At 68.4% G+C, this 55,324-nt stretch carries 59 protein-coding genes (2 of these 59 running past the window's edge); 41 read left to right on the top strand and 18 right to left on the bottom strand.

Annotated elements, in window-relative coordinates:
• The 6 genes in view from AB0P21_RS27730 to AB0P21_RS27705 are tightly spaced (at most 16 nt apart) and all read left to right on the top strand, a layout consistent with a single transcriptional unit that may run on beyond the window.
• A protein-coding gene (locus AB0P21_RS27730; protein ID WP_363700142.1) for an FtsK/SpoIIIE domain-containing protein crosses the window boundary here: on the top strand, positions 1-1,214 show its end. 1,552 nt of this gene lie to the left of the window's left edge; 1,214 of the gene's 2,766 nt are visible here — the last part of the coding sequence; its start codon lies off the left edge, out of view; it ends in the stop codon at positions 1,212-1,214.
• Positions 1,211-1,891, top strand: coding sequence for a hypothetical protein (locus AB0P21_RS27725; protein ID WP_363700141.1), 681 nt, complete (start codon positions 1,211-1,213; stop codon positions 1,889-1,891). Before AB0P21_RS27730 ends, AB0P21_RS27725 begins: the two co-directional genes overlap by 4 nt.
• Positions 1,892-1,907: 16 nt before the next feature.
• Complete coding sequence (locus AB0P21_RS27720) at positions 1,908-2,168, top strand: hypothetical protein (protein ID WP_012922179.1); 261 nt, start codon at positions 1,908-1,910, stop codon at positions 2,166-2,168.
• Entirely contained in the window at positions 2,168-3,472 is a 1,305-nt protein-coding gene (locus AB0P21_RS27715; RefSeq protein WP_363700140.1) for a hypothetical protein, read from the top strand. The genes AB0P21_RS27720 and AB0P21_RS27715 overlap by 1 nt, the downstream gene beginning before the upstream one ends.
• Entirely contained in the window at positions 3,459-3,929 is a 471-nt protein-coding gene (locus AB0P21_RS27710; RefSeq protein ID WP_363700139.1) for a hypothetical protein, read from the top strand. Before AB0P21_RS27715 ends, AB0P21_RS27710 begins: the two co-directional genes overlap by 14 nt.
• Complete coding sequence (locus AB0P21_RS27705; RefSeq protein WP_363700138.1) at positions 3,929-4,387, top strand: hypothetical protein; 459 nt, start codon at positions 3,929-3,931, stop codon at positions 4,385-4,387. Before AB0P21_RS27710 ends, AB0P21_RS27705 begins: the two co-directional genes overlap by 1 nt.
• A gap of 9 nt (positions 4,388-4,396) precedes the next feature.
• On the opposite strand, the gene AB0P21_RS27700 is transcribed toward AB0P21_RS27705, so the two are convergent.
• Both AB0P21_RS27700 and AB0P21_RS27695 read right to left on the bottom strand, forming a co-directional pair.
• A complete protein-coding gene (locus AB0P21_RS27700) occupies positions 4,397-5,500 on the bottom strand; it encodes a CU044_5270 family protein (protein WP_363700137.1) in 1,104 nt (367 codons plus the stop codon).
• Complete coding sequence (locus tag AB0P21_RS27695; RefSeq protein ID WP_363700136.1) at positions 5,497-6,126, bottom strand: RNA polymerase sigma factor; 630 nt, start codon at positions 6,124-6,126, stop codon at positions 5,497-5,499. The genes AB0P21_RS27700 and AB0P21_RS27695 overlap by 4 nt, the downstream gene beginning before the upstream one ends.
• A gap of 247 nt (positions 6,127-6,373) precedes the next feature.
• Between AB0P21_RS27695 and AB0P21_RS27690 the strand changes: the two genes are divergently transcribed.
• The 4 genes from AB0P21_RS27690 to AB0P21_RS27675 all read left to right on the top strand — a co-directional run bounded on the left by AB0P21_RS27690 (position 6,374) and on the right by AB0P21_RS27675 (position 8,544).
• Positions 6,374-6,598, top strand: coding sequence for a hypothetical protein (locus AB0P21_RS27690; protein WP_363700135.1), 225 nt, complete (start codon positions 6,374-6,376; stop codon positions 6,596-6,598).
• Positions 6,595-6,957 (top strand): hypothetical protein, encoded by a 363-nt coding sequence (locus tag AB0P21_RS27685; RefSeq protein ID WP_363700134.1) that lies wholly within the window; start codon positions 6,595-6,597, stop codon positions 6,955-6,957. Before AB0P21_RS27690 ends, AB0P21_RS27685 begins: the two co-directional genes overlap by 4 nt.
• A 107-nt stretch (positions 6,958-7,064) precedes the next feature.
• Positions 7,065-8,048: an oxidoreductase gene (locus AB0P21_RS27680; protein WP_363700132.1), complete on the top strand. Its 984-nt coding sequence runs from the start codon at positions 7,065-7,067 to the stop codon at positions 8,046-8,048.
• Between the two features lie 4 nt (positions 8,049-8,052).
• Positions 8,053-8,544 carry a YfcE family phosphodiesterase gene (locus AB0P21_RS27675; protein ID WP_363700130.1) on the top strand — a complete coding sequence of 164 codons (492 nt, stop codon included), beginning with the start codon at positions 8,053-8,055 and terminating at the stop codon, positions 8,542-8,544.
• Here the strand turns inward: AB0P21_RS27675 and AB0P21_RS27670 are convergent.
• Positions 8,541-8,696: a hypothetical protein gene (locus AB0P21_RS27670; protein ID WP_363700129.1), complete on the bottom strand. Its 156-nt coding sequence runs from the start codon at positions 8,694-8,696 to the stop codon at positions 8,541-8,543. The two genes, AB0P21_RS27675 and AB0P21_RS27670, sit on opposite strands and share 4 nt — an antisense overlap.
• Positions 8,697-8,713: 17 nt before the next feature.
• Here AB0P21_RS27670 and AB0P21_RS27665 point away from each other — a divergent pair, with 17 nt between their 5' ends.
• Positions 8,714-9,352, top strand: coding sequence for a hypothetical protein (locus AB0P21_RS27665; protein WP_363700128.1), 639 nt, complete (start codon positions 8,714-8,716; stop codon positions 9,350-9,352).
• Positions 9,353-9,368: 16 nt separating this feature from the next.
• Here the strand turns inward: AB0P21_RS27665 and AB0P21_RS27660 are convergent, their stop codons facing one another.
• The gene (locus tag AB0P21_RS27660) at positions 9,369-10,031 is read right to left on the bottom strand and encodes a DUF6308 family protein (RefSeq protein ID WP_363700127.1); all 663 of its coding nucleotides are present in this window, start codon (positions 10,029-10,031) and stop codon (positions 9,369-9,371) included.
• A gap of 173 nt (positions 10,032-10,204) precedes the next feature.
• Here AB0P21_RS27660 and AB0P21_RS27655 point away from each other — a divergent pair, with 173 nt between their 5' ends.
• The 4 genes from AB0P21_RS27655 (at position 10,205) to AB0P21_RS27640 (ending at position 13,347) form a co-directional block, all read left to right on the top strand.
• Complete coding sequence (locus AB0P21_RS27655) at positions 10,205-11,437, top strand: exonuclease domain-containing protein (RefSeq protein ID WP_363700126.1); 1,233 nt, start codon at positions 10,205-10,207, stop codon at positions 11,435-11,437.
• Between the two features lie 35 nt (positions 11,438-11,472).
• A complete protein-coding gene (gene pyrE, locus AB0P21_RS27650; RefSeq protein WP_363700125.1) occupies positions 11,473-12,006 on the top strand; it encodes an orotate phosphoribosyltransferase in 534 nt (177 codons plus the stop codon).
• A 131-nt stretch (positions 12,007-12,137) separates the two neighbouring features.
• Complete coding sequence (locus AB0P21_RS27645) at positions 12,138-12,929, top strand: thaumatin family protein (protein ID WP_363700124.1); 792 nt, start codon at positions 12,138-12,140, stop codon at positions 12,927-12,929.
• A 10-nt stretch (positions 12,930-12,939) separates the two neighbouring features.
• On the top strand, positions 12,940-13,347 hold the full coding sequence (locus AB0P21_RS27640) for a cysteine/serine endopeptidase inhibitor (RefSeq protein ID WP_363700123.1): 408 nt from the start codon (positions 12,940-12,942) through the stop codon (positions 13,345-13,347).
• A 115-nt stretch (positions 13,348-13,462) separates the two neighbouring features.
• Here the strand turns inward: AB0P21_RS27640 and AB0P21_RS27635 are convergent, their stop codons facing one another.
• The 3 genes from AB0P21_RS27635 to AB0P21_RS27625 all read right to left on the bottom strand — a co-directional run bounded on the left by AB0P21_RS27635 (position 13,463) and on the right by AB0P21_RS27625 (position 14,801).
• On the bottom strand, positions 13,463-13,726 hold the full coding sequence (locus AB0P21_RS27635) for a hypothetical protein (RefSeq protein WP_363700122.1): 264 nt from the start codon (positions 13,724-13,726) through the stop codon (positions 13,463-13,465).
• Between the two features lie 102 nt (positions 13,727-13,828).
• Positions 13,829-14,317 (bottom strand): FBP domain-containing protein, encoded by a 489-nt coding sequence (locus AB0P21_RS27630; RefSeq protein ID WP_363700121.1) that lies wholly within the window; start codon positions 14,315-14,317, stop codon positions 13,829-13,831.
• Between the two features lie 82 nt (positions 14,318-14,399).
• Positions 14,400-14,801 (bottom strand): hypothetical protein, encoded by a 402-nt coding sequence (locus tag AB0P21_RS27625; RefSeq protein WP_363700120.1) that lies wholly within the window; start codon positions 14,799-14,801, stop codon positions 14,400-14,402.
• A 695-nt stretch (positions 14,802-15,496) separates the two neighbouring features.
• Between AB0P21_RS27625 and AB0P21_RS27620 the strand changes: the two genes are divergently transcribed.
• Positions 15,497-15,895: a hypothetical protein gene (locus AB0P21_RS27620; protein WP_363700119.1), complete on the top strand. Its 399-nt coding sequence runs from the start codon at positions 15,497-15,499 to the stop codon at positions 15,893-15,895.
• A 554-nt stretch (positions 15,896-16,449) separates the two neighbouring features.
• Here AB0P21_RS27620 and AB0P21_RS27615 read toward each other — a convergent pair.
• Positions 16,450-17,019: a hypothetical protein gene (locus AB0P21_RS27615; RefSeq protein ID WP_363700118.1), complete on the bottom strand. Its 570-nt coding sequence runs from the start codon at positions 17,017-17,019 to the stop codon at positions 16,450-16,452.
• Between the two features lie 419 nt (positions 17,020-17,438).
• Between AB0P21_RS27615 and AB0P21_RS27610 the strand changes: the two genes are divergently transcribed.
• The 4 genes from AB0P21_RS27610 to AB0P21_RS27595 are packed head-to-tail and all read left to right on the top strand — an operon-like array spanning position 17,439 to position 20,177.
• Positions 17,439-17,864: a hypothetical protein gene (locus tag AB0P21_RS27610; RefSeq protein WP_363700117.1), complete on the top strand. Its 426-nt coding sequence runs from the start codon at positions 17,439-17,441 to the stop codon at positions 17,862-17,864.
• Positions 17,865-17,884: 20 nt separating this feature from the next.
• The gene (locus AB0P21_RS27605) at positions 17,885-19,120 is read left to right on the top strand and encodes a histidine kinase (protein WP_363700116.1); all 1,236 of its coding nucleotides are present in this window, start codon (positions 17,885-17,887) and stop codon (positions 19,118-19,120) included.
• Entirely contained in the window at positions 19,117-19,782 is a 666-nt protein-coding gene (locus tag AB0P21_RS27600) for a response regulator transcription factor (RefSeq protein ID WP_363700115.1), read from the top strand. The genes AB0P21_RS27605 and AB0P21_RS27600 overlap by 4 nt, the downstream gene beginning before the upstream one ends.
• A 32-nt stretch (positions 19,783-19,814) precedes the next feature.
• A complete protein-coding gene (locus tag AB0P21_RS27595) occupies positions 19,815-20,177 on the top strand; it encodes an MmcQ/YjbR family DNA-binding protein (protein ID WP_363700114.1) in 363 nt (120 codons plus the stop codon).
• On the opposite strand, the gene AB0P21_RS27590 is transcribed toward AB0P21_RS27595, so the two are convergent.
• Both AB0P21_RS27590 and AB0P21_RS27585 read right to left on the bottom strand, forming a co-directional pair.
• Positions 20,145-21,077: a hypothetical protein gene (locus AB0P21_RS27590; RefSeq protein WP_363700113.1), complete on the bottom strand. Its 933-nt coding sequence runs from the start codon at positions 21,075-21,077 to the stop codon at positions 20,145-20,147. The genes AB0P21_RS27595 and AB0P21_RS27590 overlap by 33 nt on opposite strands.
• Positions 21,078-21,140: 63 nt before the next feature.
• Positions 21,141-21,827, bottom strand: a complete 687-nt coding sequence (locus AB0P21_RS27585; RefSeq protein ID WP_363700112.1) for a maleylpyruvate isomerase N-terminal domain-containing protein — start codon at positions 21,825-21,827, stop codon at positions 21,141-21,143.
• An 84-nt stretch (positions 21,828-21,911) separates the two neighbouring features.
• On the opposite strand from AB0P21_RS27585, the gene AB0P21_RS27580 reads away from it, so the two are divergent.
• Positions 21,912-23,417 carry a fused MFS/spermidine synthase gene (locus AB0P21_RS27580; RefSeq protein ID WP_363700111.1) on the top strand — a complete coding sequence of 502 codons (1,506 nt, stop codon included), beginning with the start codon at positions 21,912-21,914 and terminating at the stop codon, positions 23,415-23,417.
• A gap of 73 nt (positions 23,418-23,490) precedes the next feature.
• Complete coding sequence (gene pgm / locus AB0P21_RS27575; RefSeq protein ID WP_363700110.1) at positions 23,491-25,116, top strand: phosphoglucomutase (alpha-D-glucose-1,6-bisphosphate-dependent); 1,626 nt, start codon at positions 23,491-23,493, stop codon at positions 25,114-25,116.
• Here pgm and AB0P21_RS27570 read toward each other — a convergent pair.
• Both AB0P21_RS27570 and AB0P21_RS27565 read right to left on the bottom strand, forming a co-directional pair.
• A complete protein-coding gene (locus AB0P21_RS27570; RefSeq protein ID WP_363700109.1) occupies positions 25,113-25,493 on the bottom strand; it encodes a DUF3037 domain-containing protein in 381 nt (126 codons plus the stop codon). The genes pgm and AB0P21_RS27570 overlap by 4 nt on opposite strands.
• Positions 25,490-26,227: a HipA family kinase gene (locus AB0P21_RS27565; RefSeq protein ID WP_363700108.1), complete on the bottom strand. Its 738-nt coding sequence runs from the start codon at positions 26,225-26,227 to the stop codon at positions 25,490-25,492. Before AB0P21_RS27565 ends, AB0P21_RS27570 begins: the two co-directional genes overlap by 4 nt.
• A 60-nt stretch (positions 26,228-26,287) precedes the next feature.
• Between AB0P21_RS27565 and AB0P21_RS27560 the strand changes: the two genes are divergently transcribed.
• Both AB0P21_RS27560 and AB0P21_RS27555 read left to right on the top strand, forming a co-directional pair.
• The gene (locus AB0P21_RS27560; RefSeq protein WP_363700107.1) at positions 26,288-27,343 is read left to right on the top strand and encodes a glutamate--cysteine ligase; all 1,056 of its coding nucleotides are present in this window, start codon (positions 26,288-26,290) and stop codon (positions 27,341-27,343) included.
• Between the two features lie 9 nt (positions 27,344-27,352).
• Positions 27,353-27,835 carry a hypothetical protein gene (locus AB0P21_RS27555; RefSeq protein ID WP_363700106.1) on the top strand — a complete coding sequence of 161 codons (483 nt, stop codon included), beginning with the start codon at positions 27,353-27,355 and terminating at the stop codon, positions 27,833-27,835.
• On the opposite strand, the gene AB0P21_RS27550 is transcribed toward AB0P21_RS27555, so the two are convergent.
• The 5 genes from AB0P21_RS27550 to AB0P21_RS27530 form a co-directional block, all read right to left on the bottom strand.
• Positions 27,817-29,619, bottom strand: coding sequence for a glycerophosphodiester phosphodiesterase family protein (locus tag AB0P21_RS27550; protein WP_363700105.1), 1,803 nt, complete (start codon positions 29,617-29,619; stop codon positions 27,817-27,819). The genes AB0P21_RS27555 and AB0P21_RS27550 overlap by 19 nt on opposite strands.
• 151 nt (positions 29,620-29,770) lie before the next feature.
• Entirely contained in the window at positions 29,771-32,551 is a 2,781-nt protein-coding gene (locus tag AB0P21_RS27545) for an FtsX-like permease family protein (RefSeq protein ID WP_363700104.1), read from the bottom strand.
• 19 nt (positions 32,552-32,570) lie between these two features.
• Complete coding sequence (locus AB0P21_RS27540) at positions 32,571-33,308, bottom strand: ABC transporter ATP-binding protein (RefSeq protein ID WP_363700103.1); 738 nt, start codon at positions 33,306-33,308, stop codon at positions 32,571-32,573.
• Positions 33,309-33,443: 135 nt separating this feature from the next.
• Positions 33,444-34,532: a glycoside hydrolase family 5 protein gene (locus AB0P21_RS27535; protein ID WP_363700102.1), complete on the bottom strand. Its 1,089-nt coding sequence runs from the start codon at positions 34,530-34,532 to the stop codon at positions 33,444-33,446.
• Positions 34,533-34,910: 378 nt separating this feature from the next.
• Positions 34,911-35,516: a hypothetical protein gene (locus tag AB0P21_RS27530; RefSeq protein WP_363700101.1), complete on the bottom strand. Its 606-nt coding sequence runs from the start codon at positions 35,514-35,516 to the stop codon at positions 34,911-34,913.
• A 66-nt stretch (positions 35,517-35,582) separates the two neighbouring features.
• Between AB0P21_RS27530 and AB0P21_RS27525 the strand changes: the two genes are divergently transcribed.
• From AB0P21_RS27525 to AB0P21_RS27515, 3 genes are all read left to right on the top strand, one after another.
• Entirely contained in the window at positions 35,583-35,978 is a 396-nt protein-coding gene (locus tag AB0P21_RS27525) for a hypothetical protein (protein WP_363700100.1), read from the top strand.
• A 102-nt stretch (positions 35,979-36,080) separates the two neighbouring features.
• Entirely contained in the window at positions 36,081-37,067 is a 987-nt protein-coding gene (locus tag AB0P21_RS27520) for a GNAT family N-acetyltransferase (protein WP_363700099.1), read from the top strand.
• Positions 37,045-38,115 carry an NAD-binding protein gene (locus AB0P21_RS27515; protein WP_363700098.1) on the top strand — a complete coding sequence of 357 codons (1,071 nt, stop codon included), beginning with the start codon at positions 37,045-37,047 and terminating at the stop codon, positions 38,113-38,115. Before AB0P21_RS27520 ends, AB0P21_RS27515 begins: the two co-directional genes overlap by 23 nt.
• Before the next feature lie 5 nt (positions 38,116-38,120).
• Here AB0P21_RS27515 and AB0P21_RS27510 read toward each other — a convergent pair whose 3' ends face one another.
• Complete coding sequence (locus tag AB0P21_RS27510; RefSeq protein WP_363700097.1) at positions 38,121-39,224, bottom strand: LLM class flavin-dependent oxidoreductase; 1,104 nt, start codon at positions 39,222-39,224, stop codon at positions 38,121-38,123.
• Between the two features lie 158 nt (positions 39,225-39,382).
• Between AB0P21_RS27510 and AB0P21_RS27505 the strand changes: the two genes are divergently transcribed.
• From AB0P21_RS27505 to AB0P21_RS27440, 14 genes are all read left to right on the top strand, one after another.
• Positions 39,383-40,381, top strand: coding sequence for a LacI family DNA-binding transcriptional regulator (locus AB0P21_RS27505; protein ID WP_363700096.1), 999 nt, complete (start codon positions 39,383-39,385; stop codon positions 40,379-40,381).
• Positions 40,378-41,298 (top strand): sugar ABC transporter permease, encoded by a 921-nt coding sequence (locus AB0P21_RS27500; protein WP_363700095.1) that lies wholly within the window; start codon positions 40,378-40,380, stop codon positions 41,296-41,298. Before AB0P21_RS27505 ends, AB0P21_RS27500 begins: the two co-directional genes overlap by 4 nt.
• On the top strand, positions 41,295-42,128 hold the full coding sequence (locus tag AB0P21_RS27495; RefSeq protein ID WP_363700094.1) for a carbohydrate ABC transporter permease: 834 nt from the start codon (positions 41,295-41,297) through the stop codon (positions 42,126-42,128). The genes AB0P21_RS27500 and AB0P21_RS27495 overlap by 4 nt, the downstream gene beginning before the upstream one ends.
• 19 nt (positions 42,129-42,147) lie before the next feature.
• Complete coding sequence (locus tag AB0P21_RS27490) at positions 42,148-43,422, top strand: extracellular solute-binding protein (protein ID WP_363700093.1); 1,275 nt, start codon at positions 42,148-42,150, stop codon at positions 43,420-43,422.
• A complete protein-coding gene (locus AB0P21_RS27485) occupies positions 43,422-44,570 on the top strand; it encodes an ADP-ribosylglycohydrolase family protein (RefSeq protein WP_363700092.1) in 1,149 nt (382 codons plus the stop codon). Before AB0P21_RS27490 ends, AB0P21_RS27485 begins: the two co-directional genes overlap by 1 nt.
• Positions 44,567-45,877 carry an ADP-ribosylglycohydrolase family protein gene (locus tag AB0P21_RS27480; RefSeq protein WP_363700091.1) on the top strand — a complete coding sequence of 437 codons (1,311 nt, stop codon included), beginning with the start codon at positions 44,567-44,569 and terminating at the stop codon, positions 45,875-45,877. The genes AB0P21_RS27485 and AB0P21_RS27480 overlap by 4 nt, the downstream gene beginning before the upstream one ends.
• A complete protein-coding gene (locus AB0P21_RS27475; protein WP_363700090.1) occupies positions 45,870-46,754 on the top strand; it encodes a ribokinase in 885 nt (294 codons plus the stop codon). The genes AB0P21_RS27480 and AB0P21_RS27475 overlap by 8 nt, the downstream gene beginning before the upstream one ends.
• Entirely contained in the window at positions 46,751-48,742 is a 1,992-nt protein-coding gene (locus tag AB0P21_RS27470; RefSeq protein WP_363700089.1) for an SUMF1/EgtB/PvdO family nonheme iron enzyme, read from the top strand. Before AB0P21_RS27475 ends, AB0P21_RS27470 begins: the two co-directional genes overlap by 4 nt.
• Before the next feature lie 16 nt (positions 48,743-48,758).
• A complete protein-coding gene (locus AB0P21_RS27465) occupies positions 48,759-49,946 on the top strand; it encodes a CoA transferase (RefSeq protein ID WP_363700088.1) in 1,188 nt (395 codons plus the stop codon).
• On the top strand, positions 49,947-50,768 hold the full coding sequence (locus AB0P21_RS27460; RefSeq protein ID WP_363700087.1) for a CoA ester lyase: 822 nt from the start codon (positions 49,947-49,949) through the stop codon (positions 50,766-50,768). It abuts the gene before it with no gap.
• A gap of 37 nt (positions 50,769-50,805) precedes the next feature.
• Positions 50,806-52,398: an NAD(P)/FAD-dependent oxidoreductase gene (locus tag AB0P21_RS27455; RefSeq protein WP_363700086.1), complete on the top strand. Its 1,593-nt coding sequence runs from the start codon at positions 50,806-50,808 to the stop codon at positions 52,396-52,398.
• A 13-nt stretch (positions 52,399-52,411) separates the two neighbouring features.
• Entirely contained in the window at positions 52,412-53,653 is a 1,242-nt protein-coding gene (locus tag AB0P21_RS27450; RefSeq protein WP_363700085.1) for a sigma-70 family RNA polymerase sigma factor, read from the top strand.
• Between the two features lie 70 nt (positions 53,654-53,723).
• Positions 53,724-55,052, top strand: a complete 1,329-nt coding sequence (locus AB0P21_RS27445) for an acyl-CoA dehydrogenase family protein (RefSeq protein ID WP_363700084.1) — start codon at positions 53,724-53,726, stop codon at positions 55,050-55,052.
• Positions 55,052-55,324, top strand: the beginning of a protein-coding gene (locus tag AB0P21_RS27440; RefSeq protein WP_363700083.1) for an acyl-CoA dehydrogenase family protein. 939 nt of this gene lie beyond the right edge of the window; 273 of the gene's 1,212 nt are visible here — the first part of the coding sequence; it begins with the start codon at positions 55,052-55,054; its stop codon lies off the right edge, out of view. Before AB0P21_RS27445 ends, AB0P21_RS27440 begins: the two co-directional genes overlap by 1 nt.

Raw genomic sequence — 55,324 nt, 5'->3', positions numbered from 1 at the left:
TTGCTGTGCTGGACGAGTTCCAGGTGCTGCTGGAAGACGACGACGATCTGGCGGACGAGGCCGCGCGACTGCTGGAGCGGCTGGTACGACTCGGGCGCGCGTACGGCGTGCATGTGGTGCTGGCGACGCAGACGATCGAGGGCGTCAAGAAGCTCTCGACGAAGCGCGACTCGATCTTCGGCCAGGTGCCGTACCGGATCGCGTTGAAGACCACTCCGGCCGACTCGCAGGCGATTCTGCGGACCGGCAACACGGCTGCCGCTGAGCTGCAGTTCCGTGGCGAGGCGGTGCTGAACGCGAACTTCGGATCGCCGGACGACAACCAGCACGTGCTGGTCAGCTTCGCGGATCGGGTGGTGCTCGACGACCTGCGCCGCGAGCTGTGGGTCAGATCCGGTACTACGCACCCGCCGCGCATCTTCCACCTGGCCGAGCCGGCGCGGCTGACCGATACTGCCGCCGCCGTGCAGCCTGAGCTCGGGCGGCCGTGGATCGGGTTGCCGATCGCTGTGACCGAGGAGCCGGTGACGCTGGAGGTCCAGCCGGAGCCGGGGGCCGGGGTGCTGGTGCTCGGAGATGGGCCGACGGATGCGCTCGGGGTGCTGACCGGGCTCGCGGTGTCGGCGGCCGCGGCAGCCGCAGTACCGCCGCGGTTCATCTTCCTGGACGGCACCGACTCGGCGCCGGTAGTTGCTGAGGGCAAGGATGCGCTGGTGCAGACACTGCGGCAGCTCGGTTGTGAGGTCGAGACCGTGGACAAGCACGCGGATGTGGTCCGGCGGCTGTTCTCGCTGCGCGACGAAGTCCGGGACGGGAAGGTCGGCGGTACGACGTACCTGCTGGGCTTCGGGCTGCACGCGGTACCGAAGATGCAGGTGCATGCGGAGGGGTTCTTCGAGAGTCCGGCCAACGCGCTGCAGGACATCGTGCGCGGTGGCGCGACGCAGGGGCTGATCACCTTCGGGTGGTGGAACCGGATGCACGTCTGCACCGAGCAACTCGGCTTCGGGCGCGGCAATGTGGCGACGCATATCTTCCTGCGGCACCCGCAGGACGGCGTACGGGCTGTTGCCGGGGCGCTGATGAAGTGGGCGTCGGAGCCGCAACGGGCGCTGCTGTGGGACGGGCTGCACTCGGGGGCGCAGGTCGTCGTACCGTTTGCGCCGCTGCGGTCGGATGAGATCGACCGGGTCGTGGAGTTGGTGCGGCGATGAAGACCGAGCAGCAGCAGTGGACGGAGTACGCGCGGGCGCTCCGGCAGGTCGCTGGGGCGCGGGTGGACGCGCAGCAGGCGCAGGATCGGCTGACGGCCAACAGGTCCAAGGCGGAGGCCACTGCGATGGCAGAGGCCGACGCTATGGCCGAGCGGGGTCGCAAGCTGGAGATCCGGCTCAACACGCTCGCAGAGAAGGCGGCCGAGAGCCTGCAGCGAGCAGGGCTGCCGCCGGAGGGTAAGCGGGCATCCATTCCGCTGCCGGACATGCGCGGGATGACCGACATGGAGTCGGCTGCGGCGAAGCTCACCAAGCAGCTGGCGGAGACTGTCGACCAGCTGGAACACGTGCGGAAGACCGCCCGGGCGGAGCAGGAGCGCCGCAAGCGCCGTACGATCAGCGCCGGCGAGGTACTGGTCGGCTTCCTGCTGGTCTGGGCAATGAGGGGATCCCTCGTGGTCGGCCTGGAGGCAGCCGCGATCGCAGCGGTCACCCTGCTGGCCGCATCGCGGATGCTGGGTCTGCCGCGGTTGCCCGGAGCCCGTTGGTGGGGCTGGGGCGGGGCAGGCCTGGTGATAGTCCTGATGGCAGCAGGATTGCCGTGGTGGCTGGCGATCCTGGTACCGGCCATCGTGGCCGGTACTGCGATCGTGTTGCCGAAGAAGCGCAACCCCTAGGAAGAAGAGGCAGTAAGTGTCCGACGTACAGCGGCTCAAGGAACAGCTGCACCAGGTCTCCGCCGAGGCCAAGCAGGCAGCTGGCGGCTTGGCCGGGTTCAAGCTCCGCTTCACCCAGCACAGCGCCCAGGTGGAGAGTCTGATCGCCGGTACGGCGACCGGGGTGGATCGCGACATCTCCGAGATCCTCGACGCCGCGGGCAAGGCGGTCGAACAGGCAGCCGAGGCCCTGGAGATCGCCTCGGCCGGCTGCAAGAGCTACGCCGACCAGATCTAGTGTCGTCCGACCTGCAGCGGGTGGCGCGTGGGCTGGTCGAGTGTCTGAACGAAGTACCGCAGATCGTCGCCCATCTGCATCGCACGGCGGAGCGCTGCCGGGAGAACGCCGCGCTGGCGATCTCGGCGTCGCAGGGGCAGGCGACCGTGGCTGCGCTGCAGTTGGACGCGGCGGCGCTTGCTTGTGAGCAGGCGGCGCACTATTTGGCGATGGCGCCACCGAAGGCTGGGGCATGGGCGGAGCGGTTGGTGGGCGAGGGGCGCTCGGGCAACCGGCCGGATGCGCTGTCGGCCGATCGGAACCGGGCCACTGGCGGCTCGGCTGATATTGCTGACCGGGATCTGCTGGGGCGGGTGGTTCGTACTTCGTTGCCTTTCAAGCCCCTGGAGGATGCCGAGGGCAAGGAAGCGCCGCTGATCGTTGTTGCGCGAAAGGCGTTCGAGAAGCTTCGGAAGAAGCAGGAGAAGGACGAGGAAGCGCGCGAGCCGGTCGAGGAGCTCGAGGTCGAGATCGTCGTCGCCGAGACGGGCGAGGTCGAGATCTTGGAGCAGGAGGATGCTCCCGAGGAGCGTGACTTCGAGATCAGAGTCGAGCTGGCGGAGGCTGCGGCTGAGCTGCTGAAGTCGATGGAGGAGTCGGGGAAACGGTCCTGGACTGCTGCGACGGTTGTGGTTGAGCCTGAGCGGGTTACGGGGAGCTTCAGTTATCCGGATGAGCCGGTGGGGGAGGTGGCTCCGGTGATTGTTGATGTGCATCTGCCGGAGCCGGGTGAGACTCCGGCTGATGGTTTGGCGGCGCAGGTCGAAGTACCTGAGATCGATGTTGCGCTCGACGAGCTGCCGGACTTTGATCCGGCTTTTCACCCACGGGCGCTGGGTGATGACTTCATGGCGGGAGTACATGATCCTCAGGGCAGCTTCACGCCGGAGGAACGCCGGATCGCCGACCGGCTGATGGCCGAGGGGTGGCGGATCGATGCTCGCCCGGCCGACCATGGGTCGGGGCGGAAGAACCCCGACGGAATGGTTCGCAGGACCGGCGCCGACGAGGGCCTCGCCGTGGAGTTCAAGACACCGGAGAGCCCGGCGGCCAACGCGCTCAAGAGTGCGATGCTGCGGGCCCGGAAACAGGCGGACATCGTGGTCGTCGACGGCCGGCCGACGAACGTGACGGCGGAGGCCGCCGATCGTGCGTACCGTCGGTGTCTCGGCCAGTCCGGCGTGACCTTGCCGAAGGTCATCCACGTGATTCTCGGCGACGAACGATTGATCAGCTACTCAAGGAGTGCGGATGGCGGACAGTGACGAGATCTTCCTGGCGATCGAGGACGGGATCGCCGTCGTCGCAGCGCGGGTGGCGGAGGTCTTGGGGGCGCGAGGCAAGGGACAGCCCGACGACACCGGGGAGTGGGGCTTCGTTGGACAGGGTCGGACTGTCGATGCGGAGTACGGACTGTTCGTCGGGCCGAATTACCTGGCGCCGGAAGCAGGCGAGTTGCAGGCGATGGATGCCTATCCGGTGATGGTCGACGTGCAACTTCGGACGCACAAGCCGCTCCAGCGAGAAGAGGCGCGGCTTGCGTTCGAAGCGATCGTTGCTGCTATGCCCGACGTGCCTGCGCTGCTGCTCCACAACGTCGAATGGCTTGTTGCTGCCTACCTGCCCGGCTCCCCGGTCAAGTACTTCGAACCGCGGCTGACACCCGACGCGGAAGACGTGGACAGCTGGGGTCAATGGGTTCTGCGGCGGGAAGGGAATTGATGGCTGAGGAGTACAGCGTCTTTCTCGACGATGAGAAGTCGGTGGAGGAGGTTGCTGAGCGGTTGAAGGGGTTGCTGGGGCTGCGGTCGGTTGCGGATGCCTCGAGCCGGGATGACGAGGTGGGGTTGCGAGGGGCCGACGGGGCGCTGGAGTTCTTGGTGCATCGGAATTGGCATGTGCTGGTTGATCCTGAGCCGGGGGAGGTGCAGGCGATTGATGCTTATCCGGTGCAGGTTGATGTCTGGTACGGCGGGGATGAGGCGGTTCAGGAGCGGGAGGCTCGGCTGGTTTTCGAGAAGCTGGCTGGGGCTGGAGAGGCGATGCTGCTGGTGCGGGATGTGACTGATCTCGTCGCGGCGTATCTGCCGGGGGTGGGGACGCATAACTTCGCCGACGGCGTGACGATGGATGAGCCGGATCTCGAGCAGTGGCGCGACTGGGTGATTGGGGTCGGGTAAGGCCCTGGGCTATCTGCCGTAGGACTCGCTGCGGGCCGGGGGTGAGGTGGCGGCCGGTTGGGTCGGGGTGAGTTGGGTGGTGAGCGTCGACCAGGAGTAGATGTCGCCGCGTTGATAGGTCCTGTCGGGGTTGCCGTTGATGTCGGCGGGGCCGTCCTTGGTGATGACGGCGCGGCGTCCGAGGTACTGGCCGGTCGATGGGGAGATCAGCAGGTCGTAGCGGGTGTCGGCGGTTTCGCGGCTGATGGCGCGGGCGCGCTGGCCGTCGACGGTGATGACCTCCTCGTCCAGGAGGCGGATGCCGGGGATCTTGCGGGCGGCTTGGTAGAGGGCTGCTCGCAGGTCGGCCGGTACTGCGCCAGTGCCCAGGACGGTGCCGATGCGGGACCATGCCTCGTAGTCAGCGGGCAGGTGTTTCGGCGGGTTCTTGCGCAGTGTTGCCAGCAGGGCGTCCGGGTCGCGTGGCAGGGCCGCCAGGAACGCGCGGGACGGCTGCCGCCAGCTCGGTTGGCAGGGAGGCGACGGGGGGAAGGTGGTGCGAGTTACCCCGCCGTCGAAGACTCCGGGGCAGGTACTAAGGCTGCTGCTGGGCTTGGAGGGGAAGAACAGGTCTGGCCGCCTCGCACGGGCAAGCTCCTGGGCTTCGGGCGATGCGAACTCCACCTTGTCGCTTCTGTCGTACCTGGTCACGAACCGGCGGTTCTGGTCCGCTGGTACCCACGTGTCGGTCCGGTCCTGCAGGGAGGCTCGCAGGGATGGTGTGGAGCCGAGGTTGATCAGCCTGCCTTCCTTGACGGTGATCTGGCGGTACTGGCCTGGGGGAATCGGGGTATCCGGGTTGCCGTTGGTCTGGGCGGCGGCGTAGGCGAGGAACGTGCTGGCGTCGGCGACTGTGCCGGGGAGCGGACTGCTGTCGTGGCGAACGACATCGGCGGCGAGGAAGCCGCCGGCAAGCGTGAGGCCGAGGGCGCCGGCGACGAGCAGACGCGGTCGGGTGGCGCGGCGGCGTACGGGTGGTGGGGTGAACAGCTGCTGGCGGGCGCGGGCCAGTACTAGTGGGGCCGGCGGCGGTACGTCGTCGCGGACGCGTTTGAGCAGGTCTAGTTCGGTCATGACAGGTTCTCCTCGAAGTCAGGGCCGAGCGCGGAGCGGAGGGCTCGACGGGCTCGGTACAGGCGGGAGCGGACAGTTCCGATGGGCAGGGCCAGGGCTGCGGCGATCTCGGCGTAGCTGAGGTCTTCCCAGGCGTAGAGCAGCAGTACGTCGCGTTCGGCCTGGCGGAGGTTGGCCAGTACGCCGGTGAGCACCCGCGAGGCGGAGGCGGCGTCGACGCGTGCCGCGACCTCGGTGGCCAGCGGGTCGCCTCGTTGGTCGAAGCCGGCTGGTTCGGAGCGAGAGTAGGCGCGGTACTGGCGTACTTCGTCGCGGCGTCTGCGGTGGATCAGGTTGGTGGCGATGCCGTAGAGCCACGGCAGTGCGCCGGTTGTCGAGCCGGAGTACCGGTGTCTGCGTTCGAAGGCGATCAGGAAGGTCTGGCCGAGGAGGTCGTCGGCTTCGGTGCTGCCGAGGCGGCGGGCGATGTAGCGGTGGATCGCGACGGCGTGCTGGTCGAAGAGGAGGGCGAAGTCGGCCGCTGAGGACTGACGGAGGTCGGCGGGTGGGCCGGTCTCGGCTGGGGCAGGTGACTCCCGCGCGCCGGCTTCTTCGGGGGCTGCGGTGCCGGCTCGGTGTCGGTGCATACCTCTTTCTGCCCGCTCGACCGCATCCGGTTCCCGCCGCATGGAGCGGACGATGTCACGCTCCGGGGCCGTCGCCAGAAAATTTCTGCGAATTCGCGTCATGACCCGGTGACAGCTCCGTCACTACGAGTGAACCCATCCCCAACTGGGAAGTGGAAGTGATCGAAGTGAAGGACAGCTACTCGATGCCGCAGATGGGAACACCGACAGGCGTCAGCACGCCTACGACCGGTCGCCGGGTGCACTGATGGCCGACGATCCGGCGGGAGAACAACGTCGCCGCGTACGAGTGTGGTTCGGGGACCACGTCGTCGCGGACTACCGGGCGGAGGCCGAGGTGGCCGACCGCTATGCCGCTGCCATGACGCGCCGGTTCGCCGGCCTGCGGGTGACCAGCGAACCGCTCCCCCCGATGGACCCCGGCGGGCGGGCCCTGCCGGGAGAGAGGCTGTGGGAGGTCGCACCGAAATGACTGCCCGGCGTTTCCGGATGATTCGCCATCACGACGTCTCCGGGGTGAGTGGTACCGGACCCGTTGCCGAAGGCGTGCAGTTCACCGACGAGGCCGTCGCGCTGCGCTGGTACGGCGACTATCCGACCACCACGGTCTGGGACAGCATCGAGTCGGTGATCGCGATCCACGGTCACCACGGTGCCACCGAGATCGAGTGGCTGGACCCCGATCCGGGGCCGGATCTCGCGCTGCCACGGCGCGCCGATCTGCCGCCCCAGCCCTGGCCGGAGTTGCATCCGGCCCCTGAACCACCGCCGGACGACTTCCAGTCCGGCCGGCAGACCACGACCGGATCCGGCGCCGCGGACCTGGTCTGACGCGAACGGGCCGGCGCCTGGACTCCCTCCGGCGCCGGCCCCGTTCACCTTGTCTGGCCTCGGCAGAGGGTCTGGGATTTGTCCCTGGCGGCTGCTTGGCTGGAGCCGTGGACATTCTGATTCTCGGCGGTACTGCGTTCCTCGGGCGAGAGCTCGCTGTCCAGGCGCTGGCGCGTGGGCATGCGGTCAGCTGTCTGGCGCGTGGTGAGAGTGGCGCGGTGGCCGACGGCGCGACGCTGGTCGTGGCTGATCGCAGCCAACCGGACGCGTACGACGCAGTACGGGGGCGGGAGTGGGATGCCGTCTTCGAGGTGTCGTGGCAACCGGGGTTCGTGCGCGATGCCCTGCGGGCGTTGAGCGCGAAGCACTGGACCTATGTGTCGTCCGGCAACGCGTACGAGAAGTTCGACGTACCGGGTGCTGACGAGTCGGCGGCTGTGCGTGAGGCGACCGAGTTGGACGTCGCCGATCGGGAGCAGTACGGCGAGGCCAAGGTCGCCTGTGAGTTGGCGTCGCTGGCGGCTGTCGGGGATCGGCTGGTGATCGCCCGAGCGGGGCTGATCGGCGGGCCGGGGGACAAGAGCGACCGCGGCGGTGCGTGGGTGGCCCGCGCGGCGCGAGCGCCAGAGGAGCCATTGCTGGTGCCGGACACGCCGGAGCTGGCGACCGCGGTGATCGACGTACGGGATCTTGCGTTCTGGTTGCTGGACTGTGCTGAGCGAGGCACGACCGGGACCTTCGACGCGGTCGGCCCGGTGGTGCCGTTCGGTGAGTGGATCGAGCTGGTGCGGGAGGTCGGTGGGCACACCGGGCCGGTGGTGCTCGCGCCGCGGGAATGGCTCGAGGTGCAGAAGGTCGAGCAGTACATGGGTCCGGAGTCGATCGCGATGTGGATGACGACGCCCGGCTACGAAGGCTGGTCGAACCGCAGTGGCGCCGCGGCACTCGCCGCTGGGCTGAAACATCGCCCGCGCAGGGAGTTCCTGGTCGACACTCTGGCCTGGGAGCGCGAGCTCGGTCTCGACCGCGAACGCAAGGCAGGCTTGAGCCCAGCGCGCGAACAAGAGCTGATCGAGGCCGTGCAACAGTAGGGATATGCGGCTGCTGCTGATCTCCGACACACATTTGCCGGCCCGCGCGAAGAAGCTGCCCGACGCGGTCTGGGCAGCGGTCGACGCGGCGGACGTGGTGATCCACGCCGGTGACTGGGTCAACGTAGAACTACTCGACGAGCTGACCGAGCGCGCGCGACAACTGATCGGGTGCTGGGGCAACAACGACGGGCCGTTGCTCAGGGCAAGGCTGCCCGAGGTCGCGCGAGTGACCTTGGATGGAGTCTCCATCGCCGTCGTGCACGAGACCGGCCAGGCCAAGGGCCGCGAAGAGCGGTGTGAACGTGCCTACCCGGACGTCGACGTGCTCGTCTTCGGGCACAGCCACATCCCGTGGGACACCACGTCGCCGCGAGGCCTGCGGTTGCTCAACCCGGGGTCGCCGACGGATTGCCGGCGCCAGCCGCACTGCACCTATCAGACGGCCTTGATCGAGTCAGGCCGTCTGACAGACGTTGTGCTGCACAAGCTCTAAGCGCTTGCGGCTTCCTTGACCCGGGTCTTGATCCGGTCACGGACCTCTTCCGGTGTGTAGGCGCGACGCTTGCGGTCGCCCCGTGCGATTACGACGCCCGTCGCAGCGACCCCGACGAGCCCAGCCAGTCCTACGACCTTCCATGCCTTCATGTCACTAACCTAGCGACGTGGAGACACGGATAGCACTGGATGACGCTACGGAACTGACACGAACGGGTGACATTTGGCTGTTTCGCGGGGAGAGCGCGGCCGACCGCGCGATCCAGCTGACCACCAACAGCCCGGTCAACCACGTCGGGATGGCGGTCGTGCTCGATGACCTGCCGCCGCTGATGTGGCACGCCGAGCTGGGGCGATCGCTGCCCGACGTGTGGACCGGCAAGCACCAGCGCGGCGTACAGCTGCATGATCTGCGGGACGCGGTGCTCACCTGGTCGCGCAAGTACGGTCAGCGCGCCTGGCTGCGGCAGTTGGAGTACCCGGTCACCCGCGCGACGGAGGACGCCGTACTGCGTACTGTGGCACGCCTTGACGGCACGCCGTTCCCCTCCACGGCGCGACTCGCGTCGCGGTGGGTGCGCGGCCGGATCCCGCAGTTCCGCAAGGGCGAGCGGGAGCTGAAGCTGGAGAGCGCGTACTGCGCCGAGGTGGTCGCCGTGACGTACGAGGAGATGGGTCTGCTGCCGGACGGGCGGCGGCCGAACTGGTACGACCCCGGCCGGTTCTGGAGTGGTGACGACCTGGACCTGATCGGCGGCGCGGTGCTGGGCGAGGAGATCGCCGTGGACATCCCAGCAGCTGATTAGCCCGGCAGCGGGCCGGTCAGCTGGTGTGCCGCGCACGCATCCACAGGATCACGTCCAGGGTGCGCAGCGGTGTGATCAGCGGGCTCAGCTCGGCCGCCTTGTGGGCGTGCTCGAGCTGGCTGCGCAGGTCGTCGGTCAGCGCCTGCTGCAACGAGATCCACCAGTTCGCGCCCTTGCCGAGATCGACCAGGTGGCTGACCTGGGTGTCGTAGATCGGGATCAGCCGCGGCCGCTTGCGGGCCAGCAACTTGCTCGCGGTGACGCCCGAGGTGCCGTGCTCGCCGCCGTTCCACGCCATCGCCCGGAACTTGGTGAACAGCCGGTACGCCGCCGACTTCGGGCTCAGCTCGGAGCGCGGCACGTCCCACAGGTCCGCCTCGGCCGGGATCTCGGTCAGCAGCTCGCTGATCTCGTCGGCATCCGGCCCGAGCAGCCGGGCGGAGACCGCGATCGGCAGCCGGATGCTGAGCGCCGACAACGCCACCACGTCGTCGGCGGTCAGCCGATTGCGGTTGGCCTCTTGGTCGGCCGGTGTCCCGATCTGCTCGAACCAGCGGCCGGCGTACCCGGTGTTCGGCGGGCCGTCCTCGAAGTACGCCCGCAGGTCGTCGACGGCCTGTGGGCCCTCGACGATCTGCCGCAGCCGGCCGGCCAGACTGGTGTCGATACTGAGTTGCATGCTTCCCCCGCGTTGTTGCCGCTGCGCGGCGCCTTCCGGCTTCCCCCCGCGCTTCCATACGGCCTATCGGGTGGAATCGATGCCGCGTTACAACTGATTTCGCAGTACCGGGAACTGTCGGTGGTCTGTGATTGGCTTGTGTCAGCTAGGCAGCCAGTCAAGGAGGCGCTGGGATGTATGCCGTCATCGACACCGAGACGACCGGACTGTCGCCCGCCTATCGGCACCGGGTGATCGAGGTCGCGGTCGTCCTGCTGGACGCGCACGGGCAGTTCGAGCGGGAATGGGTGACGCTGCTGAATCCGCAGCGTGATCTCGGGCCGCAACACATCCACGGGATCCTGACGGCCGACGTGCTCGCGGCTCCCGATTTCGGCGAGGTCGCGGGCCGGCTCGCGGCGTTGCTCGCCGGGCGGATGGTGGTCGGGCACAACGTCGAGTTCGACCTGGGCTTCCTGCGGGCGGAGTTCGCCCGGCTCGGGGTCAGCGTGCCGTTGGTCACCGAGCGATCCATGTGCACAATGGCATTGGCGGGCTACCTGCATCCGGGCGCCAAGCGGACGCTCGGGGCCTGTTGCTCCGCGGCGGGCATCTCGATCGAGGGCTGGCACTCGGCACTTGCGGATACTCGGGCAACCGCGCAGCTCTTCAGTCATTATCTGCAGGCCTTTCCGTCGCCACCGCCGTGGCAATGGGTCTACGAAGAGGTCCGGCGCTACAACTGGCCGACGCTGCCGGGCGCGGATGGCATGGCAACTGTGCGACCGGTGCATGCGGGTGGGCGGCACGGCTGGATGAGCCGGCTGGTCGACCAACTGCCCCGAGTGCCGGAGCCGCCGCAAGCCGATTCGTATCTGGCCGTTCTCGACACGATCCTGGCCAATCGGGAGATCACCGAGGCCGAGGCGGACCAGCTTGTCCATGTCGCGACGGATCTCGGTCTGACCCGGTCGCAGGTGGACGAGTTGCATCGGGTCTACGTCACCGATCTGGCCGATGCGCTGTGGAGCGAGGGAGCGGGCAGCCCGGAGCAACGAGGCGATCTCGACCGGGTCGCGGTGATGCTGGGCCAACGGGTCGCCGACGTCGACGACGCCTTGCTGCGCGCGAGCAGCGGACGGTACGTCGTACCGGATCGCCCTGGTGCGCAAGGGTTTCCGGCAGGCAGCAGCCTGGTCTTCACCGGCGACATGATCGAGGCGCGGGAGATCTGGTGGGATCGCGCGGTCGGGGCCGGGTTCGTGCCGCAAGAGGCTGTTCGGCCGGACACCACGTTCGTGGTCGCGGCTGATGTGGACAGCCTGTCGATGAAGGCGCGGGCGGCCCGGGAGTACGGCGTACCGATTGTTGCTGTGGAGGACTTCGTCCGGATGTTGCCGGGGGCCGAGCAACGCAAGGCGGGGTGACGGTCGCGGCGCGAGGGCCTCGGTAGGGTGCGGGCGTGGACAGTGCTGGGGTGCGGAAGGCAGAGCTGGGCAAGCGGATCTATCAGGCGTCGCACCTGACGGGGGAGTTCGTGCTCCGATCGGGGATCATGGCGACGGAGTACTTCGACAAGTACCGGTTCGAGGCCGATCCGGTGTTGCTGGACGCGATCGCCCAGGCGATGGTGCCGCTCGTACCTGCCGGGACCGAGGTCCTGGCCGGGCTGGAGATGGGCGGGATCCCGGTGGTGACGGCGCTCGGCCGCCATACCGGGCTGCCGTGTGCTTTTGTGCGCAAAGAGGCCAAGACCTATGGGACCTGCCGGCTGGCCGAGGGCGCCGAGATCGCTGGGCGACGGGTGCTGGTGGTCGAGGACGTGGTGACCAAGGGCGGCCAGATCGTCCTGTCCAGCAAGGAGTTGCGGGCGCTAGGGGCGGAGATCTCGCAGGCTCTGTGTGTGATCGATCGTCAGCAGGGCGGCGCCGAGGCGCTGGCCGAGGTGGGGCTCGAGCTGATCTCTCTGATGACCGCGGCGGAGCTGCTTTCTTAACTCGGGACGATTACGAAACGTTTCCACTCGGTTACTCGCTGAAGTGTTGACATCGTTGTACCCGGCCTCGATGGTGGTCGTGGGATTCCCGTGTCTTACCGCATCCGCCCCCCACTGTCTGCGGAGAAGATATGAAGAAAATTCTCGCCGCCCTGCTGACCCCTGTCCTCTTCCTGCTCTCGGCTGTGCCGGTTTCCGCGGCCCCGATACCGGCGATCGCGCAACCCGCGCCGCTGCCCGGTCTGCAGCCGACCGCCATCGTCCACACCGTCACGTTCGTGAACCAGTCCGGGCAGACCCTGTGGGTCGGCTCCGCGGTGAACGCGGACAACTCGGTCAACTTCACCGGCCTGCCCAGGCTCAATAACGGGCAGTCCGCCACCGTCACCATTCCTGAGGGCGCCTGGCCCAACCACTGGCGCGGCAAGTTCTTCGGCCGTCAGGGGTGCACCGGCAACTCCGGCTCCACCTTCAAGTGCGCGGTCGGCGACTGCGGCCCGTACGCCGATCGCTGCAGCCTCGGCGAGCAGCCGACCAGCCTGGCCGAGTTCAACTTCGACCAGAACGACGGGCTCGCGCCCTGGTACAACGTCAGCTACGTCAACGCGTTCTCGGTGCCGATCACCATCCGGGCGAACAACGCCCAGGCTCCGCCGGGATCGCGCGAATGCGAAACGATGGGCTGCCCGGAGAACCTGCTGCCCTTCTGCCCGCAGGCCAACAAGCGGGTCGGCACCAACGGCACCACGCCGTACTGCCTGAATCTCAACCGCGACGCCCGTACGCCGTACAGCGACGCGCTGAGCTCGCGATGCCCGAAGGCCTATGCCTGGTCCCGGCAGGATGCGGAGCAGGGCAACCAGACCGTCCGCCAGTGCCGCAACTGCACCGGTTTCACCGTGACCTTCCACAGCGTGGCGTGAGGAGTTGATCATGAAACTGCTGACCAAGCTGGCGGTGCTGGCAACCGCCACGTTCTTCCCACTGACGATCGCCCAGACGGCCTATGCGATTCCCTTCGACCAGCCGATCCAGGGCAACGCGACGTACTACAACGACGCCGGGTACGGCGCCTGCGGTACGCAGCTCAATGCGGCGACCGAGATGCTGGTCGCCGTGTCGTACACCTACTGGACGACGGCCAATCCCAACAACGACCCGCTGTGCACCGGTGTCTCGGTGGAGGTCACCTACAACGGCCGGACGATCAGGGTGCCGGTCCGCGACAAGTGCCCGAGCTGCGGGCCCGGGCATATTGATCTCAGCCAGCCGGCCTTCAGTCAGCTGGCTGATATCAACCTCGGCAACATCCCGCTGACCTGGAAGTTCGTCAGGTCCTGACCGACCTGGCCGTGAGGTCCTGACAGGCCCTGCGGGTCAGGGCGCCGCCGGCACCAGTCGTCAAGGTGTTGACCAGCCCGGCTGCCGGATCTGGGGCGGCAAGTGCTCTGCCGTACTAGTCGTCGGTCTCGTCGCTGTCGGCGCGTTCGATCTCGAAGCGAAGCGATTTGCCCGAGCGGATGCGTTCGACGGCGGCGAGACAGGCTTCCTCGCTCATGTGCACGCCGATCTCGCCCAGCTTGTTGCGCAGTACCAGTGCCGCGTCCTTGGCCGACCGGGCGCTCGACTCGTTGATCGCCTCGATCGTGGTCGACGTGAGCTTCTCGCGGATGTCCGGGTGAACCTCGTGGATCTCATGGGTGATTCTGAACTCCGACATCGCGCTTCTCCTTGGTGACGGCCAGCCCCGTGAGCTGTCAGCCACCTTAGTATCCCCAGACGCGCATCCGTATGCGCCGCGAGCAGCGGTACGGAAATCGCGTCAGGTCAGGACGCGGCCGACGAAGGTCTCCAGCCGCTCGGTCAGGCGTTCGGTGCGGAGTTCCGGCAGGATCGTGTCGCCCTGCGGGACCTCGGGGTCGCGCAGGCCGCGGACGTAGAGCGAGCAGGCGAGGTCGGCGCAGATGTAGGTGCCGACGGTGTTCCCGGCCTTGCCTGCCGATCCGGCCCGGCGAGCGACGAAGAGGGAGACCTCGGTGATCTGGTGAGCCGTGGAGCAGAGGTCGCACAGCCCGGTACCGCGGCGAGGCTTGCCGCTGGCCGCCGTGTTGACGGCGATCCCCGTCACGCCGGCCTCACGCGGTACGACGAGGTAGCCGCGGGCGGGCGCCTTCGGATCGCGCCAGCCGAGATAGTCCAGGCTCTCCCACGGCAGCTCGCCGAAGTCGCGGGGCAGGGTCATCGCCTTGACCAGGCTCTTGGACGAGTTGACGAAGGAGCGTCTGATCTCCTCCGCGGTGAGCGGTTGCACGATGGTCCTCCGGAATCGCCTGCTGGGCCGTGACCAGCCAACCCCAGCCGGTCACTCGCCGCAACCGAATAACTGATTGCCTCTAGCAACCGTCAAGGTACTCCGCGGCGCGGGCCGGGTCGTGGTTGCGCAGGTCGGCGCCGAAGTCCACGTGTGCCTTGAGCCGGAACAGCAGGGAGACCCAGGGGGTCGGGTCGGCCGCGTCCTCGACGGTCAGGGTGAGGTCGGTGCCATGGTTCTCGTCGGGGGTGAGGGCGAAGGACAGTCGCTGACCGAACAGGCGGACGACGTACAGGTTGTCGCGGAGGGCTCGCTCGATCGGGGCGTCGTCGGTCCGGTCGCCGGGGAGGACGAAGTGGATGACTCCGTCGGATTCCTTGGCCGACTCCGCCCAGAACCGGGACCGGCCGAGTGGAGTGCTGATCGCCCGATAGACCTCACTCGGGGCGGACTTGAAGTGGATCTTCCACTGGGACGAGCTCACGGACCCTCCTCAACGCCGACGGGAGCCGGACATAGGCCGATTCTCCGGCACAGACCGGTCATCCGGCCGGTCGCGGCCGCAGGGGGACGGAATTTGCGTGTTCTGCAACGGCTGATCGCGTGCCCTGCAATGGTTGATCGGCAGGGGCTTTGGCGGTGGCGATCGACGAGGCGACGAGGCCGGTCTGCCGGCGCCGCCGCTGAGCCGGCACCTGGCGCGTGATGTTGAGGGTGCCCGGTCCGGGTGCCCGATCGGCGACCGCGATTGCCAGCCAGGGCCTCGTCCGCAGGGGTGACTGCGGGTCGAGAGCGGTGGCCGTGCGCCGGCATCATCCGCGTGACCGGTGTTTGCTGGAGGTGCGGCGAGGTCCGCGAGGCGCTCGATCATCGCCCGTCGTCGACAACGCGTACAGGTCGACAGCGCATACAGGACGCCGTGGAGGGCGGCTGAAAGCCTTTGATGTTGCAGGCTGCGGTTCGTTCGTCGCAATGGTGTCACAATCGCCGGTGAACTCTTTCCGGATCTGGTCCGTCACAGGCGGTGCTGAGAGACTTGTCCTCAGTGTCGCGCCAGGTCCAGGGGGTCCGCCGATGATCGACACGAGGTTCTACCGATGGCTCCGGCCCCTGCTAAAGCGCCGGCGTCGAGGTCTACTTGCTCCGGAGGAGTTCCGGCCGCGCGGTACCAGCTCCAAGGTGAGCCGGCTGGCCGCCCGGTACGACGCCGACGTGGATGCCGCGCTCGACCGGCTCTGGCCGAAGGCGCGGGTCTATCACGATCGGGAGTTCACCCGGGACCGGGCCGACTTCCTGCTGGTGATCCGCGGTCGCGGCGTGATGGTCGAGACGAAGGTGAAGAGCGATCCGGGGTTGTTCCGCGGGTCGACCTTGCCGCCGCTGCTCGATCGGCTGCAACGCGACGGTCGCCGGCTCGTCGTACTGCTGAACCAGGGCGATCCGACTCCTGCGCAGGAACTCGTCGCGGCGAAGCTTGGTGACAAGGCGCGGGTGCTGGTCTGGTCGGGTCCGGCTGATGATGCCGCTTTGTACGAGGCAGTTGAATCGCTGCTCAAGCAGGCGACCCGGCACGCCTGAGGTCGGTGGTGACAGCGGACCGCGCGGTGACAGCAGACAGCGCGGAGAGCAGGTTGCCGCTCTCCGCGCTGTGAGTTGGCTCTGTACCGCGAGGTGTGCCCCAGGACGGGCGGCGGCACAGAGTCGTCTGTGGGTGTTGCTGCTGGTGCTGTACGGCTGCCGGTGGTCGCCCGATGCGGGGCTAGGTGTCGGCGCCAGTGGTGAATAGCTGCTGGCTGCCGGCCTGCGCAAGTGGCAGGCGGCAGGTGGTGCGGCGTGCACCTGGCGGTGCGTGCTGCGCGGAGAGTGGTGCTGGGGTGGTGCGCGGTGAGTGGTGCTGGGGTGGTGCGCAGTGGGTGGTGCGGGGGTGGCGGGTGCTGGGTGGTGCGCGGTGAGTGTTGCGAGGGTCGACTGTGCTGGGTGGTGAGTGGTGAGTGGTGAGTGGGTCGACCGTGCTTGGTGATGCCCTGTGGGTGGTGAGGCGTGGCGCGTGTGGGGTGGAGCGGGCTGCGCGTGCTGGGTGGTGGTGTGCACTCGTCGTGCGGAGCTGAATGGTGCGCCCGGGTGTGGGGTGGTTAGCAGGCTTGGGGGGTGGTGCTGCCGCCGTCGACTACCCAGCGGCCTTCGACCAGTTCGACGCGCATTTGGTCCAGCCAGCGGGTGGGGGTGCCGGCGGGGAGGGCGTTTTTGCCCTTGCTGTCTACTGTGCGCGCTTGCACGGTGTCGTAGCAGGCGCGGACGATCACGCCCTTGGAGAGCAGGATTCGCTTGGCCCACAGGACTTTGGTGACGCCGGTGTTATGCAGGTGCTTGGTGCGGAAGTACTTCGCTTGCTGGCTGATCGCTGTGAACATCGTCGGTGTCATCACCGGCGCGAGTTGCTTGGTGGAGCGGCCGCCGCTGCGCATCATCACGTCGAATGCGACGCGGTAGTCGTAGTACGCGTTGACGACCGGGTCGTCCGAGACCGGGGCGTCTGCAACCGGTTCGGCGCCGCTGGCGACCGCGTCGGCGAGGCCGGGTTTGTTGGCCTTGTGGGCGCCGGGTGACGATGCGGCCACGTCGGCGGAGTTGTTGTTTCCGCAGCCCGCGAGCATCAGGACCGGGATCAGAGTGGCGGTTACCGCCAGGTTCCGAATACGCATGTTGTTCGAACCTCCTGTCGGCGCGGCACTGCCGCACGCACCCTCCGGCACTGACTGTGTAACCCTGCGACACTCACCGTGGTCACTGTGACCTAGGTCACAATCGATCCCGTACTGGGGTAGGGGGAGCGATTTGGCTCTGTGGGCGGATGTCTTCGCGCACGCTTGTTTCTAGGGTTGATCTCAGTTGTTGAGACTGAGGAGAAGCCATGACGGACACTGCTCGAGCGGCTGTATTGGCCGCTGATGGACCGCTATCCGGTCGGCGGAGCTTGACAGCTCGCCTGATCCGGTCGATCGGCTATGACCTTGCGATGGTGCCGGTCAGCCTGTTGTCGATCGGACGAACTGTGCTGGGGCAGGACGCCGCAGTTCATTCGAGGTGGCGTCGGCTCGCCCGCTTTCAAGGGTCGCCCGAGGTGCCTCCGCTCGCTCCGGAGACGGCGATGCCGGGCACGGGGACGGCGATGCGGCGGGTGGGGAAGGGGTCGGCGTTGATGACTTGGGTGGTGAGTTTGGCGCTCGGGCTGTTGGGGTGGTTCTTGGTGATGATGTTGGTGACGGCGGTGGTGCGGGGGCCGTTCTACGGGTTCGTCGAGAGTGGGCCGTACGGGGATGGGACCTGGGGTGGGCCGACCAAGGCGGGGGCTTGGGCGGTGCATGCGGCGGTATCGGTGCCGATTGTTGTGGTGCTGATGTTCGTACTGCGAGGGGTCGGGGTGCTGCAGGCGGCGGCCGTTCGGCGGTTGTACGGTGCGGTGATGTCGTGGTTGGTGCTTCCGGCAACTATCTTGCTGGCGGCCGGTGGGGCGCTGTTCTTCTACTCGTGGACTCAGCAGCTCTGAGTCGTGACTAAGGTCGATGAATGAGTTCGAGATGGCCGATCGGGCGCGCGGGCGTTGGTGCGACAGTGGGGGTTGCTGCGCTGTTGGTGCTGACCGTTGCTGATCTGGGGCAGCATTATCAGCTTCCGCTTGGGGCCGCCTTCGCGCTGGGAGTTGTTCGGGCGTTGTCGTTGGCGCTTGTTTGGCTGAAGCCGTCTGCTGTTCTGCCGCTATCGCTGGCTGCTGCGGTCCTTACCGCTGCGGTGTGTGTGCCGATTTCTGCTGATGAGCCTTGGCCGTGGGCGGCGACTACCGTTTTCGGGCACTCGATCGTGCTGGCTTTGGTTGGTGCTCGGGGTGCTCCGAGCGCTCGTCGGTCCCTGGTGGTGTGGTGGGTCGGGACGCAGGTGGCTGGTGCGGTGGCGATGGGAGTGGCGCCGGAGCGGGGTACGTGGTCGGGCTTGCTGACCATGGCGGTGTTGTCTGCGGTTGCTGTGGTGGTGGGGGAGTTGCTGAGGTCGCGGGCTGAGGCTCGGCGGCAGTTGGTGGAGCAGGAAGGGATCAGTGCGGCCGAGCGAGCTGAGCGGGCGCGGTGGCAGGAGCGGGCCCGGATCGCGCGGGAGTTGCACGATGTCGTGGCGCATCATCTGTCGGTGGTTGTGGTGCGGGCGGACAGTGCGCCCCATCGGTTGGTTGCTTTGCCGGCGGATGCTCGGGAGGAGTTTGCTGGGATCGCTGAGGACGCTCGCTCTTCGCTGACGGAGATGAGGCGAGTACTGCGGTTGCTTCGGGCCGAGCCTGGTGGGGGCGGGTCGAGTGGTGAGCTTGGACCGCAGCCAGGGCTCGAGGACTTGGACGAGTTGGTCGCGAGCACTTGTCGGGCTGGTGCCGATGTCCGGTTGACGGTTGGGGTGGGCGAACTGCCGGGGGTGGTGGATCCTGCGGTGGGGTTGACGGTGTACCGGGTGGTGCAGGAGGCGGTGAGCAATGCGGTGCGGCATGCGCCAGGAGCAGTGGTCGAGGTGAGTGTTCAGCGCATCGGCGGCGCGGACTGGGTGGATGGCGAAGGTCGTGGTGGGTTGGTTGTGAAGGTGTTGAACGGGCCGGCAGCGCTCGTAAAAGAGCGGGATGTGGGGGCGCCGGGGAGTGGGCATGGGGTGGTTGGGATGAAGGAGCGTGTTGGGTTGCTCGGCGGGGAGTTCGCGGCTGGGGTCACTGCTGAGGGTGGGTATCTGGTGGAGGTCAGGCTGCCGCTGGACGGGGAGGGGAAGGCGTGACGATCTCTGTGGTGGTTGTCGATGATCAGGCCGTGGTGCGGGCCGGGTTCGCGGCACTGCTGGGAGCGCACGCCGATCTGAGCGTGGTGGGGGAGGCGGGGGACGGGGCGGAGGCGGTTGAGGTGGTGGGTCGGCTTCGGCCTGAGGTGGTGTTGATGGATGTGCGGATGCCGGTGATGGATGGGCTGGAGGCGACTCGGCGGATTCTTGCCGGGGTGGCGCCTGGGGAGCCGCCTCGGGTGGTCATGCTCACCACCTTTGACCTTGATGAGTACGTGTACGACGCGTTGCGGGCGGGGGCGAGTGGGTTTCTGTTGAAGCACTCGTCGCCGGATGAGTTGGCCGCTGCCGTGCGGATCGTTGCGGCGGGGGATGCGTTGCTGGCGCCGTCGGTCACGCGTCGGTTGGTGGAGGACTTTGCCAAGGTGCAGCCGGTGTTGCCGGCGACTGCCGCGGAGCTGACGCCGCGGGAGACCGACGTCCTGAGGCTGGTGGCGCGCGGGCAGTCGAATCGGGAGATCGCGGCCACTCTGGTGCTGGCGGAGCAGACTGTGAAGACGCACGTGAGCCGGATTCTCACCAAACTGGATTTGCGGGATCGGGCGCAGGCCGTTGTCTACGCTTACGAAGCGGGTGTGGTTGTTCCCGGCCCTCGTCGGTGAGGGCAGGGCGGGCGGTCGGACTGGAGGCAGGGATGGACGGCCTGGAGCGGCTGAGGAAACTGTGTCTGGCGTTGCCGGAGACGACTGAGCGGCTGAGTCACGGAGAGCCGACGTGGTTCGTCCGGGACAAGAAGACGTTTGTGATGTTCGCGGATCAGCACCATGACGACCGGAGGGCGTTCTGGTGTGCAGCGCCCGCAGGAGCGCAAGAAGCGTTGATCGCCAGCGATCCGGAGCACTTCTTCCGTCCGCCGTACGTCGGACATCGCGGCTGGCTCGGTGTCTACCTCGACGTGCCTGCCGTCGACTGGCCGCAGCTCGCAGAGCTCGTCGAGGACGCCTATCGGCACGTCGCGCCGAAGTCACTGGTGGCCCGCCTCGACGAGGCCCGGTAGAACGCCGCCGGGCGGTGACAGCCAGGCGGCCTCTGTGTCATGGCGACACGGCATTGCCGTCCGGTACGTCGCCGCGGACAGCAGCAGGATGGTCAGCTCACCCAGGCTGACGCCGAGGTTGTAAGCATCGCGTTCCAGCGCGGCCACCAAGCCAACGGGCAAGTCCTCGAGCACCACCTGCTTGCCGTTCCGAACTCCGTCGGCCGACTCGATCGGCCACTCTCGCCCCCACCGCTCGTTGCCCAGTTGCAGAATCTCGTCGAGTGGCGGCAACGGATCCATCAGCAGATCAGGGATCTCGGCCAGGGCGCGGAGCATGCTCGTGCCCAGCGTGTGCTGGCTCTGCCATTGGGTCAGTCCGTCGTCGGATCTCAGATAGCGCCTCAGCACCAGCCGGAGCCGCTCGGTCGCGGGGCTTGAGGGTGATGGTTCGTGATGCAGGGGAGTGACCGTCACCCGCCCGTTCTGAAGGCGGAAGGCGAGCAAGGTGTCGGCGGGGACGTCGGGAAGCCAGCCCGGTGGACCACACCAGCCGCCGAACTCGCCGAATGACGAGCTCACCGCGCCACCGGTCGACAACGCCAGCGACCCTTCGTGCAGGAGCAGTTGGTCGAGCAGCGCCAATTCAGGGCCGGCATAAAGCACCTGCCGGCCCATGGTGGGATAGCGGACCCGATGGGTGAGCGCAGCGCCGTCCAGCATCCGCCGGGCGCTGTCGAAGCGTCCGTCGGGGAGTTGCACCAGCACAGGTGACTGGCGTAGCGCAGTACGGATGGAGGTGGCTGGGCTGCTGGATCTGGTCAGGCCGGCGGCCAGCACGCCTGGCGCGAGGTCGTCGGCGGTGAGTGGTCCGGAGGTGTTGATCTCGCTGGTGCAGTGGGTGACGATTCGTTTGCTCATGCCTAGGAAAGTACGAGCCTCGACGTGCCGATCAGCCGTTATCCACAAGGCAATCCGGTGAGATCAGTCGATCAGGTCCACCTGAGTCTGTGGCAGGAACGCCAGACCGGTCGACCAGCTGTCGGCTGCGTCCGCAGAGCTCCATTGCCATGCCCGGAGCTGGGCCGGCGAACGACGACCGAAGGCGGCCCGGAACAGCTCGTAGGAGTCGGTGCGCACCTCGGCGACCGGCTCCCCGGCGCCTACCTGGTAGGTGCCGTCCGGCGTCACGACCGACAGCAGTCCCGGCGCGTCCTCGTTCGGCTCGGTAACAGGAAAGATCCAGTCCAGCGTTGCCAGCCAGAGCTCGCGTGGCGGCCGTCCGATCCCGGTCGCGCCATGCAGGTCGGCCTCGTGCGTGCCGGCATCGACGTACGGGTTGCAGATCAGCGGGTGGCTGGTCTCGCCGCTCAGGATCAGCTTCTCCAGGGTCGGCCCGGTCGTCGCCCATTCGTCCAGTACGCCGCTGATCGGTGTCGACCGCCGAGCATCAACCTGTACTGCGGTCCAAGGTGGCCGCGGCACCCCGTCGAGATTCCCCGAGACGAAGTCGGCCGCGACCCCGGCCAGGTGGGAGAGCAGGTTGTGCACGGTCCAGTCAGGGCAGGCGGGCACCCGGCCGGCCAGCGTCTCGGGGCTGAAGCTCAGCCCTGCTTCGGTCAGCCGCGCCCGCGAGGCGGCGTACAGGTCGGCGCTGGTGGTCGCGTTCATCGTTCGGCCCTCCAAAAACGGTCTTTCGATGCTAACGAACGGCAGCGCCCGGAATCGACAGCCTCGCGCGGATAGGGTGGCGCGGTGGATGCGACGGATAAGACCGCCCAGGTAGTGCCGGTCAAGGGGTTCAACGACAAGGTCGCGATCGCCTTGGCGTTCGGCAGTTCCGCGGCCGTGATGGTGCTCGAGCTGGTCGCGCTGCGCCTGGTCGCGCCGTACCTGGGGCTGACGCTGGAGACCAATACAGCGGTCATCGGCGTCGCGCTCGCGGCGATCGCCACGGGTGCCGCGATGGGTGGCCGGATCGCCGACAGCGTGCCGCCGACCCGTTCGCTTGGCCCGATCGTTCTCCTGGCCGGCGCACTCGTGCTGCTGATCCTGCCTGCTGTGCGCTGGACCGGCGAGGCGCTCCGCGATGGCGGCGGTCAGGCGGTCTTCCTGGTGGTCGCGGTCGCGCTTTTCCTGCCGGCTTCGCTGCTGGCCGCGGTGACGCCGATGGTGACCAAGCTCAGGCTGTCGACGCTGGCCCAGACCGGGACGGTTGTCGGCCGGCTGTCTGCCTATGCGACAGTCGGCGCGATCGCGGGCACGGTGCTGACCGGCTTCGTGTTCGTGGCCAAGGTCCCGACCAGCACCATCGTTTTGTGCCTCGGCGGGCTGCTGGTCCTGGCCGGAGCCGCCCTGACGATCTTCTTCCGCGGCCTGAAGGCTGCAGGCCGGCCGCTCGCTCTTGCGCTGATCGGCACCGGCCTGACCCTGGTCGCGCCCCGGCCGTGCGAGGTCGAGACGGCGTACCACTGCGCCCGGATCGAGAAGGATCCGGCGCGGGCGAGCGGCCGCACCCTGTACCTCGACCAACTCCGGCACTCGTACGTCGACCTCGACGATCCGACCTATCTGGAGTTCGAGTACGCGAAGAACTTCGTCACCGCGATCGACACCCGGTGGACGGACAAGTCGCCACTGGAGGCGCTGCACATCGGCGCCGGCGGCCTGACGATGCCGCGCTACCTGACCGCGACCAGGCCCGGCAGCAAGAACAAGGTCTACGAGATCGACCCTGGTGTGATCGAGGTCGACAAGGCCGAGCTCGGCGCCAAGCTCGGCCCCGACCTGGACGTGCAGATCCGCGACGGGCGGCTCGGCGTACGGTCCGAGCCGGCCGACAGCCGGGACCTGGTCCTGATGGACGCGTTCGGCGGGGTCGCGGTGCCGTGGCACCTGACCACCCGCGAGATCGTCGCCGACGTGCGCCGGGTGCTGAAGACCGACGGGCTCTACCTGGTGAACGTCATCGACTTCGGGCCGCAGTCGTTCCTGAAGGCGGAACTCCGCACGATCGCGGCGGAATTCCCGCACGTCGGGCTGATCGCGAAGCCGGCTGCCCTGGCCGGGACCGCCGGCGGCAACTTCGTCCTGCTGGCCGCCGACCAACCGTTGCCTGGGGCAGCGATCCGGCAGCGGCTCGGCACCGGCGCCGGATACATCGACGATCCGGCCGCGATCCGGCAGTTCATCGGCGACGCGCCGTTGCTGACCGATGACTACGCGCCAGTAGACCAGCTGCTCACCCCCTTCGCGAGCTGAGCCGCACAAGTTCGCGGGCCGGGACGCGACGGGTGGAGTTGTGTCCGGGGCCGAAGGCTTGTTGCATGTGCACATGCACCCACGCGCAGGTCAGCCCGCTCAGCCCGAGGATCTCGTCGACGTCGACGCGCTGCTCGCGGCGTACGAGGGGATCTCGCCGGACGTCGAGAACCCCGCCCAGAAGGTCGTCTTCGGCACGTCGGGCCATCGCGGCTCGTCGCTGGACGGCGCGTTCAACGAGGCGCACATCCTGGCCATCACCCAGGCCGTCTGCGAGTACCGCGCGGGTGAGGGCACGACCGGGCCGCTGCTGGTCGGCCGGGACAGCCACGGCCTCTCGGAGCCTGCCTGGCGGACCGTGCTCGAGGTGCTGGCCGGCAACGGCGTCCAGACCCTGGTCGACAGCGCTGACCGGCTGACGCCGACTCCGGCCGTGTCACACGCCATCCTGCGACTCAACCGAGGCGCCGGCGCGGGGGCCGACGGCATCGTCATCACGCCCAGCCACAACCCGCCGCGCGACGGCGGGATCAAGTACAACCCGCCGCACGGCGGCCCGGCCGACTCCGACGCGACCGGCTGGATCGCGGCCCGCGCCAACGAGCTGATCGCCGGTGGCAACCGCGAAGTACGCCGTACTGCGTTCGAAGCGGCGCGGGCCCAGGCAGGGGAGTACGACTTCCTCGGTCACTATGTCGACGACCTGCCGTCCGTGCTGAACCTCGACGCGATCCGGAGTGCCGGAGTCCGGATCGGCGCCGACCCGCTGGGCGGCGCGAGCGTCGACTACTGGGCCGCGATCGCTGAGCGGCACCGCCTCGACCTGACCGTGGTGAACCCGCGGGTCGACCCGGCCTGGTCGTTCATGACGCTGGACCACGACGGCAAGATCCGGATGGACTGCTCCTCGCCGTACGCGATGGCCTCGCTGGTCGCCCAGAAGGACCGCTACGACCTCGCCACCGGGAACGACGCGGACTCCGACCGGCACGGCATCGTCACGCCCGACGCCGGCCTGATGAACCCGAACCACTACCTCGCCGCGGCCATCTCCTACCTGTTCGCGAACCGGCAGTGGGGTCCCGAGGTCGCCGTCGGAAAGACGCTGGTGTCGTCCTCGCTGATCGACCGCGTGGTCGGCGATCTCGGCCGCCGTTTGTGGGAGGTTCCGGTCGGGTTCAAGTGGTTCGTGCCCGGTCTGATCGACGGCTCGGTCGGCTTCGGCGGTGAGGAGTCGGCAGGCGCGAGCTTCCTGCGCTTCGACGGCACGGTCTGGACCACGGACAAGGACGGCATCCTGCTCGCGCTGCTGGCCAGCGAGATCACCGCCGTGACGGGGGAGACGCCGTCCCAGGCGCACGCCAAGCTGGTGTCGAAGTTCGGCGCCTCGGCGTACTCGCGGGTGGACGCGCCGGCCAGTCGCGAGCAGAAGGCCAAGCTGGCCGCGCTCTCGGCCGACGCGGTGACCGCGACCGAGTTGGCGGGCGAGCCGATCCTCGATCGGATGACGAGCGCGCCCGGCAACGGCGCTGCGATCGGCGGGCTGAAGGTCACCACGGAGTCCGCGTGGTTCGCTGCCCGGCCGTCGGGGACCGAGGACCTCTACAAGATCTACGGCGAGTCCTTCAAGGGCGAGGAGCACCTCGCCGAGGTCTTCGCCGAGGCCCGCAACGTGGTCTCGACCGCGCTCGAGGCCTAACGGACGAAAGCGTCGACCAGTCGGTCCAGGTCCGCGGTGGGGTCGTTGGTGAGCCCACTGTGGATCGGGCTGGGGTGCACGACCGTACTGCGGGGTGCGGCGAGCCAGCGAAAGCGTTCGCCGATCCTCGTGGTCGCTGCCGGGCCGCCCTCGGGGTCACCCGCGCAGATTGCGCGGATGTGCTCCAGTGACGCGCACACGACGTCCACGTCGACCGCTGGGTCGAGGGCTCGCAACCGGAGCGGGTCGACGTCCCAGGACGCGCCCAGGAAGTCCAGGGACCGGCAGTAGATCACCGCGCCGACGTTGACGAACTCGCCGCGCTGGATGCGGGGCGCCGCGCGCAGGATGACGTAGTCGAAGGGCACCAGGTTCACCGGGCACCACCCGGCAGCCACGCGGACCGGTCGGCGAGTCTGGCGGTCAGATGCCCCAGGTATCGCTCCCGGTCGCCTTCACCGAGCCACTCGTCGGGGACCAGCGCGATCACCTCGGTGAGCAGTTCGGGAGTGATCGCCGCCGCAAGCTCCGCATCCACACCCGGTACTGCGTCCGCCACATCCCGGAACACGTGGTCCTGCGCGTCGTACGCGAGACCGGTGAACCGCTCGGCGGACATCCAGGAGTGGTGGAAGTACAACGCTGCTCCGTGGTCGATCAGCCAGAGTTGCTTGTGCCAGACCAGCAGGTTCGTGTTGCGCCAGGAGCGGTCCACGTTGGCGACGTACGCGTCCAGCCAGAGGATCTTCGCCTGGGTGGCCTCGTCCGGCTTGCCGCTGGATCCGTCGTAGCCGAAGGAGCCGGGCAGGAAGTCGACGGCCAGGTTGAGACCCGCGCTGCGGACGATCAGGTCCTGGATCTCCTCGTCCGGCTCGGACTTGCCGATCACCGGGTCCAGCTCGATCAGCTTCAGCTCCGGCACCCGCAGACCGAGCCGGCGGAACAGTTCGCCGACGATGATCTCGGCGACCAGCGCCTTGGGACCCTGTCCCGCGCCGTGGAACTTGATCACGTAGGTCCCGAGATCGTTGCCTTCGACAACACCAGGCAGCGAGCCGCCCTCGCGCAGCGGCAACACGTACCGGGTGGCAACAACGCTCGGCAGACTCACCCAGCAGAGCTTAGAGCACCGGGCGTTTCCGCAATTCCACGGCCGGGTACGTCGAAATGCATGAATCTCCCGTCCATGGGCGTCGAAGAGGAGTTGCTGCTGGTTTCGGCCAGTGGTGACCCGATGCCGCGTAGCAAGGCCGTTGCCGCGGGGGCGGAAGGCGTAGACGTCGAGCTGGAGCTGACCAGGTCCCAGGTCGAGATCAACTCACCTGTGTGTGAAACGTCTGATGAACTGCGGCTGCAGCTCACCTGGTCGCGGGCGAAGCTGGCCGAGGCCGCAGCGGAGGAGGGGACGAAGCTGCTGGCGATTGCCACCCCGCCTGGGGGCGTGGCGGAGCAGCTGGTGACCAGGAAGCCGCGCTATCAGGAGATGGCCGCGCGGTACGGGTTGCTGGCTCGTGAGCAAGGCGTGTGCGGCTGCCACGTGCACATCGACGTACCGGACAAGGAAGCGGCCATTCGGGTCAGTAACCACCTGCGGCCGTGGCTGCCCACGCTGCTGGCGCTGACGGCCAACAGTGCGGTCTATCTCGGCCAGGACACCGGGTTCGCCAGTTGGCGATCGATCATGTGGTCGCGCTGGCCGTGCTCAGGCCCACCGCCGTACTTCGAATCCGCCGAGCACTACGACGCGCTGGTCGCCATGCAGGTCGCGACGGGCAGCATCATGGACGAGCGGATGGTCTATTGGGACGTCCGCCCGTCCAGCCACCTACCGACTGTCGAGGTGCGGGTCAGCGACGTGCCGCTGACTGTCGACGAGACAGTGCTGCTCGCAACGCTGATCCGCGCTCTGGTGATGACTGCGTTGGAGGATGGCGGTCTGGGGCCGAAGCTCGAGCCGGAGGTACTGCGCGCGGCGTACTGGCTGGCTGCGCGCGACGGGATCACCGGCAACGGTCTCGAGGTCCTCAAAGCCCGCCCGGTGCCGATGCCAGAGCTACTCGACCTGCTGCAACTGCATGTCGCCGCAGCTCTCCAACAGCTAGGTGAAGCAGACAGAGTCGCCGCCGCCATCCAGCGAGTACTGCGAGATGGCAACGGCGCTGTCAAGCAGCGGCAGACGATCGAGGACGGCCTCGACATCGTCATGCTGACCGCGGTGGTCGATTAGTCTTCTGCGGTGTCAACGACTGAATGGCGGCAGCCCGCGAACGGCAAGATCAGCCCACCGCGCGTCGGCGCCGTTGGGTACTTCGTCCTCAGCCTGGTCTGTCTGGTGCTCGCCGTGAGTGGCCCGGCCCTGGTGGTCGCCCTGATCGTGCTGGACGCCGACTTCCCTTGGTGGGCCATGCTGCTGACCGTCGTCGTCGCTGTGTTCCTGGTGTTCTTCGCCTTCACCTTGTGGCGGACGTACCACCACGGCCGGCGCGACACCAAGCTGATCGAAGCGTCGGGGCTGCCCGCGACCGCGGAGATCCTGTCGGTCGGGACGACGAGCTGGGGCGAGGGGGAGGGCGTCCGTCTCGGGCTGCGGATCAGCGGGCCCGGGTTCGAGACGTTCGAGGCGCCCTTCGAGTGGAAGCACACCGACCACTTCGAGGTAGGCGGCCGGCTCGCCGTACTGGTCGAGCCGACCGCCCGCCTCTATCTGGTCAGGCCTTGACGAAGGAAGTCCTCCAGGCCGTGTAGGTCGTCGGTGTTGAGGTGGTCGACGCCGGCCGCGGTCAGCTCTGACCAGACGGCCTCGCGGGCGGCGCCGGGGGTGTCCGGGGTCTCCCAGAAGCGGACCCGGTAGCCGGCGTGGTGGGCGGTGGCGACGATCTCGCGCAGTCGAGCGCGTTCGGTGACGGGGAACGCGCCGACGCCGTTCCAGGTGAAGTTCTTCGACCAGTTGTCGCTCACCAGCGGCATCAGCGACGCGGGGAGCTTCGAGTTGAGGTCGGCCAGCCGGCCGTCGTACCCGGCGTACCGGACCTTCTGGGCCTTCAGTACGTCGAGCGGGCGGTTGCCGCTGATCACCGAGGTGACCGCGCCGCGGTAGGTCCGCCCACCCTTGTAGATCGTGCTGATGCCCCGGTACTTCGCCAGTGCCTTGTCGATCGCCGCGTACGTCGTAGGCCCGTCACTCTTGATGTCGATCAGCAACTGGAAGTCGCGACCACGTCGATAGACCTGGCCATGGTTCTCCCGCACCCGCTGCGCGAGAGGCCTCAGGTAGAGGCTCTCGAGCGTGCGACCCGGTACCGCGTCCTCGACGTCGTGCGCGACCCGCAGTTCGCCGTCGATCAGCCACACATCCGCCTCGACGCTGTTGAAGCCTCGGTCGAGCGCGTCCTGCAGCGGTCGCCGGTGCTCGTAGTCGTTGTGCGCGTGTGCCGACGGCAGCGCGCGGATCGCCGGAGCGTCGTACGCGATCGGGAGCCGGAAGCCGTTCGACCGCGCGACGGTGCGGAGGCGGTCGGGGTAGTCGGTGATGATGCCGTCGACGCCCTTGTCGACCAGCGACTGCATGGTCGCGGGGTCGTCGACCGTCCACGGCACGACCTTGATCCCAGCGCGATGCGCCGAGCGGACCATGTCGGCGGTGACATAGGGCCGGTACCCCGGATCCGTCACGCGACCGTCCTGCGGGAACCCGTGCACCGGCGAGATCGCGTCCGCGTCGAACGACGCCGCCGCCTTCACCAGGTCGCCACCGAAGTCGTCGATGTCCAGACCACCCAGCCACGGGGACTTGCCCGGCTGGCCGGTCTGCAGGAAGTCGTAGTTGGTCAGCGCGACGATCGGCAGCTCGGGCGCGACCTGGCGCATCCGGATCAGCGAACCCCAGTCGAAGCTCTGGATCGTCACCTGCCGGCCGATCCGCGCCTTCCGGATCTCCCGCGCGACCACCTGGACGAACTGTTCGCGCGGCGCGGTCTCGCTCGGCGCGCCCGCCTCGACCTTGGTCTCGATGTTCAGCTTCACCTTGTCCGCGCGGAACCGGTGGACCAGGTCGAAGACGTCGCGCAGCTCAGGCATCCGAGCGCCCGGGTCGGGCGTCTGACCGGGGTGTGCGGCCTGTGTCAGCGACCCGCAGTCGAGTTGCTTGACCTGTTGCAGCGTCAGCGTGTTGACGAACTTCCCGACGTACGGGTACTCCGGGTCGGCGGGCGTGTAGGGCGCGGTGTCCTGGCACTTCGCGCCGCTGATCTTGCGGTCATGGGTGACGACCGCGTGGCCGTCCTCGGTGATCTGGACGTCGAGCTCGAGCGTGCTGACGCCGAGCTCGAGGCCGTGTGAGAAGGACGCGATCGTGCTCTCCACGGTCAGCCCGAGACCGCCGCGATGGGCCTGGACGTCGAAGTCACGGCCACGGCCGGCGCCGGCCGGTATGGCGACCAGGGTCTGGCCGAGCAGGCCGGCGGTGAGGGCGAGCGGAAGCAGCGCGCGGGGGAGGCGGCGCATGAGGGGTTTCCTTTTCGTAGGGGCAAGGGCGATGGCGCCGATGGTGTCCCGCTCGGGGATACCCCGGCCCTCGCGAAGGTAGCCGAAAAGAGGCCGACGGGTTACCCCTCGCCGCCGGTCGCTTACCTACGGTGGTCGAAACTACTGGCAGCTACTCGTACTGGAGCGCCTCCAGCGGGTTGAGCCGGGCCGCGCGGCGGGCCGGCCAGATGGCGGCGAAGATCCCGACCACCACCGAGACGACGGCGAAGACGACCAGCTGACCGGTCGGTACGGCGAAGCTGACCTCGTCCAGCCGGGCGGCCAACAGGCAGGCCAGGCCGAGTCCGAGGACGATGCCGATCACCGCGCCGATCAGGGCGGTGATCACGCTCTCGTGCCGGATCATCCGCTTCACCTGCCGCCGGGTCAGGCCGATCGCGCGCAGCATGCCGAGCTCGCGGGTCCGCTCGAAGACGGTCAGCACGAGCGTGTTGACGATGCCGAACAGACTGACCAGCACGGACAGGGCGAGCAGCACGTAGAGCACGTTCAGCAGGCTCTTGATGCTGTCCGACTGCGCTGCCTTGAACTGCTCCCGGGTCTGCGCCTTGGCGTTCGGGAAGCCGGCCAGCGCCGACTCGAGGGCCGCCGTGTTCGCCGCGGTGACACCGCCGTCCAGCTTCAGGAAGGTGAAGATGTTCAGCGGCTGCGGGTTGCTCGCGTCGAAGGTGGCGGTCGACGTGGTCACGTTGCCGAACGGCGAGCCACCGGCCGGCGGGGTGAAGATGCCCCGGACGGTCAGTTGCAGCGTGCGGCCGGTGACGCTGGTCAGCGCGAACTGCGAACCGAGTTGCAGGTTGTGCTTCTCGGCGTACTCGTCGTCGAGCACCGCGCCGTCGGTGCCGAGCTGACCCAGGACGTCCTGCGAGCCGCTCTTCCAGTCGAAGCTGAGCACGCTCGGCGCCGCGCTGTCGACCGCGGTGATCGGGATCGTCTCGTCGAACGCCTTGCCCTGGCCGGCCCGCACGCTCGACACCGACTCGACGCCGGGAACGCGAGCCACGGCCGCCGCGACGGTGGGCGGCAGCGGGCTGAAGTTGTTCTGCGCCGCGATCGCGTAGTCGCCGCTGAAGATCTTGTCGACGGCGTCCTCGAATGGCTTGATGATCCCCGCGCCGAGCGTCGCCACCAGCGTGACGAGGGCCAGCCCGATCATCAGCGCGGCAGCGGTCGACGCGGTCCGGTCGGGATCGCGCCGGCTGTTCTGCCCGCCGATTCCAGCGGCCGGGCCGTCGATCAGTACGCCGGGGAACTCGGCCGGCCACTCGGGCTGCCACGAGCTGACCTTTCGGCGTACGGCCATCGCTGTCACCACCACCAGCAGCACCGGATTCAGTACTGCGCCGAGCACGAACCCGCCGGCCCGCTTCGCCGCCGACCCCGGTCCCCAGTACCCACGGCGCAGAAGCCAATAGGGCAACGAGAACAGCGGCCAGGCAAGAATCGTCAGCACCAGCACCGAGCCCCGCGCGATCGGATCGGAAGCCGCTGCCAGCGGACGGACCAACCGGGCCGCGAACAACGCGATCCCGATGAAGATCAGCAGTACTCCGACCGCCAGCGCGGTCAGCAGACTGCCCGTGCTCAACCCGTCGACGAACAACCCGACCAGCACCAGCGCGACGCCGGCCAGCGTCAGCAGCACGGCACCGAGCGCGCGGTACCGCACGAACCGACCAGGTGGCAGCTTCGCCCCTTCGCGAACGGCCGCGATCGGCGGCACCCGAGTGGCCCGCCAGGCCGGTCGCAAGCTGGCCAGCAAGGTCACCAGGATGCCGACGGTCAGCGCGACGGCGACCGTCCGGCCGCGGAACACCAGCCCGTTGTTGGGCAGCGTCAACCCGGCCGCGTCGAAGATCTTGAACAACCCGGTCGCGGTCGCCAGCCCGAGGAACAGCCCGGCCACCGCGGCCACCACACCGGTCAGCAGCGCTTCGAGCACCACCGAGTTGAGCACCTGACGCCGGGAGGCACCGAGCGTGCGGAGGGTGGCGAACTCGCGGGTCCGCTGGGCGATCGTGATCGACAGCGAGTTCGCGATCACGAACGACCCGACGAACAGCGCGATTCCGCCGAACACCAGCAGGAAGGTCCGGAAGAAGTCCAGGAACCCACTCGTCCCGGAGGCATCCTGGGCGGCCTGCTCATCGGCCGACCGCACCTGCGTGCCCTCGGGCAACGCCTTCCGGACGGCCTCGATCAGCTGCTGCGGCGACCTACCGCTGTTGGCCTTGAGCAGGATCTGGTCCAGCTTGCCGGGCTTGTCGAACAACCGCTGGGCGGTCGGCAACTGGAAGCCCGCGAGCGTCGCGCCGCCGATCGACGACACCGAGCCGAACTCCACCAGCCCTGAGATCCGCATCTGCTGGACCTCGCCGCGGGCCTGGACCCCGATCGTATCGCCGGGGGAGAAGCCCTTCTTGGTGGCGGTCTGGGTATCGATCACCACCTGGTCCGCCACCGGCCAGTCGCCCTTGACCAGCGCGAGCGTGTTGAACTCCGGCCGGTCCGCGTCGATGCTGAAGCCGATGTTCGGGGCGCCGCCGAAGACGACCACCTTGCCGTCCTTGCCGATCAGCTGCGCCTCGCCGGAGACCGCGCCGCCGGCCACCCCGACCTCGGGCAGCCCGGCCACCTTCGCCAGCAGCGACTCGTCGAACGGCGGCGCCGGCGCGGTCCCGTCGTCCGGTACGTCGAAGGCCGGCTTGCCGGTGATCGCGGCGTCGGTGTTCCGGTAGGAGTCGGAGAAGATCGAGTCGAACGCGCTCGAGATCGAGTCGGTCAGCACGTAGGTGCCGGACACCAGCGCGACGCCGAGCACGACGCCGATCGCGGTCAGCGCGGTGCGGAGCTTGCGGCTGAGCAGGCCGCGCAGCGAGAACCGGATCATGACCGTCCCCCGTCGCGGCTCACTGCAGGTCCAGCGAGTCGATGATCCGCAGGATCTCGTGCTGGTCGCTCCGGCCGGTCTCCTTCACGATCTCGCCGTCGGCCAGGTAGAGCACCCGGTCGGCCATCGCGGCCGCCTTGGCGTCGTGGGTCACCATCACCGTCGTCTGGCCGTACTCGTCGACCGAGCCGCGCATCAGTTGCAGGATCTCGTTGCTGGTCCGGGAGTCGAGGTTGCCGGTCGGCTCGTCGGCGAAGATCACCGTCGGCCGGGAGACCAGCGCGCGGGCGATCGCGACCCGCTGCTGCTGACCGCCGGACAACTCGGACGGGCGATGGCTCAGCCGGTCGGCCAGCCCGACCCGGGCGACCAGTTCGTCGAAGTACGCCGGGTCCGGCTTCTCGCCGGCGATCGTCAGCGGCAGCACGATGTTGTCGCGGGCGGTCAGCATCGGCAGCAGGTTGAAGAACTGGAAGATGAACCCGATGTGCTTGCGCCGCAGCTTGGTCAGGTCGTCGTCCCCGAGCGTGGTGATCTCGGTGCCGCCGATCTGCACCGATCCCGAGGTGGGCTTGTCCAGCCCGGCGAGGATGTGCATCAACGTCGACTTGCCCGAGCCGGACGGTCCCATCACCGCCGTCAGCTGCCCGGGGGTGATCTCCACCCCGACACCGCGCAGCGCGTTGACCGCGGTGTCGCCCTCGCCGTACGTGCGGACCACAGCGTCCGCGCGCACGACGGCCGTCTGTCCCTCCATGCCGATCGCCCTCCCTGGCTGATCAGCGGTCCCCCAGAAACCGTCGCTAGTGCTCCGAGTCTGCTCTCGCAGCGGGCGGTAGCGACAGGGGGATGCCCCCGACCGGACCCCGAGATCCGGTCGAGGACGAGCGGGTCAGCGCTTCTTCTGCAGGGCGGCCTTGACGCCCACGCCGAAGCCCGAGGGGGTGCCGTTGTAGTCCTTCAGCAGGGACGGCTCGTCGGCGCAGTCGCCGACCACCCAGCCCCAGGCCAGGTACGACATCCCGCGGGTGTCGGCCCACTTGGTCAGCTTGTCGGTGAACTTGTGGGTGCAGTCGGCGTCACCGAACTCACCGATCACCACCGGCGCCTTCGCCGCCACCTTGTCGATCTCCGGCCAGCGCTTCGGATCGTCGTACGGCGAACCGAGCGGCTGCCCGTAGATGTGCACCGACGCGGCCAGCTGGTTGGCGGGGTCGACCGGCTTGAACTCCAGCCAGCGGGTCAGCGAACCGGCGTACTCGGGGCCGGGCACCAGGATGACGTTGCGGGCGCCGGAGGACCGGACGGCCAGGACCAGCTCCTGCATGCCGGCCGTCACGAACCCTGTCCCGCCGCAGGCGCCGCCGTCGCGGATGCACTTCCACGCCACGGTGGTGTCCTGGTTGTCGTCCGGATAGGGCTCGTTGAACAGGTCGAACATGACGGCCGGGTTGTTCTTGAAGGTGGCGCCCACCGAGCGCCAGTACAGCGGGGCGAAGGCGCGGGTCGGCATCACCCGCTGGTCGGTCGCCTTCTTGGTGTCGACCTGGGTCCAGTGCGCGTCGACGATCACCCGCAGGCCGGCCGTGGTCAGCTTGTTGACCCAGGCGGCGATGGCATTGCGGTACGTCGAACCGCGCATCCCCGGCCTGACCTGGGTGCTGCCGAGCCAGCAGGTCTCGTTCAGCGGGACCCGGACGGCGTTGACGCCCCAGGCCTTCATCGCGGCGATGGTCGCGTCGGTGGCCGGAGCATCGAACAAGCCGGTGCCCTCAGCGCACGCGTACTGCGCTCCGGAGTGGTTCACGCCACGCAGTTGCAGCTTGGCGCCGGTCTGGTCGACGAGTTGGTTGCCCGACACCCGCACGCTGAGCGCGACTTTGGCATCCGCGGGTGGCAATGAGACGGACGATGGTCGAAGCACGACGCTCAGTAGTGCGATCACGGCAAACAGCGCCAGAGCGGTCAGGGCTTTCCTCACTGGGTCTTTCTCCTTGTTCGGTCCCCAGGATGGACAGGTCACGGCCCCACCTCCGCTGGTCCTGCCTATCAAAGCCGGTCGCCGGGAGGCAACAGGCTGAACGGTTGGAAGAAATCCGACAGCGAAAACCCGGTCAGCGCAGGATGCTGACCGGGCGAGGGTGCTCGACTGTGAAGATTTACTGGTGCCGGACCGGGAAGCGCCTCACGGCGCGAGGCCGCTCGAAGCGGCTATATTTGGGACCCGGGGCTACCGCGGCCCGACACCTCCATCAGTGTAACCGGTGGGCAAACCCCTTGTCCTGTTGACTTCTCACGGATCGGTTGCCTAGCACCAAGGTCCGGTCGGCGCAAGTACCGTCGCGTGAATGTCGGCGGACTACCAGAGTTGGCCGGCGCGCTCGGTCCGGGCCGCGATCTGCAACTGGTCGGCCATCTCCACCAGCTTGGAGGCGGACCGGACCTGATCGTGGGTCTCCTCGGCCAGATGGGCCCGGCCGGTCGCGACGATCCGCGCGAAAGCGGCGGCGCGGTCCAGGGTGGTGGCGAAATCACCGGTCGCGACACCGCGCAGTACGGCGTCGACCATGTCCCGCACCTCGGTCGGCCCGGGCGGGTCGGCGACACCGGCCACCACCGCGTGTACTTCGGCGTACTTGCGGCCGGTCGAGTACTCGCGGGAGACCTCCTCGGCGTTGCCGTGCACCCATGAGCGCAGCAGGTAGAGGCGCCACAGCGTGCCGGGCAGCGAGTCCGCCGGCGCGTCCGACCACAGATCGGCCAGCTCGTCGAGCCCGTAGTCGTCGGCCAGTTTCACCACCCTGGCGATCACCTCGGCGTCCTCGGTCGACCGCGCCCCGCGCACCAGCAACTCCGCCGTCCGGTGCGCGACCTCGGCCACCGCGGCCGGGTCGTGCGCCCCAGGCAACGACTCGAACAACTTGGCACCCGGCAGAATCGGCCGGCGCGGGGTAGGAACGGTCACCCGCCCATCGTGCCTGACCGCCCCCAACTCCGCATTTCGACCCGGCGGAGTCAGTACAGTCGAGGTATGGCGGCAGGTAGAGGCAAGTTGGCCAAGAACGTGGTGAAGTACGGCGTGCGGTACGGGCCGATGGCGTTCGAGGCGGTCAAGCACGGGCGAGAACCTGCCCAGCAGGCCCTCCAGGCGGCGCTGGCGAAGCGGACGGCGCGGAAGAAGGCGATCGAGCACGCGCTGACCGTCCGGGACGGGTCGCTGCTCAAGGTGATCAAGGACGGGCAGGCCGTCTTCTTCGTCTTCTCCGGCGACGCGATCGTCACGACGTACCCGTCGGTGCCGCAGTCCAGCTACCCGGATCTGCTCCGGCACGCCGACCTGGACCGGCGGGAGAACGCTCTCGAGCTGGCCGCCAGCAAGCCGAAGCTGACCGATCGGCTGCCGAAGGTGCGCCGCCGGGCCAGGTAAGGAGCAAACCAAGGGTTGACACGGGTGTAACACTCCGGACCCGGGGTGGCAACACCTCCCGCGCACAGTGGAAGCACGTTTCCACGAGGGAGGGCGTCACCCATGCTCTGGAAGATCAGAACCGAACTCGCCGACCGGCCAGGTGCCTTGGCCGAGCTCGCCGCACGCTGTGGTGCGGACGAGATCAACATTCTGAGCCTGGAGGTCTTCACCGCCGAGTCCGGCGCTGTCGACGAACTCGTCGTCTCCACCGGCGTCGGCTGGACCGCGGAGCAGCTCACCACGCTGGTCGCCGAAGCTGGTTGCACCAACACCGCCGTCCGGCCCTGCCAGGCCGAGGTCCTCCATGACGGTCCCACCCGCTACCTGCGCGCAGTACTGCGGCTGATCGACGACCCGCTGTCGGTCGACGAGGAGCTGGAGAACCTCCAGGGCTTCGGCGAGTACACGCCGGCCGAGTGGGCGCGGGCCGACGTACTGGTCGAGATTGCCGGCCGGCTGGCCGAGCGGGAGCCCGTACCGACCGAGGCGCCGCCGCGGCCCGGCAGCGCAGTACCGGAGCTGCGGAAGGCCACTGTCGAGGATGCTGACGCAGTAGTCGCCATGCACGACCGCTGCTCGTACGAGAGCCGCACCCGGCGTTATCACGTTCCCATGCCCAAGCTCACCGCCCGTACTGCGCGACACCTGTCCGCTCCCGCCGGTGGTGTCTCCATCGTCGCCGCTGCTGGTGAGGCTGTTGTCGGGATGGCGACAGCGGCTCCCTGGGACGAGTTGAGCGGTGCGGCGATGGAGATCGCCGTACTGGTCGAGGACGGCTGGCAGCGGCACGGGCTGGGCTCGCAACTGCTGCGCAAAGTGATCCAGGAGGCCAGAGCGCTCGGTGCCGACCGCGTGGTCTGCATGGTCCAGCCGGAGAACGACGCGATGCTGCGGACCGTCGAGGGGCTGCGAATGCGCACCAGGGTGGTGCAGGATAGCGGGCATCTGATGGTCACCGTCGCACTGTCCGACCAGAGCCTGTCGCATGCGGTGGATCGCCCCTCGGTGCCCTATCGTCAGACGCGTGCCATCCCTGCCCGGTCGTAATCCGCACGGCCTTCTCGTCAACCTGCCCGCGAGCACTCGCTCGCCGGTAGTGGAGTTGTTCCGGCGGCTGATGATCGCGCTGGGACTGCTGACGCTGATGGTGCTCATCGTGGTCGTCGATCGGGACGGCTACAAGGACACCTATGACGGTGAGGTCGGTTTCATCGACAGCATCTACTACGCGACCGTCACGCTGACCACGACCGGGTACGGCGACATCACTCCGGTGACGCCGACCGCCCGGCTGGTCAACGCCTTCATCGTCACGCCACTGCGGATCTCGTTCCTGGTGGTGCTGGTCGGCACGACGCTGGAAGTCCTGGCGAACGAAGGTCGCCGCATCATGCGCGACTCACGATGGAGGAAGCGCATGAAGGACCATGTGGTTGTCGTCGGCTACGGCACCAAGGGCCGGGCAGCGGTGCAAACCCTGCTGAGCAACGGCGTCAAGCGCACCGAGATCGTCGTGATCGATCCGCGCGCGCAGGCGATCGGTGACGCGGGCAACGATCAGATGGCCGCCTTCCACGGCGACGCGACCAACCGGACCGTACTGCGCCGAGCGGAGGCGATGACGGCCCGCGAGGTGATCGTCACCACCGACCGCGACGACTCGGCCGTGCTGGTCACACTGGCCGTTCGCCAGCTCAACCCGAACGCGCACATCGTGGTCGCGGTCCGCGAGGAGGACAACGTCCCCCTGCTGCGGCAGAGCGGCGCCGACGCGGTCGTCACCTCCTCCGAGGCGGTCGGCCGGCTGCTCGGCCTGTCCGCCGTCAGCCCGAACTTGGGCGAGGTGATGGAGGACCTGCTGACCTACGGCGAGGGCCTCGAGGTCGCCGAGCGCCCGGTGCTCGGCCGCGAGGTCGGCAAAGCGCCGTCCTCGGTGCCGGATCGGGTGGTCTCCGTCGTCCGCGACGGCAAGGTCCACCGGTACTACGACTCGTCGGTCTCGGTGCTGGCCGCCGGCGACAAGCTCATCGTCGTCCGCCCGGCCAAGGAAACCCCCTGGGCGGAGCGTCCGGGCGCCGACGACCAGGACGAGTAGCTTTCTCAGTCGTTGCCGGGGCGGGTCCACAGACCGTCGCGTTCCAGCCGGGGGAGTACTGCTTCGCCGAACCAGTAGGCCTCCTCGAGGTGGGGGTAGCCCGACAGGATGAACTCCTCGATCCCCAGGGCGGCGTACTCCTTGATGCGGTCGGCAACTTCTTCGTGGCTGCCGACCAGGGCGGTGCCGGCACCCCCGCGGACCAGGCCGACGCCGGCCCAGAGGTTCGGGTAGATCTCCAGGTCCTCGGCGGAACCGCCGTGCAGCGACATCATCCGCCGCTGGCCGACCGACTCGCTCCTGTTCAGCCCGGCCTGCACCTTGGCGATCGTCTCGGGCGGGATCGCGGCCAGTAGCCGGTGTGCTTCGCGCCAGGCGTCCTCGGACGTGTCGCGGGTGATCACGTGTAGCCGGATGCCGAAGCGCACCGTGCGGCCTGCCTCGGCGGCCAACTTGCGGATCCAATTGAGCTTCTCGGCCACGTCTGCGGGCGGCTCGCCCCAGGTCAGGTAGACATCGCTGCGGGCAGCGGCAACGGGACCGGCCGCGGCCGACGAGCCACCGAAGTACACCTGAGGGATCGGATCGGGCACGCTCACCAGTCGCGCCTGCTCGACGCGCAGGTGCTCGCCGTGGAAGTCGAACGGGTCGCCGTGCTCCCAGAGCTTGCGGACGATCGCCAGGAACTCGTCGGTCCGCCGGTACCGCTCGTCCTTGCTCAGGAAGTCGCCGAACGCCTTCTGCTCGGAGGGTTCGCCGCCGGTCACGACGTTGAGCAGCAGCCGGCCGCCCGACTGATTCTGGAAGGTGGTCGCCATCTGCGCGGCCAGGGTCGGCGACAGCAGTCCGGGCCGGAGCGCGACCAGGAACTTCAGCCGATCCGTTGAGTCGAGCAACGATGCCGTCGACAGCCAGGCGTCGTCGCACTGCGGGCCGGTCGGGGTCAGCGCGCCCTCGAAGCCGAGTTCCTCGGCGGCGCTGGCGATCTGCCGCAGGTACCTGATCGTCACCGGCCGGTCGCGGTGGACCACCTCCGCGCCGTGGCCGCCGCCGGTGATGTTGCGCGAGTCGCCGGAGGTCGGCAGGAACCAGTGGAAGGTCAGGCTCATCGGGCGGCTCCATCGTGAGCGGGGTAGTAAGTCGATCAGATTAGTTGAGTTATCAGCGGTCGCTGCTCGTGTCCCACAGTGCGGGCGGTTGACGGTGCCGATCCGGCGTTTTACAGTCGGGGCTGTAAACGATTACAAGAACGATTACAGGAGGCTGCGTGAGCCGGCCGACGATCGCGGGAGTGGCACGGGCCGCCGGAGTTTCGGTGGCGTCCGTGTCGCGGGTGCTGAACGGGCTGCCCGCGACGGAGGAGATGGGCGAACGGGTCAGGCGCGCGGTCGAGGAGCTCGGCTACGTGCCCGATTCCCGGGCGCGGTCGCTCAAGGTCGGGCGGACCTTCCAGCTGACCCTGGCCGTGGCCGACGTCGGTAACCCGGTCTACGTGACGATGATGCGCGCGGTCGAGGAGGTCGTCTCCGCCGCGGGGTATCGGCTGGTGGTGACCACCACTGGGCCGGATGTCGTCGACGAGGTTGCGCTGGTGCGGGGGATGGCCCGTGGGTACGCCGATGGGCTGGTGATCAGCCCGCTGCGGGTGGACGACGATCTGATCAAGTCGATTCGCGAGTGCGATGTGCCGGTGGTTGTCGCCGGTAACGTGCCGTCGTCGGCTGGAGTCGACACGGTCCGGGCGAACTCGCCGAAGGGCATGCTGCTGGCGGTCGAGCACCTGCTGGCCAAGGGGCGGCGGCGGATCGCGTTTGTGAACGGGCCGGTCGACACGGTGCCTGGTGGAGCGCGAGCCAAGGGATTCGCGGATGCGATGAAGGCGAACGGGCTGCGGCCGGTCGCTGAAGTCGAGGCAGTGGACTTCACCTTCGCGGCGGGGCGTGAGGCGGGGGTCGAGCTGCTGTCGGGGCTGAACGGTGCTCCGCTCGATGCGATCGTCGCGGCCAACGATTTGCTTGCCGTTGGCATCATGCACGAGCTGGCGGCGCGCGGTCTCGTCGTACCGGATGACGTCGCGGTGATCGGGATGGACGACTCCGAGCTGGCCGAGCAGGTCTTTCCGCCGCTGACGAGTGTGAACCTGGGGTCGGCCGAGCGAGGCCGGCGGGCCGCCGAGTTGTTGCTGGCGAGGATCGAGGACGACAGCCGGACGCCGCGGCGGATCGTCGTACAACCGACCCTGAGTGTGCGGAGGTCGACGCCGTGAGCGCCGCGACGCTGACCGCGACTCCGAAGAAACCCGGGAGCGGCCGGCCGAAGCAGAACAGAGAAGCGATCTTTCTGTTCCTTCCCGCGTTGCTGCCCGTTCTGCTGCTGAGCGTCTACCCGTTGCTGCGCGGCATCGCGCTCGGGTTCACCGACTCGCGCGCCGGGCTGAACCTCGACACGAACTTCATCGGCCTCGGCAACTTCGAGAAACTGCTGCACAACGGGCTGTTCTGGGAGTCGTTCAAGATCGGCCTGATCTGGACGCTCTCGGTGACGATCCTGCAGTTCGTCGCCGCGCTCGGCCTGGCGTTGCTGCTGAACACCGATCTCCGTTTCCGGGGTGTCGCCCGCACGCTCGCGCTGATCCCATGGGCGATGCCGCCGGTGGTGGTCGCGATCATGTGGCGGCTGTTGCTGCACCCGACCAACGGCCCGGTCAACCAGATCCTGCAGAACCTGCACCTGACCGATCACCCGATTAACTTCCTCGGCGACTTCAGTACCGCGCTGCCGGCCGTGATCGTGGTCGGTATCTGGGTCGGGATGCCGATGACGACCGTCACCCTGCTGGCCGGTCTGCAGAGCATCGACCGCTCCCTGTACGAGGCGGCCGCGGTGGACGGGGCCGGCGCCTGGTCGCAGTTCTGGAACATCACGCTGCCGCAGCTCAGGACGGTGATCGTGGCGATCACCAGCCTGGACATGATCTGGAACTTCAACTCGTTCGGGCTGGTCTACGTGCTCACCGCGGGCGGACCGGGCGGCAAGACGATGCTGCCGATGCTGTTCGCCTACAACGAGGCGTTCCGGTACGGGAACTTCGGGATGGCGGCCGCGATGGGTGACGTGATGGTCGTGATCATCATCGTGTTCCTCGCGTTCTACCTCCGCAATCGGCTGAGGAGCGAGGCGTGAAGACGCGACCGGCCGCCCGCGCGGCGCAGTACGTCGCGGTGATCTGCTACCTGGTCTTCCTCGGTTTCCCGCTGCTCTGGCTGATCTCGAGTTCGCTGAAATCGCCGCGCGAGTTCGCGAGCATGACGCCCTCGGTGTTTCCGAAGCAGCCGAGTTTCTCCAACTACACCGACGCGCTGCGGGAGCAGGGGCTGGTCCACTCGATGTGGAACAGCCTGCAGATCTCGGTCGCCTCGACAGTGCTCGTGCTGGTGGTCTCGCTGCCGGTGGCGTATGCGCTGGCGCGGTTCCGCAGCCGGCTCCGGCCGATCACCAACGGGTGGATCCTGGTCAGCCAGGTGTTCCCGGTGATCTTGATCGTGATCCCGCTGTTCCTGATCCTGCGGCCGCTGCATCTGACCAACACGATCCCGGGCGTGGTGATCGTCTACATGGTCTGGTCGATGCCGTTCGCCCTGTGGATGCTGCAGGGGTACGTCGCCGCCGTACCGCGGGAGCTGGAGGAGGCCGCGTCGGTCGACGGCGCGAGCCGGGTCCGGACGATCGTCTCGATCGTGATGCCGTTGCTGCGGCCCGGGCTGATCGCGACCGCGATGTTCACCTTCATCTCGGCGTGGAACGAGTTCTTCTTCGCCCTGGTCCTGCTGCAGGACCCGCAACTGAAGACGCTGCCGCTGGTGCTCGCCCGCTTCGTCGGGGCCGAGGGCCAGGTCCAGTTCGGACCGCTGGCGGCCGCGTCCGTGCTGGCCACCGTGCCGAGTCTTGTGTTCTTCGCCTTCCTTCAGCGCCGGTTGACCTCCGGTCTGCTGAGTGGCGCCGTTAAGGGTTAGAGATCCCTGAGGAGATGCAATGAAGAAAGCAGTGATTGCCCTGATGGCGGCAAGCGCTCTGGTGACGCTCGCGGCCTGTGGCGGCAGCGACGACTCCGGGTCGGGTGACCCGAACGAGAAGGTGACGCTGAAGTTCCAGAGCCTCGCCTTCCAGAAGACCACCGTCGCGGCGACCAAGAAGATCGTCGCCGACTGGAACGCGGCGAACCCGAACATCCAGGTCGAGTACGTCCAGGGCAGCTGGGACTCCGTGCACGACCAGCTCGTCACCCAGTTCCAGGGCAGTACGGCGCCGGACGTGATCCAGGACGAGTCGGCCGACATCACCGGCTTCGCCAACCAGGGTTATCTCGCCGACCTCTCGCAGTACCTGAGCCAGGAGACGAAGGACGCCGTCCCGCAGGGTGTCTGGGACACGGTCTCCGGTAACGGCAAGGTGTTCGCCGCGCCGACCTTGCTGCAGTCGTACGTCGTGTTCGGCAACACCGCGTTGCTCAAGCAGGCCGGCATCGCGACCACCGGCGACTCGCTCAGCTGGGACGACCTGCAGGCGAACGCGAAGAAGCTCACCGCCGGCGGCAAGTACGGTCTCGGCTGGGGGCTGAAGAGCCCGACGGCCACCGTGCTGAACCTCGGGATGAACTTCGACGGCGCGTTCTTCGAGGGCACCGGCCGGGACGCCAAGGCGAAGATCGGCGACGCCGAGCTCGAGGTGCCGAAGCGGATCCACGCGATGGCGTACGACGACAAGTCGATCGACCCGACCTCGCTGACCCAGAGCGGTTCCGACGTCCTGCCGGGCTTCTTCGGCGGCAAGTACGCGATGATTGTCGGCGGCAACTATGCCGCGCAGCAGATCGTCGAGCAGGCGCCGAAGGGCTTCGAGTGGCAGGTGCTGCCGCCGCTGAAGGGCAGCTCGGAGAAGCAGGCCGCGAACCCGCAGACCCTGTCGGTGCCGGCTGAGGGCAAGCACATCAAGCAGTCGGCGCAGTTCATCGACTACTTCATGAAGGCCGACAACCTGGCCGCGGTCGGGCAGGGCGACTGGTTGATCCCGACCACCAAGGCGGCCCGGGACGCGCTCGAGAAGGCGACCGGCGGCAAGAACGGCTGGATGCAGACGCTGGCCAGCGGCGAGGAGCTGACCAAGGCGCCGTTCCAGAGCGTGGAGAACTACCCGAAGTGGAAGGACCAGATCGCGACGCCGGCGCTGCAGGAGTACCTGGCGAACAAGATCGATCTGGCCGGACTGGGCAAGAAGCTGAACGACGGATGGGGGCAGGTCAACAGCTGATGCCGGAACAAGCGACAGCTCTTGAGGACAAGTCGGTAGGAGTCCTGGTCGGCTCCGCGGTCGGTGACGCGATCGGCGGAGCGGTCGAGGGCTGGACCCCGGAGGCGATCCGGGAACGGCACGGCGGCTGGGTGACCGGCATCGTCGGCCCGTGGTACGACGACTGGCGCAACGCGCGCCCGATCGCGCCGTACCACAAGGGCGACGGGCACATCACCGACGACACGTTGATGACGCACGCCCTGGTCGAGGTGTACGACGAACGCCGCGCGCACCTGGACGCGTACGCGATCGCCGAGTCGCTGGTGCCGAAGCTGCTGACCGAGAAGCGCTGGATCCCGGAACTGGAGACCGAGGCGTTGCTCCTGCAACGGGTCTTCCTCGCCGAGAAGTGGCTGGTCGCGCGGTTGCACTACGGGCACATCGATCCGCGGGAGGCCGGCGTCGGCAACATCGTGAACTGCGGCGCGGCGATGTACGTGGCGCCGGTCGGGATCGCCAATGCGGGTGATCCTGCCGGGGCCTATGCCGAGGCGATCGACCTGGCCGGCGCGCATCAGTCGAGCTACGGGCGCGAGGCGGCCGGTGTGCTCGCCGCGGCGGTGGCGGCGGCAATGATGCCTGGGGCAACTGCTTCGTCAGCGGTGGCGGCCGCGTTGGCGCTGGCCAAGGACGGCACTCGAGCGGCGGTCGAGGCGGTGGCCGAGGCGGCTGACGGGCTGACCGACTGGGAGTCGGCGATCCCGGTACTGCGGAAGGCGGTCGAGCCGTTCGACACCGTCGGACCGGAGTACCGGAATCAATCGCTCGATGCACGGCGGCCGAGCCGGACCAAGGCGATCGAGGAACTGCCGGTCGCGCTGGGTTTCGTGCTGGTGTCCGGTGGGGATGTTCGAGAGGCCGTGCTGGGCGGCACCAACTACGGGCGGGACGCGGACTCGATCGCGTCGATGGCGGGGGCGATCACTGGGGGGCTGAGCGGCGCGGGTGGTGTGCCGGGGGAGTGGGCGACGGTGATCGCCGAGGCGAGCAGGACGGATCTGGAGCAGCCGGGCCGGGTGATGGCGTCGGTGGCGGCGGACTTGCACGCGGCCGACGCGCGTCGGTTCGCGGGTCGGAGTGAAACGTTGGAGAGACTGAGCCGATGAGAATGACCTGGGTGCAGCCGGAGGATCTCCTCCCGCACCAACTGGTCCAGTCCGCGTCCGAGGGGGTCGAGGTCTCGGACGTCGCTGAGCGCTGGGTGGCGGCCGGTGGTACTACGGACGCGCCGGTGTCCGGGGCGTCGGACAAGCCGGCTGCGCCGGAGCTGAGGGCGCTCGCCAGGGAGCTGCTGGAGGAGCTGGACGGACGCTTTGCTGGATGGACTGCGCCGGAGATTCCGCAACTCCCACCCTTGGGTGACAGTAGAGACAGATCACTGAATGCGTGGCTGGGGCGTGCTGCGGGGAACTTGCTGGGGAAGCCGGTGGAGAAGATTCCGCGGGAGGGGATCCGGGAGATTCTGCAGAGTTCGGGGCAGTGGCCGCTGACGCAGTACGTGACTGCGGTGGGGGTGCCGGACGAGGTGCTCGGGCGGTGGCCGTGGAACAAGCGGTCCAAGCCGACGAGTCTGCGCGAGGTCATCGACGGGATGCCCGAGGACGACGATCTCAACTTCGCGATCCTGGCCCTGCAACTGGTCGAGCGGCACGGAGCTGAACTGACCACCGAGCAAGTGGCGCTGGTGTGGCTCAACGACCTGCCGGCCGGGCGAGTCTTCACGGCTGAGCGGGTGGCCTACCGCAACCTGCTCGACGGGGTGGCCCCGGAGCAGGCTGCGCTGGTGCGGAACCCGTTCCGGGAGTGGATCGGCGCGCAGATCCGGACCGATGTGTACGGCTGGGTCAACCCGGGCGACCGTACTGCGGCCGCCAGGCTCGCGTTGGCCGACGCTCGGCTGAGCCACACCGGCGCCGGTGTCGACGGCGCGATCTGGGTGGCGGCGATGTCGGCCGCGGCGATGGTGCTCGACGGTCCGATCGCGGTCGCGGAGTCAGGGCTGGAGGCGATCGCCGCTGACGGTGAGATCGCTCGCGCGGTGCGTTTCGGACTCGACCTGGCCGGTACGCCGCTGGATGACGCGCTGGACGCCTTGCATGCGCAGTACGGGCACCTGCACTGGGTGCACTCGGTGAACAACACCGCGCTCACCGCCTACGCGTTGACCGCGCCCGACTTCGCGACCGGCATCGGTCGTGCGGTGATGGGCGGCTGGGACACCGATTCGGCGGGCGCCACGGTTGGCGCAGTGCTTGGCGCGGTACTGGGCGTTCCGGCAGAGTGGGCCGGACCGTTGGACGACCGGCTGGCCACCAGCTTGCCGGGGATGAACCAGGTGGCGATCAGCGAGTTGGCGGCCCGGACGGTGGCAGCTTCAAAGGCAGCAGAGAACGTGGAGGTCAGGCGTGGCTGAGGTCGTAGTCGTGGGGAGCGCGAACGTGGACCTGGTGCTGCCGGTCCCGCGGATCCCACGACCCGGCGAGACGCTGCTGGCGAGCGGGCTGACGCGCGGGCCGGGCGGCAAGGGCGCCAACCAGGCGGTCGCGTCCGCCCGGGCCGGCGCCTCGACCGCGTTCGTCGCCTCACTCGGCGCGGACGACGGCGGCACCCTGCTGCGCGACGCCCTCGAAGGCTCCGGAGTAGACCTCTCGCTCGTCTCGACCTCAGCCAACCCGACCGGTACCGCGATCATCACGGTCGCCGCCGACGGGGAGAACTCGATCGTCGTCGCGCCCTCGGCCAACGCCGATCTCAAGCTCTCGGCCGACGCGCTCGCCGCGATCGGGGACGCGAAAATCGTGCTTTCCCAACTGGAGATCCCGTTCGCCACCGTCCAGGCCGCGGCCGAGGCGAGTGCCTACTTCATCCTGAACGCGGCTCCGGCGGCCGAGCTGTCCGACGAGCTGCTCGCACACGTCGATCTGCTGGTGGTGAACGAGACCGAAGCCGAGGCGGTGGCCGGCGCGGAGTTCGCCGCGTTGCTCGACCGGGTGCCGGCCGCCGTGGTCACGCTCGGCGCGGAGGGAGCGGTGATCCTTTCCCGGGAGGCCGCGGAGATTCGGATCCCGGGCGTGTCGGTCGAGGTGGTCGACACCACCGCCGCGGGGGACACCTTCTGCGGTGTCCTCGCCGCGACACTCGCTGCCGAATCAACTACAGCCCGCGACCTGACGAATGCGGTCCGACGCGCTAACGTTGCTGCTTCATTGAGCGTTCAAACCGCGGGGGCGATCCCCTCGGTGCCTCACGGGGAAGTCATCGACGCGCGTCTTGCGGAGGTATACCTGTGAACCCCCTCGAGCCCAGGCCGATCGATCAGCCCGCGAGGGTCGATCTCGGCCTCCGGGCCGATCTGGCCTTCCTCGACGACGCCAAGATCCTCGGCGCCCCCGAAGACCCGGCCGATCTGCCGCGCTGGCGCGGCAAGCTCGCCGAGTGGCTGATGGGCGCCTTCGACCGGACGGCGTACGACGGTGGCTCGCACTACGAGGAGCCGGGTCGCGAGTGGACCCAGACGGCGTACTCGGTGGCGCTGGTCTGGCTGTGGGACGACCAGCTGTACGACGTCGACGCGGGCGTCTTCACGCCGGAGCAGTTCGTCCAGCACGGGATCGACGACTTCGGTGGCTACGACGCGGTGGTGCTGTGGCACGCGTACCCGGTGATCGGGATCGACTCGCGCAACCAGTTCGACTTCTACCGCGACGTGCCGGGGTTGAAGGAACTGGTGGCCCGGCTGCACGAGCTGGGGCTGAAGGTCTTCTTCGACTACAACCCGTGGGACGTCGGCACCCGGCGCGCGGCGCGGCCCGACGGGGACGAATTCGCTGCTCTGGTGGCCGATTTCGGTGCCGACGGCGCCTTTCTCGACACGTTGAAGGAGGCCGACCCGGAGTTCACCCGGCCGTTGAAGCGGGCCAACCCGGCGATCGCCTTCGAGGGCGAGTCACGGTTGCCGTTGGCAAGGATCGGCGATCACGCGTTGTCCTGGGCGCAGTGGTTCGCCGACACCCGGGCGCCCGGCGTACTGCGGGCGCACCTGTTCGAGCGCCGGCACATGATGCACCACACCCGTCGCTGGAACCGCGATCACAGCGACGAGCTGCAGTCCGCCTGGGTGAACGGCGTCGGCATCCTGGTCTGGGAGTCGGTGTTCTCGGCCTGGGTCGGCTGGAACGCCCGTGATCGCGCGACGCTGCGCCGGATGGTCGCGGCCCAGCGAGCGTTCTCGCCGATCCTGATCGGCGGCGACTGGATCCCGCTGACGCCAGAGATCCCGGACAAGGCGCGCGAGCACGGCGTGTTCGGATCGCGCTTCGAGCTGGCCGATGTCACCTTCTGGACCTTGATCAACCGTGACGACGAGGACTTCGAGGGCATCGCGTTGCGCTCCGAGGACCAGGTCGGCGACTGGTACGACGTGACCACGGGCGTGCCGATCACCGCGGACGACGACGGCGTGCACCTGGTGGTGCCCGGTCGTGGGATCGCCGGGATCGTTCGCGTCGGTGCGACCGCTGGGCAGACCTGCCGGGCGACTGCGCGTCGGCTCGGCACGACCTCGCGGCCGCATGTGAAGGACTCCGCGTTCCCTGTCTCGCCTGCTGTCCGGGTGGCGGTGCCTGAGGTCGTGGCCGGCGTCTTCGCCGGTGAGACTGTCGAGGTCCCAGCTGGGGAGCGCTCTCTGACGGTTCGGCACCGGCGGCGCGAGACCGGACTGTACGACCAGGCACCTTACGTGGAGGAGTGGAAGCCGCTGCCTCCTCGTTTGCACGACATCCAGACCATGACGCGCGAGATCGCGCTCTCCGGGATCTCGGTGGCGATCCGCGAGGTGACCAACGCGGAGTACGCCGAGTTCCTGGCCGCGACGGGCTACCAGCCGCTGGTGGCGAACAGGTTCCTCGCGCACTGGGTGGACGGTTCGCCCGTTGCCGGCACAGAGGACCAGCCGGTGACGTACGTCGATCTGCCGGACGCTCGCGCCTACGCGGTGTGGCGTGGGGGTCGGTTGCCGACCGAGGACGAGTGGCAGGTCGCGGCCGGACTGGACCGGTTCACTTACGCCGAGCCGCGGGTCTGGAACCTGACCGAGAGCGAGCACCGCGACGGGCGCAGCCGGTTCTGCATCCTCAAGGGCGGCTCGTACTTCGTTGCTGAGGGCTCCGATTGGTACTCCGACGGCGGCCCGCAGGACCCGGAGGTCAGCTTCAAGCTGGTGCTTACGGGTGGCGGGCTGGACCGCTCGGAGACCATCGGCTTCCGGTGCGCGGGATGACACCTGAGGTGCTGAGATGAGGCAGGCACCGCTCAAGGGCGTGAAGGTGCTGGAGGCGGCCACGCTGTTCGCCGGCCCGTTGGCGGCGACGTTCCTCGGTGACTTCGGCGCGGACGTGACGAAGATCGAGCATCCGTCGCGACCGGACGCGGCCCGCGGGCACGGCACCAGCAAGAACGGGGTCGGGCTCTGGTTCAAGACGCTCGGCCGGAACAAGCGGCTGGCGACGCTCGATCTGTCGCAGGGACGCGACGTGTTTCTCGAGTTGGTGCGCGCCAACGACGTGCTGGTGGAGAACTTCCGCCCGGGCACGCTGGAGCGGTGGGGTCTGGGGCCCGACGTGCTGCTTGAAGCAAACCCTCGGTTGGTGATCGCGCGAGTGACCGCCTTCGGGCAGGTCGGGCCGTGGTCGAGCCGGCCCGGATTCGGGTCGTTGGCCGAGGCAATGAGTGGGTTCGCCGCGGTGACGGGGGAGCCCGACGGGCCGCCGACGCTGCCACCGTTCGGGCTGGCCGACGGGATCACCGCGCTCGCGACCGCGTACGCCGTACTGGTGGCGCTGCGGGAGCGCGACCGGTCGGGGGCGGGGCAGGTGATCGACATGGCGATCATCGAGCCGATCCTGATGATGCTCGGCGGTGGGATCACGGCGTACCAGCAGACCGGGTACGTGCAGCCGCGACTCGGCAACCGCTCGTCGAACAACGCTCCCCGCAACGTCTACCGGACCGCGGACGGTCGCTGGGTGGCGGTCTCGACGAGTTCGCAGAGCATCGCCGAGCGAGTCGTGACGCTGGTCGGGCGGCCGGACCTGGTCGCGCAGCCGTGGTTCGCGACCGGACGTGAGCGCGCCGAGCACGCGGACGAGCTGGACGATGCCGTCGGCAACTGGATCGGAGAGCGCTCCCTGGACGACGTGATGGCCGCCTTCGAGAAGGCCGAGGCCGCGGTCGGTCCGGTGCACGACATCCGCGGGATCGTGACGGACCCGCAGTACGCGGCGCTGAACACGATCGTCGAGGTGGACGACGACGAGCTCGGCGGCCCGGTGCAGATGCAGAACGTGCTCTTCCGGCTCTCCGAGTCGCCGGGGTCGATCCGCTGGGCCGGCCGCCGGCACGGCGCCGACACCGACGCGGTGCTGGCCGAGATCGGTGTCACCCCCGAACAATTGGCCGCGCTGCGTGAGGCAGGAGTCGTCTAGGTGTTGACCGCCCTCTATGTGCCGGCCAATCGGCCGGATCGGTTCGCGAAAGCTGTTGCCGCAGGCCCCGATCTCGTGGTGTTCGACCTGGAGGACGCCGTGCCGGTCGATGACAAGGCCGATGCGCGCGGCTGGGCGATCGCCTGGATCGCCGCGTTCACCGGGCGGACGCCGGTCGAGGTCCGGGTGAACGCGCCGGGAACGCCGTGGATCGAGGATGATCTGGCGGCGCTGGCCGCGGTACCGGCGGCGCGGGTGCGGGTGCCGAAGGTGGAGAGTGCGGACGACGTGCTGCGAGTGCTCGATCAGGTGCCGTCGGCAAGGATCACGGCGTTGATCGAGTCGCCGCTCGGGTTGGAGCGGGCGTTCGAGATCGCGACGGCTGATCCGCGGGTGGTTGCTGTCGCGCTGGGTGAGGCCGATCTGGCCAGCTCGTTGGGAGTCGACGGGCCGGAGGGGCTCGCTTGGGCTCGCGGGCGGTTGGTGTCGGCTTCGCGGGCGGCTGGGCTCGGCGCGCCGATGATGTCGGTTTATCCGCATGTGGACGATGAGGAGGGCCTGCGGCGGACCTCGCTGGAGGGCCGGGCGCTGGGGTTCGTCGGGCGGACCGCGATCCATCCGCGGCAGCTGGCGACGATTGTGCAGTGCTTCACGCCGTCGGCGACTCAGGTGGCGGAGGCCGCCGAGCTGCTGGCGGCGGTCGAGAAGGCGGGGCTCGCCGAGGGCGGCGTGATCGTGCTGCCCGACGGCCGGATGGTCGACCCGGCGATGCTCGGGCGGGCCCGCGAGATCCTGGAGTTGATGGGCCAGATCGACGTCTGACGTCGGTCCGGAGCGGACACGGGTTATGGTCGGGATCATGCTGCCGCGCGTGGTCGATGCTGTGGTGATCGGTTCCGGGCCGAACGGGCTGGTGAGCGCGATCGCCCTGGCCGACGCGGGCTGGGACGTGCTTGTGCTCGAAGCCGCCGACGAGCCAGGCGGCGCGGTGCGCTCGACCAGCACCGACGGCTGGGTCAGCGACCGGTTCAGCTCCAGCTACCCGCTCGGCGTCGCCTCTCCGGTACTGCGTGCCCTCGAGTTGGAGCAGTACGGTCTCCGCTGGGCCCACGCGCCACTCGCGCTCGCGCACCTGCTCGATCCCGACGACGAGAACGGCGTCGCGATCCACCCCGATCCGGCCGACACCGCCGCCTCGATCGGCCGCGATCACCCGAAGGACGGCGACACCTGGCTGCGGCTCTACCAGGACTACGTCAAGATCCGCGGCCCGTTCCTGCAGGCGCTGCTCACCTCCTGGCCGCCGGTGGCCCCCGGCCTCCGCCTGGCCCGCAAACTCGGCTCGGCCGGGGAGCTGGCGAGATTTGCCCGCTTCATGGCGATGCCGATGCACCGGATGGGCCAAGAACTTTTCGAAGGACCACGAGGTCGCGCTCTCCTGGCCGGCAACGCCTTCCACGCCGACGCCCCGCTGAGCGGCAGTGTGAGCGGCACGATGGGCTGGCTGCTCGCGATGCTCGCCCAGGATGTCGGCTTCCCGGTCGCCGAAGGCGGGTCGAGTGCTCTCTCGACCGCCCTGGTACGCCGGGCCGAGCGTGCCGGCGCCGTTCTGGTCACCGGCACCCCGATCACCTCGATCGAAGTCTCCGCCGGCAAGGTCACCGCCGTGCGGACCGCCGGCGGCGAGACCGTCGGGGTACGCCGGGCCGTGATCGCAGACGTCTCCGCGCAGACCCTGTACGGCAAACTGTTGCCGTCAGCAAGTGTCCCAGCCGGACTGCGCCGCGACCTGGAGAAGTTCGAGTGGGACTACCCGACCGTGAAGCTGAACTATCAACTGAGCGGCCCGATCCCGTGGCGAGGCGTGGAGGCACGCGAGGCCGGAGTCATCCACCTCGGCGGTACCGCGGACGACCTGGTCCACGTCGGCGCCGACCTCGACACCGGCCGCTTGCCCACGGCACCTTTCGTGCTGATCGGCCAGACCACCAAGGCCGACCGCTCACGCTCCCCGGAAGGCACCGAGGCGGTCTGGGCGTACTCGCACCTCCCGCGCGGCGTCACCGACGACGCCGAGGCCGAGAAGCTCGCAGGCCGGATGGATCGCGCGATCGAGCGCCACGCGCCAGGCTTCCTGGACCTGATCACCGGTCGCGACCTGCAACGCCCGAGCGACTTCGTCCAAGCCAACGCGTCACTCGGCCTCGGCGCGCTCGGCGGCGGTACTTCGCAGCTCCACCAGCAACTGATCTTCCGGCCCACCGTCGGCCTCGGCAGCCCGCGCACGGTGGTTTCCGGTCTCTACCTGGGAAGCTCCGCGATCCACCCCGGCCCCGGCGTGCACGGCGGCTGCGGTCACCTGGCCGCGCGCGCAGCCCTCCGCGACGCCTCGCTGCTCGGACCGCTCACCCGCATCCCGACCACCGCTGCGCTCCGCCACCTGCAACGCTGAAAGGACATTGATCGTGAGTGAGATCGAGGGGTTGCTACGAGAGTTGGCGCCTCAGGTCTTGGGGTTCCTGGCTCGTCGGCACGGCCAGTTCGACCTGTGCGAGGACGCAGTACAGGAGGCGTTGCTGGCGGCGGCGACGCAGTGGCCGGACGACGGCGTGCCGGGGAATCCGCGGGGGTGGTTGATCACCGTTGCCACTCGCAAGCTGACCGACCAGTTCCGCAGTGAGAGTGCTCGGCGGCGCCGGGAGGACTCGGTGGCGGCGATGGCCGGACCGGAGGAGATGGTTGCTCCGGGCGCTGACCAGGATCAGCCGCCGGAGTCCGACGACACGTTGACGTTGCTGTTCCTGTGCTGCCATCCGGCGGTGACGCCGGCCTCGCAGGTCGCGCTGACGCTGCGGGCGGTCGGCGGGCTGACGACGGCCGAGATCGCCAAGGCGTTCATGGTGCCGGAGGCAACGATGGCGCCGCGGATCAGCCGGGCGAAGAAGAGCATCAAGGGCGCCGGCAGCCGGTTCGTGCTGCCGCCCGAGGAGGAGCGCGCGGATCGGCTGCGCGTCGTCCTCCAGGTGCTCTACCTGATCTTCAACGAGGGCTACACGGCCAGCTCCGGGCCCGAGCTGCAGCGCGTCGAGCTGACCGCGGAGGCGATCCGGCTGACCAGGCTGCTCTATCAGTTGCTGCCCGACGAGGGCGAGGTCGCGGGGCTGCTCGCGCTGATGCTGCTCACCGACGCGCGACGGGCGGCGCGGACCACGCCGGACGGCAGTCTGATCCCGATCGACGAGCAAGATCGCGCTCTCTGGCTGCGTGAGCCGATCGAGGAGGGCGCCGCCCTGGTACTGCGAACCCTCGCGCACGGTGCCGTCGGCAGTTACCAGTTGCAGGCGGCCATCGCCGCGATCCACTCGGAGGCGCCGAGTGCGGACGAGACCGACTGGCAGCAGATTCTCGCGCTCTACCTGTTGCTGGAGAAGGTCGCGCCGAACCCGATGGTGACGCTCAACCGCGCGATCGCGCTGGCTCAGGTCGAGGGTCCGGAGGCGGGGCTGGAGCTGCTCAGCACGCTCGACGACGACCATCGACTGGCGGACAACCACCGGCTGGACGCAGTACGAGCGCATCTGCTGGAGCGGCTGGGCAGGCTTGCCGAGGCGCGAAAGCGCTATCTGGCCGCTGCCCGGCGTACGACCTCTTTACCTGAGCAGCGGTACCTGACGGCGAAAGCCGCTCAGATCGCCCAGTCCTCCTGAACCCCGGTCACAGAGGGTGCCGACGGTGGATTGCGTGACTTAGGTTGTAACTTCGGTTTACAGTTGCCGCATGGTGATCCAGCAACAGAGTGCGAAACCCGGGCGCCGGCGGGATCCGATCGGGGTCGGGGTCGCGCTGCTGAACCGGTTGGCGAAGTTCCGGGCCATCGATCGGCTGGGGTTGCGCAAGCAGACCGAGCGGGTGGTCTTCGAGGCCACTAAGACCGGATTCCGGACGGCCGGCGCGCTGACCAGGAGCTTCACGGCCGCCGCCAAGCTGGCCACGCCGTCGCGCTTGCCCGCAGCCAAGGGGAGTGGCCGGTTCGACCTGACTCCGACCGACGACCAGCAGATGGTCGTCGGCGTCGTCACGGAGTACGCCGCTGAGGTGCTGCGGCCCGCTGCGGCCGAGGCGGATGACGCCGGTACGACGGACGCCAAGGTGCTCGCGCAGTCGGCTGAGCTCGGGCTGAGCCTGATCGAGGTACCGGAGGAGCTTGGCGGGATCGTCAGTGAGCGGTCGGCGATGACCGGAGTGCTGGTCGCCGAGGCGATGGCGCATGGCGACATGGGTCAGGCGGTCGCGTGTCTGGCGCCGGCCGCGGTCAGTACGGCGATCTCGCTGTGGGGCGACGAGACGCAACAAGCGACGTACCTGCCGGCCTTCACCGGCGACTCGGTGCCGGCCGCCGCGCTGGCGATCGTCGAGCCGCGGCCGCTGTTCGATCCGTTCACCCTGAAGACCAGGGCGACGAGACAACGAACCGGTCATCTGCTCAACGGGGTGAAGTCGCTGGTCCCGCGCGGTGCCGAGGCCGAGGTGTTCGTGATCGCGGCGCAGCTCGAGGACCAGGGGCCGGCGTTGTTCCTGGTCGAGTCGGGGCATCCCGGCGTGACGATCGAGGCCGAGCCGTCGATGGGGCTGCGGGCCGCGTCGCTGAGCCGGGTGTTGCTGGCCGACGTACCGGCTGTGCAGTTGGGGACGCTCGAGGACTATGCCGAATGTGTCCGGCTGTCGCGGCTGGGGTGGTGCGCGCTGTCGCTCGGTACTGCGAAGGCGGTGCTCGACTACGTCACGCCGTACGTGAACGAGCGGACGGCGTTCGGCGAGCCGATCAGCCATCGCCAGTCGGTCGCCTTCATGGTCGCCAACATCGCGATCGAGCTGGAAGGGATGCGGCTCGTCACCTATCGGGCCGGATCGCGTGCTGAGCAAGGGCTTTCGTTCGCTCGCGAGGTCGCGCTGGCGCGGCGGCTGTGCACCGAGAAGGGGATGCAGATCGGCACGGACGGCGTACAACTGCTCGGCGGGCACGGGTTCGTCAAGGAGCATCCGGTGGAGCGGTGGTACCGCGACCTGCGGGCCGTCGGCGTGATGGAAGGCGCGGTGCTGGTCTGATGATCAACCTCGAGACTCCGCGGAAGTTCCGCGCTTTCGTTCACCAGGCGCATCAGGTCGCGGCCGAGATGCTGCGGCCCAACTCGCGCTCCTACGATCTGGCTGAGCATGCCTATCCCAAGGAGCTGGACATGCTCGCGGCGATGGTCGACGGGCTCGGTGCGTCAGGCACCGGATCGGGTGCGGGAGCGGGCGGCGTACGGCGTACTGAGGGTGATGACGACGGCAAGGTGAAGAACGGGTCCAACCTGTCGTCGGTGCTGTCGATCATG

The sequence above is a fragment of the Kribbella sp. NPDC056861 genome (genome assembly GCF_040687575.1).
Classification (GTDB): Bacteria; Actinomycetota; Actinomycetes; order Propionibacteriales; family Kribbellaceae; genus Kribbella.
The sequence above is the reverse complement of the archived record's forward strand: the minus strand, read 5'-3'. Positions and strand labels throughout refer to the sequence as shown.

Coding starts and splice junctions, on each gene's coding strand:
- AB0P21_RS27725 (WP_363700141.1), top strand. CDS start 1,211: ATGAAGACCGAGCAGCAGCAGTGGACGGAGTACGCGCGGGCGCTCCGG.
- AB0P21_RS27710 (WP_363700139.1), top strand. CDS start 3,459: ATGGCGGACAGTGACGAGATCTTCCTGGCGATCGAGGACGGGATCGCC.
- AB0P21_RS27705 (WP_363700138.1), top strand. CDS start 3,929: ATGGCTGAGGAGTACAGCGTCTTTCTCGACGATGAGAAGTCGGTGGAG.
- AB0P21_RS27700 (WP_363700137.1), bottom strand. CDS start 5,500: ATGACCGAACTAGACCTGCTCAAACGCGTCCGCGACGACGTACCGCCG.
- AB0P21_RS27695 (WP_363700136.1), bottom strand. CDS start 6,126: ATGCACCGACACCGAGCCGGCACCGCAGCCCCCGAAGAAGCCGGCGCG.
- AB0P21_RS27690 (WP_363700135.1), top strand. CDS start 6,374: ATGGCCGACGATCCGGCGGGAGAACAACGTCGCCGCGTACGAGTGTGG.
- AB0P21_RS27685 (WP_363700134.1), top strand. CDS start 6,595: ATGACTGCCCGGCGTTTCCGGATGATTCGCCATCACGACGTCTCCGGG.
- AB0P21_RS27675 (WP_363700130.1), top strand. CDS start 8,053: ATGCGGCTGCTGCTGATCTCCGACACACATTTGCCGGCCCGCGCGAAG.
- AB0P21_RS27670 (WP_363700129.1), bottom strand. CDS start 8,696: ATGAAGGCATGGAAGGTCGTAGGACTGGCTGGGCTCGTCGGGGTCGCT.
- AB0P21_RS27660 (WP_363700127.1), bottom strand. CDS start 10,031: ATGCAACTCAGTATCGACACCAGTCTGGCCGGCCGGCTGCGGCAGATC.
- AB0P21_RS27655 (WP_363700126.1), top strand. CDS start 10,205: ATGTATGCCGTCATCGACACCGAGACGACCGGACTGTCGCCCGCCTAT.
- AB0P21_RS27645 (WP_363700124.1), top strand. CDS start 12,138: ATGAAGAAAATTCTCGCCGCCCTGCTGACCCCTGTCCTCTTCCTGCTC.
- AB0P21_RS27640 (WP_363700123.1), top strand. CDS start 12,940: ATGAAACTGCTGACCAAGCTGGCGGTGCTGGCAACCGCCACGTTCTTC.
- AB0P21_RS27635 (WP_363700122.1), bottom strand. CDS start 13,726: ATGTCGGAGTTCAGAATCACCCATGAGATCCACGAGGTTCACCCGGAC.
- AB0P21_RS27615 (WP_363700118.1), bottom strand. CDS start 17,019: ATGCGTATTCGGAACCTGGCGGTAACCGCCACTCTGATCCCGGTCCTG.
- AB0P21_RS27605 (WP_363700116.1), top strand. CDS start 17,885: ATGAGTTCGAGATGGCCGATCGGGCGCGCGGGCGTTGGTGCGACAGTG.
- AB0P21_RS27595 (WP_363700114.1), top strand. CDS start 19,815: ATGGACGGCCTGGAGCGGCTGAGGAAACTGTGTCTGGCGTTGCCGGAG.
- AB0P21_RS27590 (WP_363700113.1), bottom strand. CDS start 21,077: ATGAGCAAACGAATCGTCACCCACTGCACCAGCGAGATCAACACCTCC.
- AB0P21_RS27585 (WP_363700112.1), bottom strand. CDS start 21,827: ATGAACGCGACCACCAGCGCCGACCTGTACGCCGCCTCGCGGGCGCGG.
- pgm (WP_363700110.1), top strand. CDS start 23,491: ATGCACCCACGCGCAGGTCAGCCCGCTCAGCCCGAGGATCTCGTCGAC.
- AB0P21_RS27560 (WP_363700107.1), top strand. CDS start 26,288: ATGAATCTCCCGTCCATGGGCGTCGAAGAGGAGTTGCTGCTGGTTTCG.
- AB0P21_RS27550 (WP_363700105.1), bottom strand. CDS start 29,619: ATGCGCCGCCTCCCCCGCGCGCTGCTTCCGCTCGCCCTCACCGCCGGC.
- AB0P21_RS27545 (WP_363700104.1), bottom strand. CDS start 32,551: ATGATCCGGTTCTCGCTGCGCGGCCTGCTCAGCCGCAAGCTCCGCACC.
- AB0P21_RS27540 (WP_363700103.1), bottom strand. CDS start 33,308: ATGGAGGGACAGACGGCCGTCGTGCGCGCGGACGCTGTGGTCCGCACG.
- AB0P21_RS27525 (WP_363700100.1), top strand. CDS start 35,583: ATGGCGGCAGGTAGAGGCAAGTTGGCCAAGAACGTGGTGAAGTACGGC.
- AB0P21_RS27520 (WP_363700099.1), top strand. CDS start 36,081: ATGCTCTGGAAGATCAGAACCGAACTCGCCGACCGGCCAGGTGCCTTG.
- AB0P21_RS27510 (WP_363700097.1), bottom strand. CDS start 39,224: ATGAGCCTGACCTTCCACTGGTTCCTGCCGACCTCCGGCGACTCGCGC.
- AB0P21_RS27490 (WP_363700093.1), top strand. CDS start 42,148: ATGAAGAAAGCAGTGATTGCCCTGATGGCGGCAAGCGCTCTGGTGACG.
- AB0P21_RS27485 (WP_363700092.1), top strand. CDS start 43,422: ATGCCGGAACAAGCGACAGCTCTTGAGGACAAGTCGGTAGGAGTCCTG.
- AB0P21_RS27480 (WP_363700091.1), top strand. CDS start 44,567: ATGAGAATGACCTGGGTGCAGCCGGAGGATCTCCTCCCGCACCAACTG.
- AB0P21_RS27465 (WP_363700088.1), top strand. CDS start 48,759: ATGAGGCAGGCACCGCTCAAGGGCGTGAAGGTGCTGGAGGCGGCCACG.
- AB0P21_RS27455 (WP_363700086.1), top strand. CDS start 50,806: ATGCTGCCGCGCGTGGTCGATGCTGTGGTGATCGGTTCCGGGCCGAAC.
- AB0P21_RS27445 (WP_363700084.1), top strand. CDS start 53,724: ATGGTGATCCAGCAACAGAGTGCGAAACCCGGGCGCCGGCGGGATCCG.